The organism is Pseudomonas sp. BP6, assembly GCF_017875935.1.
Taxonomy (GTDB): Bacteria; Pseudomonadota; Gammaproteobacteria; order Pseudomonadales; family Pseudomonadaceae; genus Aquipseudomonas; species Aquipseudomonas putida_Y.
Genome location: NZ_JAGINI010000001.1, coordinates 285001 through 342671 on the forward strand (window position 1 = coordinate 285001; position 57671 = coordinate 342671).

46 protein-coding genes, 2 rRNA genes and 1 pseudogene (2 of these 49 only partly in view) are annotated in these 57671 nt (G+C 62.7%); 28 read left to right on the forward strand and 21 right to left on the reverse strand.

Annotated features, from left to right (window positions below):
* From J3A98_RS01275 to J3A98_RS01310, 8 genes are all read left to right on the forward strand, one after another.
* A 23S ribosomal RNA gene (locus tag J3A98_RS01275) occupies positions 1 to 225 on the forward strand; it begins 2668 nt to the left of the window's first position.
* A 131-nt stretch (positions 226 to 356) separates the two neighbouring features.
* A 5S ribosomal RNA gene (gene rrf, locus J3A98_RS01280) occupies positions 357 to 472 on the forward strand.
* A gap of 182 nt (positions 473 to 654) precedes the next feature.
* Complete coding sequence (gene recC / locus J3A98_RS01285) at positions 655 to 4137, forward strand: exodeoxyribonuclease V subunit gamma (RefSeq protein ID WP_209963444.1); 3483 nt, start codon at positions 655 to 657, stop codon at positions 4135 to 4137.
* Positions 4134 to 7808 (forward strand): exodeoxyribonuclease V subunit beta, encoded by a 3675-nt coding sequence (gene recB / locus J3A98_RS01290; protein WP_209963449.1) that lies wholly within the window; start codon positions 4134 to 4136, stop codon positions 7806 to 7808. Before recC ends, recB begins: the two co-directional genes overlap by 4 nt.
* A complete protein-coding gene (recD, locus tag J3A98_RS01295) occupies positions 7805 to 9880 on the forward strand; it encodes an exodeoxyribonuclease V subunit alpha (RefSeq protein ID WP_209963455.1) in 2076 nt (691 codons plus the stop codon). Before recB ends, recD begins: the two co-directional genes overlap by 4 nt.
* A 100-nt stretch (positions 9881 to 9980) precedes the next feature.
* A complete protein-coding gene (locus J3A98_RS01300; protein WP_209963460.1) occupies positions 9981 to 10547 on the forward strand; it encodes a YfiR family protein in 567 nt (188 codons plus the stop codon).
* Entirely contained in the window at positions 10544 to 11815 is a 1272-nt protein-coding gene (locus J3A98_RS01305; protein WP_209963463.1) for a diguanylate cyclase, read from the forward strand. Before J3A98_RS01300 ends, J3A98_RS01305 begins: the two co-directional genes overlap by 4 nt.
* Before the next feature lie 4 nt (positions 11816 to 11819).
* Positions 11820 to 12311 carry an OmpA family protein gene (locus J3A98_RS01310; RefSeq protein ID WP_129932575.1) on the forward strand — a complete coding sequence of 164 codons (492 nt, stop codon included), beginning with the start codon at positions 11820 to 11822 and terminating at the stop codon, positions 12309 to 12311.
* 1914 nt (positions 12312 to 14225) lie between these two features.
* Here the strand turns inward: J3A98_RS01310 and J3A98_RS01315 are convergent.
* Positions 14226 to 15176 (reverse strand): LysR family transcriptional regulator, encoded by a 951-nt coding sequence (locus J3A98_RS01315; protein WP_209963467.1) that lies wholly within the window; start codon positions 15174 to 15176, stop codon positions 14226 to 14228.
* 132 nt (positions 15177 to 15308) lie between these two features.
* Between J3A98_RS01315 and J3A98_RS01320 the strand changes: the two genes are divergently transcribed.
* Both J3A98_RS01320 and mmsB read left to right on the forward strand, forming a co-directional pair.
* Positions 15309 to 16835: a CoA-acylating methylmalonate-semialdehyde dehydrogenase gene (locus tag J3A98_RS01320; RefSeq protein ID WP_010955322.1), complete on the forward strand. Its 1527-nt coding sequence runs from the start codon at positions 15309 to 15311 to the stop codon at positions 16833 to 16835.
* Between the two features lie 10 nt (positions 16836 to 16845).
* A complete protein-coding gene (gene mmsB, locus J3A98_RS01325; protein ID WP_176682502.1) occupies positions 16846 to 17733 on the forward strand; it encodes a 3-hydroxyisobutyrate dehydrogenase in 888 nt (295 codons plus the stop codon).
* 192 nt (positions 17734 to 17925) lie between these two features.
* Here mmsB and J3A98_RS01330 read toward each other — a convergent pair whose 3' ends face one another.
* Both J3A98_RS01330 and J3A98_RS01335 read right to left on the reverse strand, forming a co-directional pair.
* Positions 17926 to 18270, reverse strand: coding sequence for a cupin domain-containing protein (locus J3A98_RS01330; RefSeq protein WP_003251579.1), 345 nt, complete (start codon positions 18268 to 18270; stop codon positions 17926 to 17928).
* A 141-nt stretch (positions 18271 to 18411) separates the two neighbouring features.
* Positions 18412 to 19293, reverse strand: a complete 882-nt coding sequence (locus J3A98_RS01335) for a LysR substrate-binding domain-containing protein (RefSeq protein WP_209963471.1) — start codon at positions 19291 to 19293, stop codon at positions 18412 to 18414.
* Between the two features lie 78 nt (positions 19294 to 19371).
* Here J3A98_RS01335 and J3A98_RS01340 point away from each other — a divergent pair, with 78 nt between their 5' ends.
* Positions 19372 to 20136: a sulfite exporter TauE/SafE family protein gene (locus tag J3A98_RS01340; RefSeq protein ID WP_209963472.1), complete on the forward strand. Its 765-nt coding sequence runs from the start codon at positions 19372 to 19374 to the stop codon at positions 20134 to 20136.
* Here J3A98_RS01340 and J3A98_RS01345 read toward each other — a convergent pair.
* Positions 20126 to 20440, reverse strand: a complete 315-nt coding sequence (locus J3A98_RS01345) for a putative quinol monooxygenase (protein WP_176682505.1) — start codon at positions 20438 to 20440, stop codon at positions 20126 to 20128. The two genes, J3A98_RS01340 and J3A98_RS01345, sit on opposite strands and share 11 nt — an antisense overlap.
* Before the next feature lie 163 nt (positions 20441 to 20603).
* Between J3A98_RS01345 and J3A98_RS01350 the strand changes: the two genes are divergently transcribed.
* The 3 genes from J3A98_RS01350 (at position 20604) to ggt (ending at position 24059) form a co-directional block, all read left to right on the forward strand.
* Positions 20604 to 21194 carry an NAD(P)H-dependent oxidoreductase gene (locus tag J3A98_RS01350; protein ID WP_176682506.1) on the forward strand — a complete coding sequence of 197 codons (591 nt, stop codon included), beginning with the start codon at positions 20604 to 20606 and terminating at the stop codon, positions 21192 to 21194.
* A 183-nt stretch (positions 21195 to 21377) separates the two neighbouring features.
* Positions 21378 to 22274: a LysR family transcriptional regulator gene (locus J3A98_RS01355; RefSeq protein WP_014592364.1), complete on the forward strand. Its 897-nt coding sequence runs from the start codon at positions 21378 to 21380 to the stop codon at positions 22272 to 22274.
* Positions 22275 to 22391: 117 nt separating this feature from the next.
* Positions 22392 to 24059, forward strand: a complete 1668-nt coding sequence (ggt, locus tag J3A98_RS01360) for a gamma-glutamyltransferase (protein WP_176682507.1) — start codon at positions 22392 to 22394, stop codon at positions 24057 to 24059.
* A 140-nt stretch (positions 24060 to 24199) separates the two neighbouring features.
* Here ggt and J3A98_RS01365 read toward each other — a convergent pair whose 3' ends face one another.
* Entirely contained in the window at positions 24200 to 26119 is a 1920-nt protein-coding gene (locus J3A98_RS01365) for a methyl-accepting chemotaxis protein (protein WP_209963476.1), read from the reverse strand.
* Between the two features lie 267 nt (positions 26120 to 26386).
* Positions 26387 to 27268, reverse strand: coding sequence for a neutral zinc metallopeptidase (locus J3A98_RS01370; protein WP_209963479.1), 882 nt, complete (start codon positions 27266 to 27268; stop codon positions 26387 to 26389).
* A 200-nt stretch (positions 27269 to 27468) separates the two neighbouring features.
* Here J3A98_RS01370 and pcaH point away from each other — a divergent pair, with 200 nt between their 5' ends.
* Together pcaH and pcaG are read left to right on the forward strand one after the other, a co-directional pair.
* Complete coding sequence (gene pcaH, locus J3A98_RS01375) at positions 27469 to 28188, forward strand: protocatechuate 3,4-dioxygenase subunit beta (protein WP_009682255.1); 720 nt, start codon at positions 27469 to 27471, stop codon at positions 28186 to 28188.
* Between the two features lie 10 nt (positions 28189 to 28198).
* Entirely contained in the window at positions 28199 to 28804 is a 606-nt protein-coding gene (gene pcaG, locus J3A98_RS01380) for a protocatechuate 3,4-dioxygenase subunit alpha (protein WP_010955312.1), read from the forward strand.
* A gap of 137 nt (positions 28805 to 28941) precedes the next feature.
* On the opposite strand, the gene trmA is transcribed toward pcaG, so the two are convergent.
* The 3 genes from trmA to J3A98_RS01395 all read right to left on the reverse strand — a co-directional run bounded on the left by trmA (position 28942) and on the right by J3A98_RS01395 (position 32769).
* Positions 28942 to 30027 (reverse strand): tRNA (uridine(54)-C5)-methyltransferase TrmA, encoded by a 1086-nt coding sequence (gene trmA, locus J3A98_RS01385; protein ID WP_209963482.1) that lies wholly within the window; start codon positions 30025 to 30027, stop codon positions 28942 to 28944.
* Positions 30024 to 31319, reverse strand: coding sequence for an NCS2 family permease (locus J3A98_RS01390; protein WP_209963485.1), 1296 nt, complete (start codon positions 31317 to 31319; stop codon positions 30024 to 30026). Before J3A98_RS01390 ends, trmA begins: the two co-directional genes overlap by 4 nt.
* A gap of 229 nt (positions 31320 to 31548) precedes the next feature.
* Positions 31549 to 32769, reverse strand: coding sequence for an MFS transporter (locus J3A98_RS01395; RefSeq protein WP_010955310.1), 1221 nt, complete (start codon positions 32767 to 32769; stop codon positions 31549 to 31551).
* A gap of 343 nt (positions 32770 to 33112) precedes the next feature.
* On the opposite strand from J3A98_RS01395, the gene J3A98_RS01400 reads away from it, so the two are divergent.
* From J3A98_RS01400 to J3A98_RS01410, 3 genes are read left to right on the forward strand one after another with little or no spacing between them, the layout of a single operon-like run.
* A complete protein-coding gene (locus tag J3A98_RS01400; RefSeq protein WP_019438403.1) occupies positions 33113 to 34549 on the forward strand; it encodes a cytochrome ubiquinol oxidase subunit I in 1437 nt (478 codons plus the stop codon).
* Between the two features lie 3 nt (positions 34550 to 34552).
* Positions 34553 to 35560, forward strand: coding sequence for a cytochrome d ubiquinol oxidase subunit II (cydB, locus tag J3A98_RS01405; RefSeq protein WP_003251612.1), 1008 nt, complete (start codon positions 34553 to 34555; stop codon positions 35558 to 35560).
* Positions 35561 to 35569: 9 nt separating this feature from the next.
* Positions 35570 to 35725, forward strand: a complete 156-nt coding sequence (locus J3A98_RS01410; protein WP_012274180.1) for a DUF2474 domain-containing protein — start codon at positions 35570 to 35572, stop codon at positions 35723 to 35725.
* A gap of 105 nt (positions 35726 to 35830) precedes the next feature.
* Here J3A98_RS01410 and J3A98_RS01415 read toward each other — a convergent pair whose 3' ends face one another.
* On the reverse strand, positions 35831 to 36955 hold the full coding sequence (locus tag J3A98_RS01415) for a methyltransferase (protein WP_176682513.1): 1125 nt from the start codon (positions 36953 to 36955) through the stop codon (positions 35831 to 35833).
* Between the two features lie 96 nt (positions 36956 to 37051).
* A complete protein-coding gene (locus J3A98_RS01420) occupies positions 37052 to 37759 on the reverse strand; it encodes an autoinducer binding domain-containing protein (RefSeq protein ID WP_176682514.1) in 708 nt (235 codons plus the stop codon).
* A gap of 216 nt (positions 37760 to 37975) precedes the next feature.
* On the opposite strand from J3A98_RS01420, the gene J3A98_RS01425 reads away from it, so the two are divergent.
* Positions 37976 to 38752 (forward strand): ferredoxin--NADP reductase, encoded by a 777-nt coding sequence (locus J3A98_RS01425; RefSeq protein WP_176682515.1) that lies wholly within the window; start codon positions 37976 to 37978, stop codon positions 38750 to 38752.
* An 877-nt stretch (positions 38753 to 39629) separates the two neighbouring features.
* Here the strand turns inward: J3A98_RS01425 and mscL are convergent.
* Positions 39630 to 40049 (reverse strand): large-conductance mechanosensitive channel protein MscL, encoded by a 420-nt coding sequence (mscL, locus tag J3A98_RS01430; protein ID WP_176682516.1) that lies wholly within the window; start codon positions 40047 to 40049, stop codon positions 39630 to 39632.
* Between the two features lie 176 nt (positions 40050 to 40225).
* On the opposite strand from mscL, the gene radA reads away from it, so the two are divergent.
* Positions 40226 to 41596 (forward strand): DNA repair protein RadA, encoded by a 1371-nt coding sequence (gene radA, locus J3A98_RS01435; protein ID WP_003251626.1) that lies wholly within the window; start codon positions 40226 to 40228, stop codon positions 41594 to 41596.
* 35 nt (positions 41597 to 41631) lie between these two features.
* Here radA and J3A98_RS01440 read toward each other — a convergent pair whose 3' ends face one another.
* Both J3A98_RS01440 and J3A98_RS01445 read right to left on the reverse strand, forming a co-directional pair.
* Entirely contained in the window at positions 41632 to 43149 is a 1518-nt protein-coding gene (locus J3A98_RS01440; RefSeq protein ID WP_176682517.1) for a nucleobase:cation symporter-2 family protein, read from the reverse strand.
* Between the two features lie 263 nt (positions 43150 to 43412).
* Positions 43413 to 43775 carry a PilZ domain-containing protein gene (locus tag J3A98_RS01445; RefSeq protein ID WP_176682518.1) on the reverse strand — a complete coding sequence of 121 codons (363 nt, stop codon included), beginning with the start codon at positions 43773 to 43775 and terminating at the stop codon, positions 43413 to 43415.
* A 176-nt stretch (positions 43776 to 43951) separates the two neighbouring features.
* Here J3A98_RS01445 and J3A98_RS01450 point away from each other — a divergent pair, with 176 nt between their 5' ends.
* The 3 genes from J3A98_RS01450 to yjiA all read left to right on the forward strand — a co-directional run bounded on the left by J3A98_RS01450 (position 43952) and on the right by yjiA (position 47288).
* Positions 43952 to 46018, forward strand: coding sequence for a carbon starvation CstA family protein (locus J3A98_RS01450; protein ID WP_176682519.1), 2067 nt, complete (start codon positions 43952 to 43954; stop codon positions 46016 to 46018).
* 17 nt (positions 46019 to 46035) lie between these two features.
* The gene (locus J3A98_RS01455) at positions 46036 to 46233 is read left to right on the forward strand and encodes a YbdD/YjiX family protein (RefSeq protein WP_003251633.1); all 198 of its coding nucleotides are present in this window, start codon (positions 46036 to 46038) and stop codon (positions 46231 to 46233) included.
* 77 nt (positions 46234 to 46310) lie between these two features.
* Entirely contained in the window at positions 46311 to 47288 is a 978-nt protein-coding gene (yjiA, locus tag J3A98_RS01460) for a GTPase (protein ID WP_209963488.1), read from the forward strand.
* Here yjiA and J3A98_RS01465 read toward each other — a convergent pair.
* Positions 47248 to 48735: a methylenetetrahydrofolate reductase C-terminal domain-containing protein gene (locus tag J3A98_RS01465; RefSeq protein ID WP_209963491.1), complete on the reverse strand. Its 1488-nt coding sequence runs from the start codon at positions 48733 to 48735 to the stop codon at positions 47248 to 47250. The two genes, yjiA and J3A98_RS01465, sit on opposite strands and share 41 nt — an antisense overlap.
* 231 nt (positions 48736 to 48966) lie before the next feature.
* Here J3A98_RS01465 and J3A98_RS01470 point away from each other — a divergent pair.
* A pseudogene (locus J3A98_RS01470) lies at positions 48967 to 49770 on the forward strand (5-methyltetrahydropteroyltriglutamate--homocysteine methyltransferase); the annotation flags it as partial.
* 726 nt (positions 49771 to 50496) lie between these two features.
* Here the strand turns inward: J3A98_RS01470 and J3A98_RS01475 are convergent.
* The gene (locus J3A98_RS01475; RefSeq protein WP_176682523.1) at positions 50497 to 51675 is read right to left on the reverse strand and encodes an acetyl-CoA C-acetyltransferase; all 1179 of its coding nucleotides are present in this window, start codon (positions 51673 to 51675) and stop codon (positions 50497 to 50499) included.
* 301 nt (positions 51676 to 51976) lie between these two features.
* Here J3A98_RS01475 and fabV point away from each other — a divergent pair, with 301 nt between their 5' ends.
* Together fabV and J3A98_RS01485 are read left to right on the forward strand one after the other, a co-directional pair.
* Positions 51977 to 53188 carry an enoyl-ACP reductase FabV gene (gene fabV / locus J3A98_RS01480; protein WP_176682524.1) on the forward strand — a complete coding sequence of 404 codons (1212 nt, stop codon included), beginning with the start codon at positions 51977 to 51979 and terminating at the stop codon, positions 53186 to 53188.
* Positions 53189 to 53331: 143 nt separating this feature from the next.
* Complete coding sequence (locus tag J3A98_RS01485) at positions 53332 to 54240, forward strand: alpha/beta fold hydrolase (RefSeq protein ID WP_209963493.1); 909 nt, start codon at positions 53332 to 53334, stop codon at positions 54238 to 54240.
* 44 nt (positions 54241 to 54284) lie between these two features.
* On the opposite strand, the gene J3A98_RS01490 is transcribed toward J3A98_RS01485, so the two are convergent.
* Genes J3A98_RS01490 through J3A98_RS01505 form a run of 4 tightly spaced genes read right to left on the reverse strand, consistent with a single transcriptional unit; the run spans position 54285 to position 56256 of the window.
* Entirely contained in the window at positions 54285 to 54626 is a 342-nt protein-coding gene (locus J3A98_RS01490; RefSeq protein WP_003251646.1) for a HopJ type III effector protein, read from the reverse strand.
* Positions 54619 to 54915: a DUF1244 domain-containing protein gene (locus J3A98_RS01495; protein ID WP_003260708.1), complete on the reverse strand. Its 297-nt coding sequence runs from the start codon at positions 54913 to 54915 to the stop codon at positions 54619 to 54621. The genes J3A98_RS01490 and J3A98_RS01495 overlap by 8 nt, the downstream gene beginning before the upstream one ends.
* 9 nt (positions 54916 to 54924) lie before the next feature.
* Positions 54925 to 55662, reverse strand: coding sequence for a dihydromonapterin reductase (gene folM, locus J3A98_RS01500; protein WP_209963498.1), 738 nt, complete (start codon positions 55660 to 55662; stop codon positions 54925 to 54927).
* Between the two features lie 33 nt (positions 55663 to 55695).
* Positions 55696 to 56256: an antibiotic biosynthesis monooxygenase gene (locus J3A98_RS01505; RefSeq protein WP_209963501.1), complete on the reverse strand. Its 561-nt coding sequence runs from the start codon at positions 56254 to 56256 to the stop codon at positions 55696 to 55698.
* A 219-nt stretch (positions 56257 to 56475) separates the two neighbouring features.
* Here J3A98_RS01505 and J3A98_RS01510 point away from each other — a divergent pair, with 219 nt between their 5' ends.
* Positions 56476 to 57411, forward strand: coding sequence for a MerR family transcriptional regulator (locus J3A98_RS01510; protein WP_209963504.1), 936 nt, complete (start codon positions 56476 to 56478; stop codon positions 57409 to 57411).
* On the opposite strand, the gene J3A98_RS01515 is transcribed toward J3A98_RS01510, so the two are convergent.
* A protein-coding gene (locus J3A98_RS01515) for a hypothetical protein (protein ID WP_209963507.1) crosses the window boundary here: on the reverse strand, positions 57396 to 57671 show its final stretch. 342 nt of this gene lie beyond the right edge of the window; the window shows 276 of its 618 coding nt (coding positions 343-618); its start codon lies beyond the right edge, outside the window; the stop codon is at positions 57396 to 57398. The genes J3A98_RS01510 and J3A98_RS01515 overlap by 16 nt on opposite strands.

Sequence of the window (57671 nt, forward strand, 5' to 3'; positions counted from 1 at the left end):
CCTCTGGTGTTCCGGTTGTCACGCCAGTGGCATTGCCGGGTAGCTATGTTCGGAAGAGATAACCGCTGAAAGCATCTAAGCGGGAAACTTGCCTCAAGATGAGATCTCACTGGGATCTTGAATCCCCTAAAGGGCCGTCGAAGACTACGACGTTGATAGGTTGGGTGTGTAAGCGCTGTGAGGCGTTGAGCTAACCAATACTAATTGCCCGTGAGGCTTGACCATATAACACCCAAGCAATTTGCTGACGCAGATTGCGGTGGTGAAGACGAAAGACCCGAAAATTCGTAAGACCACAAATATCGCATATCCGGATTCGCTGGGCTGTCCATCTGGACATTCTGGCTACAGAATTTCTTGACGACCATAGAGCATTGGAACCACCTGATCCCATCCCGAACTCAGTAGTGAAACGATGCATCGCCGATGGTAGTGTGGGGTTTCCCCATGTGAGAGTAGGTCATCGTCAAGATTCATTTCGCAAAACCCCTATCTGCACATGCAGGTAGGGGTTTTGTCTTTGTGGGCCAAAAAATCTGGCCCTGCTCGAATCCAGCGGGCACGCCCGCTTCCGCGGCCTGATGGCATTCGGCCGTTTCATGTACGCATGATATCGTTCCCCTCTCAGCCATCAGCGCCTCCAGAGACCTTTCGATGCTCAACACCGCCCATCTCCACCCTGGCTTCATGATCGTCCACGGCAACCGCCTCGACGACCTGCGTAGCCTGGTAGTGAGCTGGATGCGTCGCTACCCGCTGGCGCCTCTGGAAAACGAAATTGCCCTGGTGCAAAGCAATGGTATCGCCCAATGGCTCAAGCTGGCCCTGGCTGAAGATCCGCAGGAAGGCGACCTGGGCGGCTGCGGCATCGCCGCTGCAATCGATGTGCAACTGCCCGGTAGCTTTATGTGGCAGCTGTACCGCAGCGTGCTTGGCCGTAGCGAAATTCCCGAAGTGTCCCTGCTCGACAAGGCACCACTGACCTGGCGTCTGATGCGCCTGTTGCCAGCGCTCATCGAGCGCCCGCACTTCGAGCCACTGCGGCGCTTCCTCACCGACGACAGTGACTTGCGCAAGCGCTACCAGCTGGCCGAGCGCCTGGCCGACCTGTTCGACCAGTACCAGGTCTACCGCGCCGATTGGCTCAAGGACTGGGCCACCGGCGAGCATGTCATCAACACGGCCCGCGGCGAGCGCAAAGTCCTGCCGCCAGGCAACCGCTGGCAAGCCGAGTTGTGGCGAGCATTGCTGGAGGATGTTGGCGAGCAAGGCATGGCACAGAGCCGCGCCGGAGTACACCAACGCTTCATCGAGCGCATCAACAGCCTGGAGCAGGCGCCTGCCGGGCTGCCACCGAGGGTGATCGTGTTCGGTATCTCTTCGCTGCCGGCCCAGGCCCTGGAAGCGCTGGCAGGCCTGTCGCGTTTCAGTCAGGTCCTGTTGTGCGTACACAACCCATGCCGCCACCACTGGGCCGATATCGTCGCCGACAAGGACCTGTTGCGCCACCAGTACAAACGCCAGCAACGCAAGCAAGGCATGCCCTTGCAACTGGACGACCAGACACTTCACCAGCATGCCCATCCGTTGCTGGCAGCCTGGGGTAAACAAGGCCGCGACTACATCAACCTGCTCGACAGCTATGACGACCCGGGCAGCTACCAGGGCGTGTTCAGCGACGGCCGCATCGACCTGTTCAGCGATGGTTCACCCACCACGCTGCTCAACGAACTGCAGGACGACATTCTGGAGTTGCGCCCGCTCGCCGAGAGCCGTGAACTGTGGCCGCCAGTGGACACCACAAAAGACCGCTCGATCCGCTTCCATATCGCGCACAGCCCGCAACGTGAAGTGGAGATCCTCCACGACCAGCTGTTGGCCCGCTTCAGCGCCGACCCTACTTTGCGCCCGCGCGACGTGATCGTCATGCTGCCGGACATCGACACTTACGCGCCACATATCCGCGCCGTCTTTGGCCAGTTGCAGCGCAACGACCCGCGCTACATCCCGTTCACCCTGACAGACCAGGGCCAGCGTGGTCGCGAGCCTTTGCTGATCGCGCTTGAGCACCTGCTCAAACTGCCTGACAGCCGCTTCGCGGTCAGCGAAGTGCTCGACTTGCTGGACGTGCCGGCAGTCCGCGCCCGCTTCGGCATTCGCGAAAACGACCTGCCCACGCTGCACCGCTGGATCGAGGGCGCTGGCATCCGTTGGGGCCTTGACGCCGACCAGCGGGCGAGCCTTGGTTTGCCCGCCGGGCTTGAACAGAACAGTTGGCGTTTCGGCCTGCGCCGCATGCTGTTGGGTTATGCCGTGGGGGTAGGCGAGGCCTGTGATGGCATTGAACCCTACGATGAAATCGGTGGCCTGGACGCTGCACTGATCGGCCCGCTGGTCGCGTTGCTCGATGCGCTCGAAGTCGCCTGCCAGGCCTTGTCCGAGCCTGCTACCGTCAGCCAGTGGGGCGAGCGACTGCATGCTTTGCTGAACGTGTTCTTCCTCGCCGAGGACGAGGGTGATGAATTCCTGTTGATGCAACTGCAGGATTTGCGCGATAGCTGGCTTGAGGTATGCGAGACCGTCGGCCTGCACGACCCGCTACCGCTTACCGTGGTACGTGAAGCCTGGCTGTCGGGCCTCGATCAGGGCAAGCTGTCGCAACGTTTCCTCGCCGGCTCGGTCAACTTCTGCACACTCATGCCCATGCGCGCGATCCCTTTCAGGGTGGTCTGCCTGCTGGGCATGAACGATGGCGACTACCCGCGTGCGCAGCAACCGCTGGACTTCGACCTGATGGCCAGCGACTACCGCCCCGGTGACCGCTCACGCCGCGAAGACGACCGTTACCTGCTGCTTGAAGCGCTACTGTCTGCACGTGACCAACTGTATGTCAGCTGGGTGGGGCGCAGTATCCGCGACAACAGCGAACGCCCGGCCTCGGTGCTGATCGGCCAGTTGCGCGATCACATCGCTGCCGGCTGGCATTTGGCCGACGCGCAGCAGGGGCAGCCAGTGAAACCGGGCGAGCAACTGTTGCACGCACTGACCCAGGAACACCCGCTGCAGCCGTTCAGCCCTCGGTACTTCCAGAAGGACAGTCCTCTGTTCAGCTATGCCCATGAATGGCAGGTGCTGCACCAGCAGGGTGAGGCAGACGAGCAGAGCGAGCCGGGCCTGCCGCCTTATCAGGACGCTGAAGCCCTCAGTCTGCACCAGCTGAATGATTTCTTGCGCCACCCGGTCCGGCACTTCTTCAGCCAGCGCTTGAAGGTGTACTTTGAGGCGCTGGAAGCGCCGACCCCGGACGAAGAGCCCTTCGTCCTCGATACCCTGCAACGCTACAGCGCCAGTGAAAGCCTGCTTGGCGCCGCCTTGGCCGCACCGGACCACGCCGAACAGGCCTTGCGCGCCCAGGCCCGACGCCTGCAGGCCTGCGGTTTACTTCCGCTAGCCGGTTTCGGCGAACTGCTGCAGAACGAGTTGATCGAACCGCTGCCGGATCTGCTGCAACGTCACCAGCAATTGCTGCAACGCTGGCCACAGCTGGTCGAGGGCGCTTTGCCGGTGCATTTCGAGCACGGTCAGCATCGACTTGAGGGCTGGCTGGGCCGGGTGTTCCAGGCGGAAGATCAGAGCCTTCTCAGCATCACCACAGTACCCAACACCATCAGTGCCGGGCGCAACAACCTCAAGTGGCACCGCCTCATTGCGCCCTGGGTTACGCACCTGGCGGCCTGTGCAGCGGGCTACCCCTATAACAGTGCATTGGTAGCCAGTGACCTGACCCTGTTGCTTGCACCGCTGCCGCAAGCGCTGGCCGCGCAACTGCTGGGCGACCTGTTGGTGGCCCGTCAGGCGGCAATGAATGCGCCGTTGCCAGTCGCGGCCAAGACCGCATTCGCCTGGTTGGCCCAGGACGATGCCGATAAAGCAATGGCCGCAGCAGCTCGCGCCTACGAAGGCGACGAACGCACCAGCTTTGGCGAGCGAAGTGAAAGCATTGCCCTGGCCCGCCAGTTCCGGGACTTTGCAGCACTCACCGCTGACGAGACGTTTGAAGGCTGGTGCGAAACCTTGTACCGCCCGTTGTTCACCGCCCCTTGGCAGACCTTGGGCAACCCGGAGAAAGGCGCATGACCCAGGACCGTCCTCTGGCACTGAGTTTCCCTCTGCACGGTAGCCAGCTGATCGAGGCCAGCGCTGGCACGGGCAAGACCTTCACCATTTCGGCGCTGTACCTGCGCCTGATCCTTGGTCACGGTGGCGAGCAGGGCTTCGAGCGCGAGCTGCTGCCACCGCAGATCCTCGTGGTGACCTTCACCGACGCCGCCACCAAAGAGCTGCGCGAGCGCATCCGCGCCCGCCTGGCTGAAGCCGCACGGTTCTTCCGTGGTGAGCTGGAAGGCGCTGATCCGCTGTTGCACCAACTGCGTGACGATTATCCGCAAGAGACTTGGCCGCGCTGCGCCGGCCGGTTGGAAATCGCCGTGCAGTGGATGGACGAGGCTGCGGTATCGACCATCCATGGCTGGTGCCAGCGCATGCTGCGCGAGCATGCCTTCGACAGCGGCAGCCTGTTCACCCAGACCCTGGAAACCGACCACAGCGAGTTGTTGGGCCAGGTCATGCGCGATTACTGGCGGCGCTTCTGCTATGGGATGCAAGGTGACCCACTGGCCTGGGTGCGCAGCAACTGGGGGAGCCCCGACGCCTTGCTGCCGCGCATTCGCCCGCTGTTCGGCCGTGTGCGCGCCCAGCAGGATGGGCCAGAGCCCGCCGCATTGATCCAGGCGTCGCTGCAGCAACGTGGCGCACAGTTGGCGCGGATCAAGGCACCATGGGCGCAGTGGGCCGAGGAGCTGCGGCAAATCTGCCGCGATGCGCTGGCTGCCAAGCAGGTCGACGGCCGCAAGATGCAAGCCCGTTACTTCGAGCCCTGGTTCGACAAGCTCTGCGCTTGGGCCAGTGATGAGCAACTGGTAGAGCTCGACTTGGGCACCGGCTTTACCCGGCTGACCCCGGCGGGCATGGCCGAGGCATGGAAGGGAGAACCTCCCGAGCACCCAGCCCTCAACGCCATGCAGCACTTGCAGCAACAACTGCAGGCCCTGGACAGCCCGGATGCACCGCTGCTCGAGCACGCGGCCAGTTGGGTATCGGCGCGTTTCGAAGTGGAGAAGCGCCGGCGTGCAGAAATGGGCTTCGACGACATGCTCGTGCGCTTGCAGCAGGCGCTCGCCAGCGAGGCCGGCGAGCGCCTGGCCAGCCTGATCCGTGAGCAGTTCCCGGTAGCGCTGATCGACGAATTCCAGGACACCGACCCGGTTCAGTACGGCATTTTCGAGCGCATTTACCAGATCAGCGAAAATCGCGCAGAAACCGGCCTGTTCATGATCGGCGACCCCAAGCAGGCGATCTACGCCTTCCGGGGGGCCGACATCTACACCTATCTTGCCGCGCGACGCGCCACCAGCGGTCGCCTGCACAGCCTGGACACCAACTACCGCTCCAGCAAAGCCATGGTCTCGGCGGTCAACCAGGTGTTCCTGCAGGCTGAGGCGCGTGAAGCGGGGCGGGGTGCATTCCTGTTCCGCGAGGCCGATGACAACCCGCTGCCATTCATCGAGGTGCGCGCCAAGGGGCGGGGCGAACAGCTGCTGATTGACGGTGAAGTCAGTGCAGCCCTGCAATGTTGGCAGCTGGAAAGTGAAGAGCCAGTCTCCAGCAGCGTTTACCGCCAGCAACTGGCCGCCAGTTGCGCCAGCCATATTGTTGCCTTGCTCAATGGCGGCCAGCAGGGCACGGCGGGCTTCCAGAATGCCGAAGGCGAATTGCGCGCCTGTTTGCCCTCGGACATCGCCATTCTGGTGCGCGATGGTCATGAGGCGCAGATGGTCCGCGCCGAACTGGCCGCACGCGAGGTGCGCAGTGTGTACCTGTCCGATAAGGACTCAGTGTTTGCCGCCCAGGAAGCCCACGACCTGCTGGCCTGGCTCAAGGCCTGCGCCGAGCCTGACTCGGAGCGCCTGCTCAAGGCTGCTCTGGCCAGCCTGACACTGGGCCTGTCGCTGGCCGCGCTGGACCGGCTTAACCAGGATGAGCGGGTCTGGGAGAGCTGGGTGATGCGTTTTCGCCTTTACCGAGATACCTGGCAGCGCCAGGGTGTGTTGCCGATGTTGCGCCACCTGCTGCATGACTTCCAGCTACCGCGCACGCTGATCCGCCGCAGTGATGGCGAGCGGGTACTGACCAACCTGCTGCACCTGGCCGAGCTGCTGCAGCAGGCCGCTGGCGAGCTGGACGGCGAACAGGCGCTTATCCGCCACCTGGCCGAGCACCTGGCCAGTTCCGGGCAGGCCGGTGAAGAGCAGATCCTGCGCCTGGAGAGCGACGAACAGTTGGTCAAGGTGGTGACCATCCACAAGTCCAAGGGCCTGGAATATCCCTTGGTCTACCTGCCATTCATCTGCTCCAGCAAACCGGTGGATGGCAGCCGTCTGCCGCTGGCCTGGCATGACAGCGAAGGTAACGCCCACGTCACCCTTACACCTGACCAGGAGCAAATCGAGCGCGCTGACGACGAGCGCCTGGCCGAAGACCTGCGCCTGCTCTACGTGGCCCTGACTCGCGCCCAGCATGCTTGCTGGCTGGGTGTCGCCGACCTCAAGCGCGGTAATCAGAAGAGCTCGCAGCTGCACCGCTCGGCTTTTGGCTACCTGCTGGGGGGCGGCCTGGCCTTGGCTGGCTCGGCGCAGCTAGCGGACTGGTTGCAGGCTTTGGCGGCGAAGTGCCCGCACATCACTTGCCCAGGCCTGCCGCAGGCGGATGAGCAGATGTACCGCATGCCACACGCCGAGCGTGAACTGCTGCCAGCACGCAGGCCACGCCGTGCGGCTGCCGAGCACTGGTGGATCGCTTCCTATAGTGCCCTTCGTGTCGGCGATCAGACCCTCGACGCCGACAGCTCGCAGGCCCAGCAACTGCTGGATGACGAGGTGGCCGATGCCCAGGTGTTGCGCGAGGTCCCGGCCGACAGCGGCGATATCCATCGCTTCCCGCGGGGGCCTAACCCCGGCACCTTCCTCCATGGCTTGCTGGAGTGGGCAGGCCGCGAGGGCTTCAGCGAGGTCAGCGGTGACCCTCAGCTGATCGAGCGTACCGTTGGTCAGCGCTGCAACCGCCGTGACTGGACCGGCTGGATCCCCACCCTGAGCCACTGGATGCAACGTTTGCTGGGCGAGGCGTTGCCATTGCCGGGCGGCGACCAGAGCGTAACCCTGGGCCAACTGCGTCATTACCAGATCGAAATGGAGTTCTGGTTCGCCAGCCACCGGGTCGACGCAGAACAACTCGATCGCCTGGTGGCACGCCACACCCACCCCGGTCTGGCGCGCCCGGCTGCGCAGCCGACCGTGCTCAACGGCATGTTCAAAGGGTTCATCGACCTGGCGTTCGAGCTGGACGGGCGTTACTACGTGACCGACTACAAATCCAACTGGCTGGGTGCGGACATCCAGGCCTACGATGCCATGGCTATGGAAAAGGCGATTCTTGACCACCGCTATGACCTGCAGTACGTGCTGTACCTGCTGGCCCTGCATCGCCAGTTGCGTGCGCGGCTGGCGGACTACGATTATGACCGCCATATTGGCGGCGCCCTGTTCATCTTCCTGCGCGGTGCCAGCAGCAGCGGCCACGGCGTGTACCACGTCAAGCCACCGCGTGAGCTGATCGAAAGCCTCGATGCGTTGTTCCGTGGCGAGCACGCGCCGGTACAGCAGGACCTGTTTGCCGGAGTTGCGCCATGAGCCGAAGCCTTGTCGACCTGTTGCCTACCCCTCTGCACGCAGAGCACCTGCTGGCGCTGGCACCACAGGACAACAGTGGTGACCTGCTGCAGTTGCTCGACCGCTGGGTCGAGCGGGGCTGGCTACGTGCCCTGGATCGCGCATTCGTGTCGTTCCTGGACGAGCGCGCACCCGGCAGTGATCCCTTGTTATTGCTGGCGGCGGCGCTGGCCAGCCACCAGCTGGGGCACGGACATGTCTGCCTCGACCTGCAACAAACCTTGGCCGAGCCTGATTTCGCCCTGTCGTTGCCGCCGGAAGGTGACGCCCTGATCGGCCCTTTGCTACTGCCATCGCAACTGCTCGCCAACCTCGACTTGAATGCCTGGCTTCAGCGCATCAGCGCCAGCCCACTGGTGGCGGCAGGTGATGCGCCTGGCCAGCAAGCCCGGCCACTGGTACTCAGTGGCGAGCGCCTTTACCTGCGCCGTTACTGGAGTTATGAGCGGCGCATCGACCATGCCCTGCGCCAGCGCCTGAGTCAGGCCGAAGCACCGCCTGCAGACCTGCCAGAGCGCCTGGCGCAATTGTTCGAGGGCGGCGCGCCAGCTGGCCAGGTGGACTGGCAGAAGCTCGCCTGTGCCTTGGCCACCCGTGCCGGTTTCAGCATCATCACGGGCGGTCCCGGTACCGGCAAGACGACCACCGTGGTGCGCCTGTTGGCGTTGCTGCAGGCGCCGGCAGTGGAGCGGGGCAGGCCACTGCGCATTCGCCTGGCTGCACCGACCGGCAAGGCCGCTGCGCGCCTGACCGAATCCATTGGCCAGCAAGTCGAGCGCCTGCAAGTCAGCGCCGAAGTACGCGGGCAAATCCCTACTGAAGTCAGCACCGTGCATCGCCTGCTCGGCAGCCGCCCAGGCTCGCGGCACTTCCGCCATCATGCTGGCAACCCGTTGCCGTTGGATGTGCTGGTGGTCGACGAGGCGTCGATGATCGACCTGGAAATGATGGCCAACCTGCTCGATGCCTTGCCGCCGCGGGCGCGTCTGGTGCTGTTGGGCGACAAGGACCAGTTGGCCTCGGTCGAGGCCGGCGCGGTGCTGGGTGACCTGTGCCGGGATGCTGAGGAGGGTTTTTACTCGCCGACGACTGCAGCGTGGCTTGAGCAGGTCAGTGGTGAGTCGCTGGTCGGCAGTGGCCTCAAGGCCGGCGACGAGCAGCGCCACCCGCTGGCCCAGCAGGTGGTGATGCTGCGTTTTTCGCGGCGCTTCGGTGAAGGCAGCGGTATCGGCCAGTTGGCCAGGCTGGTCAATCGTCAAGACGCTCACGCGGCGCGCACCCTGCTGGCCACGGCGCCGGCCGACGTGCACAGCCTGGCGCTCAAGCACGAGCAGGATCGTGCTTTCGACCGTCTGTTACTCGACGGCCTGAACCGCGGGGCCGATGGCCCTCAAGGCTACCGCAGCTACCTGCGCACCCTTGGCCGTTACCGGCCGGCACTTGATACCGACTTTGACGACCCCGCCTGGGAGCAGTGGGCGGCCAAGGTGTTGCGCAGTTTCGAAGATTTCCAGTTGCTGTGCGCGGTGCGCCGGGGCGTCTGGGGTGTCGAAGGCCTCAACGAGCGGGTGGCGCGGGTGCTGCACAATGCCGGTCTGATCGACAGCCAGCAGCCCTGGTACGAAGGGCGCCCGGTGCTGGTGACCCGCAACGACTACGGCCTGGGCCTGATGAACGGTGACATTGGCATTGCCCTGCGGCTGCCGGATGAGCATGGCCAGCCGCTGCTGCGTGTGGCTTTCCCGCGCAACGACGGCAGTGGTGGTGTGCGGTTCGTTCTGCCGAGCCGGCTCAACGAAGTGGAAACGGTATTCGCCATGACCGTGCACAAGTCCCAGGGCTCGGAGTTCAGCCACACGGCCCTGGTGCTGCCGGATGCGCTCAACCCGGTGCTGACCAAGGAACTGGTGTACACAGGCATCACCCGGGCCAAGCACTGCTTCAGCCTGGTCGAGCCGCGCCAAGGCATTTTCGAGCAAGCGGTGGCCCGCAAAGTCCGGCGTATTTCCGGGTTGATGCTCGAGCAGGTCTAGAGCCATGAAACCCAATGCACATGGCCGCATGCACCTACAATAAAGCGGCCATGTGCTATCGTTGCGCCGATATCGGAAGGGGCTATAAGGGATTTCCCACATGAACGTGGCCGCAAGACGAGTGACAAGCTGTGTGCTTTCGCTATTGCTGGCCGTCCTGTTCCTTTCTGCAGGCGCTGCCCGGGCAGACCCCGGTACAACTGCCGCCCAGGCACAGCAACGCGCCAAGGCAGTCACCCAGGTAGTACTGGGTATCTTCAGCTACGCCCGCTGGCCCGTCGAACCTTCTCCTTTGCGCCTGTGCCTGGTCGGCCCGACCGAGTACGCCGACGATCTCATCAAGGGCCATGTCCAGGAGTCTGGCCGGCCGCTGCAGGTGCGGCGCCTGCTGGCAGAAGACACCCAGGTCGCCCAGGCCTGCGATGCCATCTACATCGGCAAGCTTGACCAGGGCCAGCGGGATCGACTGTTCCAGCGTATCGGCGGCCGCCCGGTGCTGAGCATCAGCGAGGCGGATGACCCATGCACGGTCGGCAGCCTGTTCTGCCTGCGGGTCAGCGACCAGCAGGTGGCCTTTGAGGTCAATCTCGACTCGGTGGCACGCTCTGGCGTGCGCATTCACCCTAGCGTGCTGCAATTGTCGCGGCGCCGGGCGGGGCAGCCATGAAGCAGCCCCGCAAGCGTACCGTGCGCCCGACCCTGCGCTCGGTGCTGGGCCGTGGCCACCTTAGCGTCGCCTTGCTTGCCGTTGGCCTGGCGGGTATTTCCCTCACGCTGCTGGGCGTGCTCGCCCTGCGTGTCTATGCCAACCATAACCTGCAGTTGATCGCCCGCTCGATCAACTACACCGTAGAGGCGGCGGTGGTGTTCGATGACAGCGCCGCCGCCAATGAATCGCTGGCGTTGATTGCCAGTACCGAAGAAGTGGCCGAGGCCAAGGTCTTCAACAACGAGGGCGAGCAACTGGCGCACTGGCAACGCGACAATACCGGCATGCTCGCGCAGCTGGAGGTGCAGGTTGCCACTGCCTTGCTGGAAGAGCCGGTCATTCTGCCTATCGTGCACCAGAACCAGCAGGTGGGGCACATCGAGCTGGCAGGCCAGGGCAGGAGCCTGTTGCTGTTCCTGCTCAGCGGCTTGGCCGGGATCCTGTTCTGCACGGTCCTCAGCGCTTTGGCTGCCCAGTATCTGTCGCGGCGCCTGCTCAGCGATATCACCCGCCCGCTGCGGGGCCTGGCCAGTGTCGCTCATGCCGCCCGCCGTGAGCGCAGCTTCGACCGGCGCGTGCCAGAAGCGCCGATTGCCGAGCTCAACGAGCTGGGTAACGACTTCAATGCGCTGCTGGATGAACTGGAGGTGTGGCATAGCCACCTGCAGAGCGAAAACCAGACCCTGGCCCACCAGGCCAGCCATGACAGCCTGACTGGCTTGCCCAACCGCGTCTTCTTTGAAGGGCGCCTGAGCCGCAGCGTGCGAAATGCGGCGCGCCAGCAGGACCACCTGGCAGTGCTGTTCCTCGACAGCGACCACTTCAAGCAGATCAACGACACCCTCGGCCACGCCGTGGGTGACGAGGTGCTGATCAGCGTGGCCGAACGTGTGCGCGCCCAGCTGCGCGAGCAAGACCTGGTGGCGCGCCTGGGTGGCGACGAGTTTGCCGTGCTGTTGACGCCTTTGCATTCGCGCAAGGACGCCGAACACATTGCCGAGAAGATCGTTGCCAGCATGAAGTTGCCGGTGCAACTGGACAGTGGCCGCAGTATCTCCACCTCGCTGAGTGTCGGTATTGCCTATTACCCGGATGACGGCGCTGACCCCGCCAGTCTTCTCAATGCCGCCGATGCGGCAATGTACCAGGCCAAGCGCAAACGCCGTGGCCATTGGCAAGTGGCGCAGACGGAACGGTCCGCCAACGAAATCAGCAACAGGAGTTGAACCCGTGATGCAAGCTTTACGATTCCCGCTTTGGGCCTTGTTGCTCGCCCTGCTGGCGCTGACCGGTTGTCAGAGCGCACCCCCCAAGGGCCTTACCCCAGAACAGATTGCTGTGCTCAAGCGCGAAGGTTTCACCCCGACCGATGAAGGTTGGGCCTACGACTTGTCTGGCAAAGTGCTGTTTGGCAGCGATCTGGACAGCCTCAACGGCCAGAGCCAGGCGATTGTCGAGCGCATCGGCAAGGCGCTGCTCGGCGTTGGTATCCAGGGCGTGCGGGTGGACGGGCATGCCGACTCGTCGGGCAAGGCGGCATACAACCAGCAGCTTTCCGAGCGCCGCGCGCAAAGCGTGACCAAGGCACTGGTGGGGATTGGCATGCAGGCGCAGAACATTCAGAGCCGTGGCCTGGGCAGCAGCCAGCCGGTGGCGGACAACCGCACCAGCGCCGGGCGTACCGAGAACCGTCGGGTGTCCATCGTGGTAGCGTCCTACTGATCGTCGCCGTACGGGCAGTCACAATCTCCAGTGAGAGCGGGCGTGCCCGCGAAGCAGGCAACGCGGTGTCTGGCACCGGCTTCGCCGGTGTTCGCGGGCAAGCCCGCTCCCACAGTATCTGTGCTTGTCTTTGGAAATGCGCAGGCCCATCAGTCACATATCCCCAGTGGGAGCGGGCGTGCCCGCGAAGCAGGCAACGCGGTGTCTGGCACCGGCTTCGCCGGTGTTCGCGGGCAAGCCCGCTCCCACAGGATCTGTGCTTGTCCTTGGAAATGCGCAGGCCCATCAGTCACATATCCCCAGTGGGAGCGGGCGTGCCCGCGAAGCAGGCAACGCGGTTTCTGGCACCGGCTTCGCCGGTGTTCGCGGGCAAGCCCGCTCCCACAGTATCTGTGCTTGTCTTTGGAAATGCGCAGGCCCATCAGTCACATATCCCCAGTGGGAGCGGGCGTGCCCGCGAAGCAGGCAACGCGGTGTCTGGCACCGGCTTCGCCGGTGTTCGCGGGCAAGCCCGCTCCTACAGGATCTGTGCTTGTCTTTGGAAATGCGCAGGCCCATCAGTCACATATCCCCAGTGGGAGCGGGCGTGCCCGCGAAGCAGGCAACGCGGTGTTTGGCACCGGCTTCGCCGGTGTTCGCGGGCAAGCCCGCTCCTACAGGGGCTGTGTTGCCTTCGGAAATGCGCAGGCCCATCAGTCACATATCCTCAGTGGGAGCGGGCGTGCCCGCGAAGCAGGCAACGCGGTGTTTGGCACCGGCTTCGCCGGTGTTCGCGGGCAAGCCCGCTCCTACAGGATCTGTGCTTGTCCTTGGAAATGCGCAGGCCCATCAGTCACATATCCCCAGTGGGAGCGGGCGTGCCCGCGAAGCAGGCAACGCGGTGTCTGGCACCGGCTTCGCCGGTGTTCGCGGGCAAGCCCGCTCCTACAGGATCTGTGCTTGTCTTTGGAAATGCGCAGGCCCATCAGTCACATATCCCCAGTGGGAGCGGGCGTGCCCGCGAAGCAGGCAACGCGGTGCCTGGCACCGGCTTCGCCGGTGTTCGCGGGCAAGCCCGCTCCCACAGTATCTGTGCTTGTCTTTGGAAATGCGCAGGCCCATCAGTCACATATCCTCAGTGGGAGCGGGCGTGCCCGCGAAGCAGGCAACGCGGTGTTTGGCACCGGCTTCGCCGGTGTTCGCGGGCAAGCCCGCTCCTACAGGATCTGTGCTTGTCTTTGGAAATGCGCAGGCCCATCAGTCACATATCCCCAGTGGGAGCGGGCGTGCCCGCGAAGCAGGCAACGCGGTGTTTGGCACCGGCTTCGCCGGTGTTCGCGGGCAAGCCCGCTCCTACAGGGGCTGTGTTGCCTTCGGAAATGCGCAGGCCCATCAGTCACATATCCTCAGTGGGAGCGGGCGTGCCCGCGAAGCAGGCAACGCGGTGTTTGGCACCGGCTTCGCCGGTGTTCGCGGGCAAGCCCGCTCCCACAGTATCTGTGCTTGTCTTTGGAAATGCGCAGGCCCATCAGTCACATATCCCCAGTGGGAGCGGGCGTGCCCGCGAAGCAGGCAACGCGGTGTTTGGCACCGGCTTCGCCGGTGTTCGCGGGCAAGCCCGCTCCTACAGGATCTGTGCTTGTCTTTGGAAATGCGCAGGCCCATCAGTCACATATCCTCAGTGGGAGCGGGCGTGCCCGCGAAGCAGGCAACGCGGTGTTTGGCACCGGCTTCGCCGGTGTTCGCGGGCAAGCCCGCTCCTACAGGATCTGTGCTTGTCTTTGGAAATGCGCAGGCCCATCAGTCACATATCCCCAGTGGGAGCGGGCGTGCCCGCGAAGCAGGCAACGCGGTTTCTGGCACCGGCTTCGCCGGTGTTCGCGGGCAAGCCCGCTCCTACAGGGGCTGTGTTGCCTTCGGAAATGCGCAGGCCCATCAGTCCTGGGCAAAGCGTATCTTGCGGGTTTGCCCCATCAACAATGGCGCATTCGCCTCGGTCACCGACCGGATGTAATCCCACAGCAAGGTAATCCGCTTCAACTTGCGCAAATCCTCCCGGCAGTACATCCAGAATTGCCGCGTCACCTCGATCTCCTCCGGCAACACCGTGACCAATCGCGGGTCCTGCGCAGCGAGGAAGCACGGCAATATCGCCAGCCCACGCCCCTGCAGCGCTGCCGTGTACTGCGCGATCACGCTGGTACTGCGCAAATGCGCGCTGGCGTTGGGGATCAGGTTGGCCAGGTACAGCAGCTCGGAGCTGAACGCCAGGTCATCCACGTAACTGATGAACGGGTGTTTGGCCAGATCCGTCACCTGGCGGATCGGCGCGTGGCTGTCCAGGTAGTCCTGGGTGGCATACAACCGCAAGCGGTAGTCGCACAGCTTGCAGCACACATAAGGCCCATGCTCGGGCCGCTCCAGCGCGATGACGATGTCCGCCTCACGTTTGGACAGGCTGATGAAGTGCGGCAGCGGCAGGATGTCCACCGAAATCGCCGGGTAGGCGTCGACGAAGTGGCTTAGCTGCGGCGTGATGAAGAAGCTGCCAAAGCCCTCGGTGCAGCCCATGCGCACATGGCCCGACAATGCCACCCCCGACCCGGACACCTGTTCGCAAGCCATGTGCAGCGTGCTCTCGATCGACTCGGCATAGCCCAGCAGGCGCTGGCCCTCGGCGGTCAGCACAAAGCCGTTGGTCCGCGACTTTTCGAACAGCAAGGTGCCCAGCGCGCCCTCCAGCGAGCTGATGCGTCGCGACACGGTGGTGTAATCCACGCTCAGCCGTTTGGCAGCACTGCTGGCCTTGCGGGTGCGAGCCACTTCGAGGAAGAACTTCAAATCGTCCCAGTTGAGCGCGCTCAGGGATGTGAGGTCTTTTTGCATGATGATCCGGTTTTTTTGTGCGTTCTTGTTGGATGTTTGCACATCTATACTCGAAACAAGCCTCAGGACGCCACCTCGCGTTTGCCCGGCGCTGGCGATCTCGTCCCGACAACAATTCCAAGGAGAACGCAGATGAACGCACCGCAATCCCCTAACAGCACCAAGGTTGAGCAGGTCAAGCTGCTGATCGACGGCCAGTGGGTCGAGTCCAAAACCACCGAATGGCGTGACATCGTCAACCCGGCCACCCAAGAGGTGCTGGCGCGCGTACCGTTCGCCACCGTCGAGGAAGTCGACGCAGCCGTGGCCGCCGCGCAACGCGCATTCCAGACCTGGCGTAACACCCCGATCGGCGCCCGCATGCGCATCATGCTCAAACTGCAGGCGCTGATCCGCGAACACACCAAACGCATTGCCCAGGTGCTCAGCGCCGAGCAGGGCAAGACCCTGGCCGACGCCGAAGGCGATATATTCCGCGGCCTGGAAGTGGTCGAGCACGCTGCGTCCATTGGCACCCTGCAGATGGGCGAATTCGCCGAGAACGTCGCCGGCGGTGTCGATACCTACACCTTGCGCCAGCCGATCGGCGTATGCGCTGGCATCACCCCGTTCAACTTCCCGGCGATGATCCCGCTGTGGATGTTCCCCATGGCCATCGTCTGCGGCAACACCTTTGTGCTCAAACCGTCCGAGCAGGACCCGCTGTCGACCATGCTTCTGGTCGAGCTGGCGCTGGAAGCCGGCGTACCGGCCGGCGTGCTGAACGTGGTGCACGGCGGTAAGCAGGTGGTGGATGCCATTTGCACCCACCAGGACATCAAGGCGATTTCCTTCGTGGGCTCTACTGAAGTCGGCACGCACGTTTACAACCTCGGCAGCCAGCATGGCAAGCGTGTGCAGTCAATGATGGGCGCCAAGAACCACGCGGTGGTGTTGCCTGATGCCAACCGCACGCAAACCATCAATGCGCTGGTCGGTGCTGCATTCGGCGCGGCGGGCCAGCGCTGCATGGCCACCTCGGTGGCGGTGTTGGTGGGCAAGGCCCGCGAATGGTTGCCGGATATCAAGGAGGCTGCCAGCAAGCTCAAGGTCAATGCTGGCTGCGAGCCGGGCACCGACGTTGGCCCGGTGGTTTCCAAGCGTGCCAAGGAGCGTGTGCTGGGCCTGATCGAAAGCGGTATCAAGGAAGGCGCCAAGCTGGAACTCGACGGCCGTGACGTCAAGGTACCGGGTTACGAACAAGGCAACTTTGTCGGCCCGACCCTGTTCTCGGGCGTGAAGACCGACATGCAGGTGTATACCCAGGAAATCTTCGGCCCGGTGCTGGTGACCCTGGAAGTCGACACGCTCGACGAGGCCATCGCCCTGGTCAACGCTAACCCGTTCGGCAACGGCACCGGCCTGTTCACCCAGAGCGGCGCGGCAGCACGCAAGTTCCAGAGCGAAATCGATATCGGCCAGGTCGGCATCAACATCCCGATCCCGGTACCCGTACCGTTCTTCAGCTTCACCGGCTCGCGTGGTTCCAAGCTCGGTGATCTCGGGCCGTACGGCAAGCAAGTGGTGCAGTTCTACACTCAGACCAAGACTGTCACTGCTCGCTGGTTCGATGACGACAGCGTCAACGACGGTGTGAACACCACCATTAGCCTGCGCTAAGGAGTACGTCATGCGTATCGCATTCATCGGCCTGGGCAACATGGGCGCGCCCATGGCCCGCAACCTGATCAAGGCCGGGCATCAGCTGAACCTGTTCGACCTGAACAAGGCCGTGCTGGCCGAGCTGGCAGAACTGGGCGGGCAGATCAGCCCCTCGCCCAAGGACGCGGCGGCCAACAGCGAGCTGGTGATCACCATGCTGCCGGCCGCAGCCCATGTGCGTAGCGTGTACTTGAACGAGGACGGCGTATTGGCCGGCATTCGTCCTGGCACGCCGACCGTTGACTGCAGCACCATCGACCCGCAGACCGCACGTGATGTGTCCAGGGCTGCAGCGGCCAAGGGCGTGGACATGGGTGATGCACCGGTTTCCGGTGGCACTGGCGGCGCCGCGGCCGGCACCCTGACGTTCATGGTTGGCGCCAGTACCGAGTTGTTCGCCAGCCTCAAGCCGGTACTGGAGCAGATGGGTCGCAACATCGTGCACTGCGGGGAAGTCGGTACCGGCCAGATCGCCAAGATCTGCAACAACCTGCTGTTAGGCATTTCGATGATCGGCGTGTCCGAGGCCATGGCCCTGGGTAACGCGCTGGGTATCGATACCAAGGTGCTGGCCGGCATCATCAACAGTTCGACCGGACGTTGCTGGAGCTCGGACACCTATAACCCGTGGCCGGGCATCATCGAAACCGCACCGGCATCGCGTGGCTACACCGGTGGCTTTGGCGCGGAGCTCATGCTCAAGGACCTGGGGCTGGCTACCGAAGCGGCACGCCAGGCACACCAACCGGTGATTCTCGGTGCCGTGGCCCAGCAGTTGTACCAGGCCATGAGCCTGCGAGGCGAAGGTGGCAAGGACTTCTCGGCCATCGTCGAGGGTTATCGCAAGAAGGAGTGATGCAAGAGGTGGATTTCATCGCGGGCCAGGCGGCCTTCCCTCTGTAACTGCGCACCAGAGGGAAGGGCGTCTGCTCCGCGATTTTTTTCGTCCACGCTTACAGGTATTGCGCGGCCGTGGTAGGAGCGGGTTCACCCGCGAATGCTACAGAAGCCTCACCGCCTCATTCGCAGGTAAACCCGCGCCTACAAGTCAGGCGAAGACGAAATACTTGCGTACAGTCTCGACCACTTCCCAGGTACCTTTCATGCCTGGCTCGATCACGAACACATCACCCGCTTTCAGGTGTTTCGGCTCTTCGCCTTCCGGGGTGATGATGCAGTAGCCATCGAGGAAGTGGCAGAACTCCCATTTATCGTAGTTGACCTCGAACTTGCCCGGGGTGCAGATCCAGGTGCCCATGATCTTGCTGCCGTCGGCCGACAGGTAGGCATTGAGGTTGACGGTATGCGGATCGCCGCCGATGCGCTTCCACTTGGTGGCGTCCACGACCGGCGTCGGGCAGGTTTCGCGCAGGACGGTGATGAAATCGGACATGGCACAACTCCTGGTGACTGGCTGAATGACTGGTCACCATAGGCCCAACGGCCGAGCCGCAGTTGCCTGGGCTCGACGTCCAGGTGTCTGGTCGCGCTATGGCAGGCGGTTTGCCTCGACAGTGGGGTGCGCCCCTGCGCGTCAGCCAGTAAAGGTGGCTACCAGTTCTGCGGCATAGCCTGGTAATGCCGCAAAATCCCGCGCGCACACCAGCAACCGGCGGTTGGCCCATGGCTCCTGCAGCGCCACCCAGTGCAACGGCAGCATGCCTTGCCAGCGCTGCACCGCTGCCAGCGGCACCACCCCGATTCCGGCCCCGCCCGCGACCATGCGGATCACCCCATCAAACCCCTCCGCACGCACCCGGACCTGCATGCGCTGCCCCTCGTGCAGCGCTTGCTCTTCCAGGTACAACCCCAGTGCACTGCCGGCCCCCAGGCCGACATAGCCATGGGCCAGGCTATCGATGAAGCTTGGCGCCAGCGCACTGGCCAGAGGGTGGCCCAGCGGAGTCACTAGCACCAGCGGGTCGTCTCGAAACGGCCGGGTTTGCAGGTGCTCGCTGGGGGCGGCTGTGGACACGATGCCCAGGTCGGCCATGCCTTGGGTAATTGCCTGCACGATGCGCAAACTCGGCAACTCTTGCACGTCCACGCTGACGCCCGGGTTTTCAGCCAGATAGCTGGCCAGCAGTTCGGGCAAGTATTCGGTCAGCGCAGCGGTGTTGCACAGCAGGCGCACCTGGCCTTGCTGCCCTTGCGCGTATTGGCCCAGGTCGAACTGCAGGCGTTCGACCTGCTGCGTTATCAGTCGTGCATGCTGCAACAGTGCCTGGCCAGCCGGCGTTGGTTGTACGCCACGGCGGTTACGTTCCAGCAAGGGAATGCCCAGCGATGCTTCCATGGCGCGGATGCGCGCACTGGCTGCCGGCAGCGACAGATGGCTGCGGCTGGCGCCGGCGGTGATGTTGCCGCACTCCAGGGTGTGCTGGAACAGCTTGAGGTCGGTCAGGTCGAAATGCATGTGGCTCTGTCCTGGCAAGAGGCTGGCTGAGTATATGGCAGATTCTCACGTTGCCCGGGGTGCGCCATCATCGGCCCCATGACTACCTTGCTCGCTTTCTACCAGAACATTGGCCCGGCACTGTCGTTGCTGGTTGTACTGACCTTCCTGCTGGCTGGCGCAGTGAAGGGGGTCATCGGTCTGGGCCTGCCGACCATTGCCATGGGCCTGTTGGGCCTGGCTATGTCGCCGGCGCAGGCTGCCGCATTGCTGATCGTGCCCTCGACGCTCACCAACCTGTGGCAGTTGGCCTGCGGCGGGCACCTGCGAGGGTTGTTGATCCGTCTGGGGCCGATGCTGGTACTGATCTTTGTCGGCACCTTGCTGGGCAGCGTGTGGCTGGGAATCAACAGTGGCCCCTGGGCTGCGCACGCGTTGGGGGGCGCCTTGCTGGTCTATGCGTTGTATGGGTTGGTCGGCCCGGGCTTGCAGGTGACCCCGGGACACGAGCGCTGGCTGGGACCGCTGTGCGGGCTGGTCACGGGTGTGGTCACGGCGTCGACCGGGGTGTTCGTGATGCCAGCGGTGCCTTACTTGCAGAGCCTGGGTTTGAACCGCGAGCAGATGATCCAGGCCCTGGGCTTGTCGTTTACGGTGTCGACCCTGGCCTTGGCCCTAGGCCTGGCCGGGCAGGATGCCTTGGGTGGCCAGGCGCTAGGAGCGTCGCTGCTGATGCTGGCGCCGGCCTTGCTCGGCATGCTGGCGGGGCAGTGGCTGCGTCAGCGGATCAGCGCGCTGCTGTTCAAGCGTTGTTTTTTCATCGGCCTGGCCGCACTCGGCGGCCACCTGCTGATCAACGGTTAGCGGACGAAGCACTGAGCATGTCGACCCTCTGGATATCGAAATCGCGCTCCAGGTAATCCATGCGCTTTTCGAAGAAGGCGGCCATGTGCGGGAGGGCCGAGTGCACGTCCAGCGCGGCCTTGTCGGCCCACACTTCGAAGAACACAAACAGGCTCGGGTCCTGCTGGTCGCGCAGCATGTGGTACTCGATGCAGCCGGGTTCCTGGCGGCTTGGCTCGACGTAGGGACGGAACAGCTTTTCGAACGCATCAGCCATTTCCGGGCGGGTCTTGGCTTTGAGGATAAAGGCGAACGGCTCACTCATGGGGCGCTACTCGGTGATGGGTGGTGAGTCGATTCTACGGCAATAATGCATTACTCATTCGTGACTTCTGGTCAATTGTATTTTGCCTCGTCACCGCTGTATCCCGCCCCCGCGAGCCTCTAACCTGCCGGCATCAATTTTTGATTCGGCCGTGGAGGCCAGCATGAAAAAGATCCTTCTGCTCAACGGTGGTAAACAGTTCGCTCACTCCGAAGGCCGCCTCAACGCGACCTTGCACGACGCGGCCATCGCTCACCTGGACCGCGCCGGTTTCGATGTGCGCCAGACGTTCATCGATGGCGGTTACGATGCCCAGGAAGAGGTGGAGAAATTCCTCTGGGCCGATGTGGTGATCTATCAGATGCCCGGCTGGTGGATGGGGGCGCCGTGGACCGTGAAAAAGTACATCGACGAGGTGTTCACTGCCGGCCACGGCAGCCTGTATGCCAATGACGGTCGTACCCGATCGGACCACTCGCAGAAATACGGCAGCGGTGGTCTGGTGCACGGCAAGCAATACATGTTGTCGCTGACCTGGAACGCGCCGCAGCAGGCGTTCGATGACCCGAGCGATTTCTTTGAAGGCAAAGGGGTGGATGCCGTGTACTTCCCGTTCCACAAGGCCAACCAGTTCCTCGGCATGACCGGCCTGCCGACCTTCCTGGCTGTGGATGTGATGAAGCGCCCGGATGTGCCGGCGGCGTTGGCAGCTTATGAGGCCCATCTGGACAAGGTGTTTGGCAAGGCACAGTAATTTTATGCCTGTACGGGCCTATTCGCGGGCTTGCCCGCTCCCACAGGTATTACGCAGGTTTCAAGGACTTTGCAGTACTTGTGGGAGCGGGCAAGCCCGCGAATAGGCCCGTACAGGCGCCGCTGGACTTGGTCTCGACAAGCGGTTATCTAATCCTTGCACAGACCAACCACAGGCCCAGATGTGAAAACCCGATCCGAAGAACTCCAGGTATTCGTCGCCGTCATCGACTGCGGCTCGATTTCCGCTGCTGCCGAGCAGATGGGCCAGACCCCGTCTGCCGTCAGCCGCACCCTGTCGCGTCTGGAGGGCAAGCTGGGCACCACGCTGGTCAACCGCACCACCCGGCGCATGGACCTTACCGAAGAGGGGCGCTACTTTCTTGAGCGCTCGCGGCTGATCCTGCAGCAGATGGACGAGATGGAAGAGCGTCTGTCGATGAACCGCCAGACCCCGACCGGGCGATTGCGCATCAATGCTGCGGCGCCGTTCATGCTGCATGCCATCCTGCCGTGGATCGGCGAGTTCCGCCGCCAGTACCCGGGCATCGAACTGGAGCTCAACACTGACGACCTGATCATCGACCTGCTGGAGCAGAGCACCGATGTGGCGATCCGCATCGGTGAACTGGCCGACTCCAGCCTGCATGCGCGCAGCCTGGGTTGCAGCCCGGTGCAGGTGCTGGCCAGTCCGGCCTACCTGGAGCAGCACGGCACGCCACGGCAGGTCGAGGAGCTGGCCGACCACTGTCTGCTCGGCTTCAGCCAACCTGAGTCGCTCAATCACTGGCCGCTACGCCACGCTCAGGGCGATCGCTGGAGCATCCGCCCGGCGCTGGTCGCTTCCAGCGGCGAAACCCTGCGCCAGTTGGCGCTGGCCGGGGAGGGCATCGTCAGCCTGTCGCACTTCATGACCCACGAAGATATCCGCACAGGGCGCCTGCAGGTGCTGCTGAGCGAGGCCAACAATGGCTACCGTCAGCCGATCCATGCGGTGTATTACCGCAATACCCAGTTGGCGCTGCGCATCCAGTGCTTCCTGGATTTCATCCAGCGCAAGCTGGCGATGTACGCCTGCTGAGTTGCCTGAACGCGACAAATCCTGTCCACAGGCGGCGAAACTTCCGACGGTTGATTGCACAGTCGAAGCGCTTCGGCCTTACTGACTGCTCGACAAAAACAACACCAAGGAAGTGTCATGCGTATTGTCCCTTTCCAGTATCTGGCTCTCGCAGCCGCGATCCTGAGCTGTTCCTCGGTTTACGCCGCCACGCTGGAGGGCGGCGCGGTGGCCGCCCCCGATCAATATGGTGCACAGGTGGCCGCCGATATTCTGAAAAAGGGCGGCAACGCGGTAGACGCGGCAGTGGCGACCGCCTTCACCCTGGCGGTGACTTACCCGGAGGCCGGTAACATCGGCGGTGGCGGCTTCATGACCCTGTTCGTCGATGGCAAGCCTTACTTCCTCGACTACCGCGAAGTCGCGCCCAAGGCCGCCACACGCAACATGTACCTGGACGACAAGGGCGAGGTCATCGAGAACCTCAGCCTGGTCGGGGCACGTGCCGCAGGTGTACCTGGTACGGTAATGGGCCTGTGGGAGGCGCACCAGAAGTTCGGCAAGCTGCCCTGGAGCGAGTTGCTGACCCCGGCCATCGGCTATGCGAAAAACGGCTTCAAGGTGGCGGAAAAGCAGTACCAGTACCGCAACGATGCCCAGGGCATGTTCAAGACGGCGACCAACTTCAACGATTACTTCGGCAACATGAAGGTCGGCGAGCTGTTCAAGCAGCCGGAAATGGCCCAGACCCTGGAGCGTATAGCCGACAAGGGCGTGAGCGAGTTCTATCAAGGCAAGACCGCCGATTTGCTGGTGGCGCAGATGCAGGCTGACAAAGGCCTGATTACCAAAGACGACCTGAAGGATTACAAGGCGGTATGGCGTGAACCGATGGCCGTGAGCTGGCGTGGCAATGTGGTGTATACCGCGCCACCGCCGAGCTCAGGCGGTGTGGCGCTTGCCCAGTTGCTGGGCATCAAGGAAGACCGCGCGGCCGACTTCAAAGGGGTGGCGCATAACTCGGCGCAGTATATCCACCTGTTGGCCGAGATCGAGAAGCGGGTGTTCGCCGACCGCGCCGACTACCTGGGCGACCCGGCCTTCACCAAGGTGCCGGTGGACCAGTTGGTGGCCAAGGATTACCTGGCCAAGCGCGCAGCCCAGGTCAACCCGAAGGCCATTTCCGAAACCGACAACGTCAAACCGGGCCTTGAACCGCACCAGACCACGCATTTCTCGATCGTCGACAAGCAGGGCAACGCGGTCAGCAATACCTACACCCTCAACCTCGACTACGGCAGTGGCGTGGTGGTGAAGGGCGCCGGTTTCCTGCTCAACGACGAGATGGATGATTTCAGCGCCAAACCGGGGGCGGCGAACGCCTTTGGCGTGGTTGGCGGTGATGCCAACGCGATCGAACCGGGCAAGCGCATGCTGTCGTCGATGAGCCCCAGCCTGATGACCCGCGATGGCAAGGTCGAGTTGGTAATCGGTACCCCGGGTGGTTCACGGATCTTTACCTCGATCTTCCAGGTGATGAACAACCTGTACGACTACGGCATGCCGCTGGACAAGGCGGTGGCGGCGCAGCGCGTGCACCATCAGTTGCTGCCCAAGGACACCATCTACTTCGACAGCTATGCGCCACTGACCGGGCCGGTAGCTGATGAGCTGAAGAAGATGGGCTATGTGCTGGAGGACCAGGGCTGGGAGATGGGCGACATCCAGGCGATTCGAGTCGATGGAGCGAAGCTTGAGACCGCTTCCGACCCACGTGGGCGTGGGGTGGGGATGATCGTCAAGTAGTACCTGTGAGCACGCCGGGAGGGCTTTGCCCTCCTATCGCGACACAAGGCCGCTCCCACGAGGACCTGCGTACGTCGATCAATGTGGGGGTGCGGCCTTGAATCGCGAAAGGGCCGCAAAGCGGCCCCAGGTTCCAACGGTCAGACGCGGAACTGGCTGACCAGTGTCTGCAACTGCCCACCCAACCGCGCCAGTTCCACACTCGACGCTGCCGTCTCGTCACTGGCTGCTGCGGTTTGCTCTGACACATCACGTACATTCAGGATGCTTCGGCTGATCTCTTCAGCCACCGCACTCTGCTGCTCTGCCGCCGCAGCAATCTGCTGGTTCATCGACTGGATGCTCGATACCGTACTGGTAATGCTCTCCAGCGATGACCCGGCCTTTCGCGCCAGTTCGACGCTGCTGTCGGTCAGGGTACGGCTGCCCTGCATGGCACTCGCCACTTGCTGGGTGCCGTGCTGCAGGCTGGCAATCAGCTCTTCGATCTCTTCGGTAGACTTCTGTGTGCGCTGGGCCAGGCCGCGCACTTCGTCGGCAACCACAGCAAAGCCACGGCCCGCCTCGCCGGCGCGTGCCGCCTCGATCGCTGCGTTGAGCGCCAGCAGGTTGGTCTGTTCGGCCACCGACTTGATCACGTCCATCACGCTTCCAATCTTCTGGCTTTCCTGCTGCAGCAGGTTCATGGCCTCGGTAGAGCGGTGCATGTCTTCGGCCAAGCGTTCGATCTGGCCAATCGCTTCGCCCACCACGCGGTCGCCGGCCCGGGCTTCGTCATCGGCACCGGTGGCTGCATGTGAGGCCTGCTCGGCATTGCGCGCCACTTCCTGAACGGTAGCGGCCATTTCGTGCATGGCGGTGGCCACCTGGTCGGTCTCGACTTTCTGGCTGTTGGCGCCGGCGCTGGTCTGTTCGGTGACTGCCGACAGCTCTTCGGCGGCGCTGGCGATCTGGGTGACGCCATCGCGGATGCCGCTGATCAGCTCGCGCAGGGTGGTGCCCATGCGTGCGATGCCTTGCTGCAGTACGCCCAGTTCGTCGCGGCGGGTGACGCGCATATGCTGGGTAAGGTCGCCGCTGGCGATCTTTTCCACGGCCATCAGGGTGTCTTGCAAGGGGCGAGTGATCTGGCGGGTGATCAGCACCGCCGCCAGCACGCCGACCAGCAGCGCCAGCAGTGTAGCGATGGCCTGCAGGCTGCGGGCCTGGGTGCTCTCGATGTCACGGCGCTCTAACTGGATCTGGTACAGCGCGTCGCTGCGCTTGACGATGTCGGCGCCTTGCACGGTCATTTCGGCGCGCGAGGTGGTGATGTTGGCAACCGCGTCGCGGAACTGGCGCACGGCCTCACGATAGGCCAGTACCGCGTTTTCGAACTGTTGCAGGCGCGTGTCTTCGCTGGGCAGCTGGCGCTTGAGGTTGTCGGTATCGGCCAGTGCTGCATCCAGCTGGCGCAGGGCAGCCTGCTCGTTGGCGCTGCTGTTGTCGGCGATGTAGCCACGCACATCGATGCGTACCTGCAGCAATTGCTGGCGGGCCTTGCTGATCAGCTGGTACTGGGCCAGGCGCACGCTGTCAGCCTCGGGGCGAGCCATCACCTCCCGGCTGAGCGCATCCATGGCCTGGTCGGCGCGGATGGCCGAGCTGTCCATGGAAACGCGCGCCGCGCGGGTGGCGTCATAGCCCTGGCGCATCTTGTTCAGCGACACCTTGTAGGCGCTGATGGTTTCGCCCAGTTCACCCAACAGCTTGATGTTCTCCGGGCTTTTGAAGGTGGTGGCCAGGTAGGCCTGCTGCTTGCTGAATGCATCCAGCTTGGCCAGGGTGTTGGCGGCGGCGGTATCGTCGCCGTTGGCGATCATGTACTGCAGGCGCGCAATGCGCAGGTTGGTGAGGTCCTTGTTCAACTGGCCGATATCGCCCATCCAGTTGCTGCGGTCGATCAGGCTGCCCAGGCTGGTCCAGCCGGTGAGGGCCAGCAGGCCGGTGAGGACCAGCACCAGGCCGAAGCCCAGGCCGAGTTTGAGGTTGACGCTGATGTTGGCGAACCAGCTGTTCATGCACGCTCTCCAGAAGTTGATTTCGCTCTCTTGATCTTCGATCGCCAGGCGTTGTTGTTCTGGATGCCCGCTGATTCGTGCAGGGGTTATCGGCAATGGATAGGGAAGCTGAAACGCTTTTTCAGCAAAATATCAGCAAGCGGTCTCGCTCGGTCCCTGTGGGAGAGGGTTCACCCGCGAAGCAGGCGACGCCGTGAATGGCACCGGCTTTGCCGGTGTTCGCGGCTAACGCCCTACAAGGACCGCGTCTGCCTGTTGGACCGAGTATCAGAGGTTGCGCGCACTGAAGGTATCGCAGCGGTTCACTTCACCTTCGGCAAACCCGATCTTGAACCAACGCACCCGCTGCGCGGAAGTGCCATGGGTGAACGAGTCCGGCACCACGCGCCCGCGGCCTTGCTGCTGCAGGCGGTCGTCGCCAATGGCATTGGCTGCATTCAGCGCTTCCTCGACATCGCCTGGCTCCAGCCAGTTCAGGCGTTTCTGCGCCTGGTAGGCCCATACCCCGGCCAGGCAGTCGGCCTGCAACTCCTGGCGCACCAACAGGCCGTTGTCGCCCTCCATACGCTGGCCGCTGCGTCGTGCGGCATCGACCTTGGCCGAAACCCCCAGCAGTGTCTGCACATGGTGACCGATTTCGTGGGCGATCACGTAGGCCTGGGCGAAGTCGCCAGCTGCAGCGAAGCGGGTTTCCATTTCGCGGAAGAACGACATGTCCAGATACACCCGCTGGTCCGCCGGGCAATAGAACGGCCCGACCGCTGCCGAGGCAAAACCACAGGCCGAGTTGACCTGGCCACTGAACAGGACCAGCTTGGGGTCACGGTATTGTTTGCCGGCCTGGGCGAACAGGGCTTTCCAGGTGTCCTCGGTGTCGCCCAGAATCGAGGCGACGAACTCGGCCTGCTGGTCGTTGGCCGGAGGGGCCTTGCCGCTTGTGCCACTGGGTGCTGTCTGCTGTTGCTCCATCTGGCCGGCAAGCTGGCCAAGAATCTGCAACGGGTCCTGCCCGGTGAGCCAGCCGATGCCGACGATCAGCAGAATCGCCCCGAGGCCCAGCCCTTTGCCGCCGCCGAAACGCATGCCGCCGCCACCGCCACCTCTGGCATCGACCACGTTGTCGCTGCGTCGGCCTTTTCGCCATTCCATGAGTGCTCTCCCGAGCGTGAAACAAGAAGACAAAGATTAGTTCACGAAGGCGGTACGTGTCAGGCTGAGGTGTTGATACATAACCATTTGGTTATGTATAAAGTGGTCGATTTCAATATTCATCGCGTACCGCCTGCCGGAAACTGCAAGTCCGCCTGCCACGCCCAGGCGTTCTCACAATTCCAAGAGAGGAAACCGGCATGCCCGCCCAGGACAACAGCCGCTTCGTGATCCGTGATCGCAACTGGCACCCCAAAGCCCTTACGCCTGACTACAAGACCTCCGTTGCCCGCTCGCCGCGCCAGGCCCTGGTCAGCATTCCGCAGTCGATCAGCGAAACCACTGGTCCGGACTTTTCCCACCTGGGCTTCGGCGCCCACGACCATGATCTGCTGCTGAATTTCAATAACGGTGGCCTGCCAATCGGCGAGCGCATCATCGTCGCCGGTCGTGTCGTCGACCAGTACGGCAAGCCTGTGCCGAACACCTTGGTGGAGATGTGGCAGGCCAACGCCGGCGGCCGCTATCGCCACAAGAACGACCGCTATCTGGCGCCACTGGACCCGAACTTCGGCGGTGTTGGCCGGTGCCTGACCGACCGCGACGGCTACTACAGCTTCCGCACCATCAAGCCGGGCCCGTACCCATGGCGCAACGGCCCGAACGATTGGCGCCCGGCGCATATCCACTTCGCCATCAGCGGCCCGTCGATCGCCACCAAGCTGATCACCCAGTTGTATTTCGAAGGTGACCCGCTGATCCCGATGTGCCCGATCGTCAAGTCGATCGCCAACCCGCAAGCCGTGCAGCAGTTGATCGCCAAGCTCGACATGAGCAACGCCAACCCGATGGACTGCCTGGCCTACCGCTTCGACATCGTGCTGCGCGGCCAGCGCAAGACCCACTTCGAAAACTGCTGAGGACCCCGCCATGCCAATCGAACTGCTGCCGGAAACCCCTTCGCAGACTGCCGGCCCCTACGTGCACATCGGCCTGGCCCTGGAAGCCGCCGGCAACCCGACCCGCGACCAGGAAATCTGGAACTGCCTGGCCAAGCCAGACGCCCCGGGCGAGCACATTCTGCTGATCGGCCATGTATACGACGGGAACGGCCACCTGGTGCGCGATTCGTTCCTGGAAGTGTGGCAGGCCGACGCCAACGGTGAGTACCAGGATGCCTACAACCTGGAAAACGCCTTCAACAGCTTTGGCCGCACGGCTACCACCTTCGATGCCGGTGAGTGGACGCTGCAAACGGTCAAGCCGGGTGTGGTGAACAACGCTGCTGGCGTGCCGATGGCACCGCACATCAACATCAGCCTGTTTGCTCGTGGGATCAATATCCACCTGCACACGCGCCTGTATTTCGATGATGAAGCCCAGGCCAATGCCAAGTGCCCGGTGCTCAACCTGATCGAGCAGCCGCAGCGGCGTGAAACCTTGATTGCCAAGCGTTGTGAAGTGGACGGGAAGACGGCATATCGCTTCGATATCCGTATTCAGGGGGAAGGGGAGACCGTCTTCTTCGACTTCTGAGGTGAAGCTTGGGGCCGCTTTGCGGCCCATTCGCGGGCAAGCCCGCTCCTACAACGATCTGCGTACACCGACGCCGATCAATGTGGGAGCGGGCTTGCCCGCGAATGGGCTGCAAAGCAGCCCCGGCAATACAACGATCAGCGCCGAACCAGCAGAACCCCACTTTCCATATGGTGGGTATACGGGAACTGGTCAAACAATGCACAGCGCTCGATGCGGTGGGTATCCTGCAACTGGGCAATGTTCGCTGCCAGTGTTTCCGGGTTGCACGAGATGTACAGGATGCGTTCGAAACGACGGGTCAGCTCGCAGGTATCCGGGTCCATCCCCGCACGCGGTGGGTCGACGAACACGGTACCGAACTGATAACTCTTCAGGTCGATGCCTTCCAGGCGACGGAACGGCCGCACCTCATTGAGTGCCTGGGTCAGTTCCTCTGCCGACAAACGTACCAGCCGCACGTTATCCACAGCGTTCTCGTCGAGGTTGCTCAGTGCAGCATTGACCGACGTCTTGCTGATTTCGGTGGCCAGCACCTGGCGTACACGCGTGGCCAGCGGCAGGGTGAAGTTGCCGTTGCCGCAATACAGCTCCAGCAGGTCATCCTCACGCTCGCCAATGGCCTCGAAGGCCCAGCTGAGCATCTTCTGGTTCACTGCGCCGTTGGGCTGGGTGAACGCCCCCTCAGGCTGGCGATAGCTGAACACGCGGCCAGCCACGTCGAGCTTTTCCACCGCGTAGTCGCGTCCGATAACCAGGCGCTTGCCCTTGGAACGGCCAATGACGCTCACGCCCAGCGCTTCCGCCAGTTGCCGTGCCTCCACTTCCCAGGCCTCGTCCAGCGGGCGGTGATAACACATCGTGATCATTGCATCGCCAGCCAGGGTGGTGAGGAACTCCACCTGGAACAGGCGGTTGCTCAGTTCTTCGCTGGCTTGCCAGGCCGCCTTCAGGCGCGGCATCAGTGCGTTGATGCGCTGGCTGGCAATGGGGAAATCGTCGATCAGGATTGCCTTGTGCTTCTCGCCCGGGGCGAACATGGCGTAGTGGCGCTGGCCATCCTCGCGCCACAGGCGGAACTCGGCGCGCAGGCGGTAATGCTCGCGCGGTGAGTCGAAAACAGTCGGCTCCGGCGCGCCGAACGGCGCCAGCAGCTCGCGCAGCCGGGCCACTTTGGCATCCAGCTGGGGGGCGTAGGAGGAGGGGTCGAAAGCAGCACTCATGCGTTGAACCAGCCTAGCTTGATGACGAACAGGATGGAAAGGATCACCAGCGCCGGGTTCAGGTCGCGGTGGCGGCCCGAAATCAGCTTGACGGCGGTCCAGGCGATGAAGCCGAAGGCGATGCCGTTGGCGATCGAGTAGGTCAGCGGCATGGCCAGGGCGGTCACTACAACCGGCGCGGCTTCGGTCACGTCGTCCCAGTTTATTTCTGCCAGGCCCGAGGCCATCAGCACGGCGACGAACAGCAGCGCCGGGGCGGTGGCGAAGGCCGGTACGCTACCGGCCAGCGGGGCGAAGAACAGCGCCAGCAGGAACAGCACGGCAACCACGATGGCAGTCAGGCCGGTACGGCCACCGGCGCTCACACCCGCAGCCGATTCGATGTAGCTGGTGGTGGTCGATGTGCCCAGCAGGGAGCCGGCCATGGCGGCGGTGCTGTCGGCGATCAGGGCCCGGCCCATCTTCGGCATGTGGCCGTCCTTGCCCATCAGGCCGGCGCGCTTGGCCACGGCGATCAGGGTGCCGGAGTTGTCGAACAGGTCGACGAACAGGAACGCGAAGATCACGCTGATCAGGCCCACATCGAGGGCACCGGCGATGTCCAGTTGCAGGAAGGTGGGTGCCAGCGAAGGTGGCATCGACACGATCCCGCCGAACGGCGTGACGCCCATGGCGATCGACGCGACGGTGACGGCCAGGATGCCGATCAATACCGCGCCGCGCACCTTCAGCGACTCAAGGCCGACGATCAGGAAGAAGCCCAGCGTGGCGAGAATCACCGAGGGCTGCTTGAGGTCGCCCATGCCCACCAAAGTGGCTGGGTTATCGACGACGATGCCAGCGTTATGCAGGGCGATCAATGCCAGGAACAGGCCGATACCGGCGGCAATCGCCGAACGCAGCGGCAGCGGAATGCTGTTCACGATCCACTCGCGGATGCGGAAGATCGACAGCAGGAAGAACATCACCGCCGACAGGAACACGGCACCCAGCGCCACCTGCCAGGTGTGGCCCATGTGCAGCACCACGGTGTAGGTGAAGAACGCGTTCAGGCCCATGCCCGGTGCCAGGGCGATCGGGTAGTTGGCAATCAGGCCCATGGTGGCGGAGCCGATGGCCGCTGCCAGGCAGGTGGCGACGAAGATCGCGCCCTTGTCCATGCCGGTCTCACCGAGGATGCTCGGGTTGACGAACAGGATGTAGGCCATGGCCAGGAAGGTGGTGACGCCCGCGAGAATCTCGGTGCGCACGTTGGTGTTGTGTGCTCTTAGTTGAAACAGCCTTTCCAGCATGCCCGCTCCCCAAGGCGCCCCCGGCGCCATGAATGTATCGACCCCATCAGCAAAGCACAGACCGTACCGGATGCCGTGGTTTTGTGTGGGGAGGAAAAAAGCCGCGCATCATACCAGCATGCATGGCGGGGGCCTATGGCCGTTGGGGAATGGGTTTTTCTGGCTCTTCGCGGGTAAGGTCCCCTGTAGGCGCGGGCTTGCCCGCGAAGAGTCCGGCACAGGTAACCCATCACCCGTTATGCAACCGATCCCGCTTGGCCAGGGTAGGGAACAGTTTTATCCACACCCCGGTCACCACCAAGGTGCCCACCCCACCCAGCACCACCGCCGGCACTGTACCAAACCAGTGCGCGGTCACCCCCGATTCGAACTCACCGAGCTGGTTCGAGGCACCGATGAACAAGCCGTTCACTGCGCTCACCCGCCCACGCATTTCATCCGGTGTCTCCAGCTGCACGAACGAACTGCGAATGACCATGCTGATCATGTCTGCCGCACCCAGTACCACCAGTACCGCCAGCGAGAACCAGAACGAGGTCGACAGGCCGAAGGCGATGGTCGCCACGCCGAACACGCCGACCGCAGTGAACATCGTCCGCCCGACGTTGCGCTGGAACGGGAAGCGCGCCAGCCAGAGCGACATCAGCAACGCCCCCACCGCTGGCGCCGAGCGCAACAGGCCAAGTCCCATCGGGCCGGTCAGCAGGATGTCCTTGGCAAATACCGGCAGCAACGCGGTGGCCCCGCCCAGCAATACTGCGAACAGGTCCAGCGAGATGGCGCCGAGGATGTCGGGCCGGCTGCGAATGAAGCGGATGCCAGCCAGCAGCGATTCGATGCTGGCGCGCCCGCGCTGGGCGACCTGGCCACGCGCCTGCAGGCTCAGGGTCAGCACGCAGGCAATGGCGTACAGGGCCACCGTCGGGCCATACACCCACATGCTGCCAAAGGCATACAGGAAACCGCCCACCGCCGGCGCCACGATGGTCGCCGACTGGGTGGCCGAGGCCGACGCCGCCACTGCCCGCGGGAACAGCCCGGCCGGTACCACATTGGGCAACAGCGCCTGGGTTGCCGGCATTTCGAATGAGCGGCTGGCGCCGAGCAGGAAGGCCAGGGCAAAGATCAGTTCGCGGGTGACGTTGTCGGTAGCGCTGCCCACCGCCAGTGCCAGGGCAATCAGCCCCTGAAGGCTCTGGCACAGGGCGGCGACCTTGCGCCTGTCATAGCGGTCGGCGACATGGCCGGTGTGCAGCATGAACAGCACCCGTGGGGCGAACTCGACCAGGCCGACCAGGCCCAGGTCCAGTACGTTGCCGGTCAATTGGTAGAGGTGCCAGCCGATGGCCACGGTGAGCATCTGGAAGCCGCTGGCGGTGAACACACGGGCCAGCCAGAAGGCCAGAAAAGGACGATGGTGACGCAACAACTGCGGTGCGGAATCGGACATCGGAAATCAGTGGCCTCGGCGCAGTAGAGGGGCGCGCAGCGTATCACCTGTTTGTAACAAGCAGTTACTGTTTGCTCAGGTCGGCACTTTTCTACTGTTTATTAAAGAGGGTGAGGCAACAGGTCACGCGGCAATCCACCACACGCCCCATCGGGCCATTCGGGACTATGCTTCCAAGCATTCATTGATCTGGGTCAATCGTTCCAGATCAATGAATTGGCCGTCTGGCCGGAATCCCTGCGATCGAACAGAACAATTCCAACACGCCGTACTCGACCCAGTGGGGGCAGTGGGCGACTGGGGCCACAAGCCCGGACGCCGGATTATCTGAAGAGGAAGCACCATGTTCGGAATAGAGGCCTTAGAGCTCGCCCGAATGCAGTTTGCCTTTACCGTGTCATTCCACATCCTGTTCCCGGCCATCACCATTGGCCTGGCGAGCTACCTGGCAGTCCTTGAAGGCCTCTGGCTGCGGACCCACAACCAGGTTTACCGTGACCTCTATCACTTCTGGTCGAAGATCTTCGCCGTCAACTTCGGCATGGGCGTGGTCTCCGGCCTGGTCATGGCCTACCAGTTCGGCACCAACTGGAGCCGCTTCTCCGACTTTGCCGGCGCCGTCACCGGCCCGCTGCTCACCTACGAAGTACTGACTGCGTTCTTCCTCGAGGCCGGCTTCCTGGGCGTCATGCTGTTTGGCTGGAATCGCGTCGGCCGTGGTCTGCACTTCTTCTCCACGGTGATGGTAGCGCTCGGTACGCTGGTTTCGACCTTCTGGATTCTCGCCTCGAACAGCTGGATGCAAACCCCGCAAGGTCACGAGATCATCGATGGTCGGGTGGTGCCGGTGGACTGGTTTGCGGTGGTGTTCAACCCCTCGTTCCCCTACCGCCTGATGCACATGGCCACTGCCGCGTTCGTTTCCACCGCGTTCTTCGTCGGTGCCTCGGCGGCCTGGCACCTGCTGCGCGGGCGTGACAACCCGGCCGTACGCAAGATGCTGTCGATGGCCATGTGGATGGCACTGATCGTCGCCCCGATTCAGGCAGTGATCGGTGATTTCCACGGCCTCAATACCCTCAAGCACCAGCCGGTGAAAATTGCCGCGATCGAAGGCCACTGGGAGAACGTGCCCGGTGAGCCGACTCCGCTGATCCTGTTTGGCATTCCCGACATGGAGGCCGAGACTACCCGGTTCAAGATCGAGATCCCGGCGCTCGGCAGCCTGATCCTGACCCATAGCCTGGACAAGCAGGTGCCGGCGATGAAGGAGTTCCCGCCCGAGGACCGGCCTAACTCCACCATCGTATTCTGGTCGTTCCGGATCATGGTCGGGCTTGGTTTCCTGATGATCTTCGTCGGCCTGTGGAGCCTGTGGTTGCGAAAACGCGGCACACTGTACAGTTCGCGCCCGTTCCTGCATGTGGCCCTGTGGATGGGGCCATCCGGGCTGATCGCGGTGCTGGCCGGCTGGTTCACTACCGAAATTGGCCGCCAGCCCTGGGTGGTGTACGGCCTGATGCGCACGGCGGACGGTGTTTCCAACCACAGCTACGCGCAGCTCGGCTTCACCCTTGTGGCCTTCGTGGTGGTGTACTTCGCCCTGTTTGGCACCGGCCTTGGCTACATGATGCGCCTGGTGCGCAAAGGGCCGCAGACCGGCGAGGGTGATGAGCACACACCGGGAGGCCCAGGCCAGAAACGCACGCCGGCACGGCCTTTGTCCGCCGCCGATGATGGCCGCGAGGCCACCTCTGCCAGCTTGAACAAGGGGAACTGAACCATGGGTATCGACCTTCCACTGATCTGGGCCGTGATCATCATCTTCGGCGTCATGATGTACGTGGTGATGGACGGATTCGACCTGGGGATCGGCATGCTCTTCCCCTTCGTCAAGGGCGAGCAGGACCGTGATGTAATGATGAACACTGTCGCGCCGGTATGGGACGGCAACGAAACCTGGTTGATCCTGGGCGGTGCCGGACTGTTCGGGGCCTTCCCGATGGCCTATGCCGTGGTCCTCGAGGCCCTGTACCTGCCCCTGATCCTGATGCTGATCGGCCTGATCTTCCGGGGCGTGGCCTTCGAGTTCCGCTTCAAGGCCAAGGCTGACAAGCGGCATATCTGGGACAAGGCTTTCATCTGGGGTTCGCTGATTGCCACCTTCTTCCAGGGCGTGGCGTTGGGTGCGTTCCTGGAAGGCTTCAAGGTGGTCGACCGGCATTTCGCCGGTGGCACCCTGGACTGGCTGACCCCGTTCAGCCTGTTCTGCGGGCTGGGGTTGATCGTGGCCTACACCCTGCTGGGTTGTACCTGGCTGATCATGAAGACTGAAGGGCCGCTGCAACAGAAGATGCACGACATGGCCCGGCCGCTGGCGCTGGTGCTGCTGGTGGTGATCGGTATCGTCAGCCTGTGGACCCCAATCGCCTACCCGCAGATTGCCGACCGCTGGTTCAGCATGCCCAACCTGATCTGGTTCATGCCGGTACCGCTGCTGGTGCTGGTGACGTTCTACGGGTTGCTCAAAGCGGTGGCGCGCAACGCGCACTACACGCCGTTCCTGCTCACGCTGGTATTGATCTTCCTTGGCTACAGCGGCTTGGGAATCAGCCTGTGGCCTAACATCATCCCGCCGTCGATCTCGATCTGGGATGCCGCAGCGCCACCGCAAAGCCAGGGCTTCATGCTGGTGGGTACCCTGTTCATCCTGCCGTTTATCCTCATGTATACCTTCTGGAGCTACTACGTGTTCCGCGGCAAGGTGACCCACGAAGACGGCTATCACTAGGAGGGCCGCATGATGACTGGCAAGCATGGCTTGGAAGACAAGAAACCGCTGTGGCAGCGACTGGGTTGGCTGTTGCTGATCTGGGCGATGAGCGTCGCGGCGCTGGGTGTGGCGGCCTGGGTGATGCGGCTGTTCATGGGGGCGGCGGGCCTGACCACACATTGATAAAGAGCGGCAGCGGGCTTGCCCGCGAAGCAGGCAACGCGCTAGATGGCACCGGCGTTGCCGGTGTTCGCGGGCAAGCCCGCTCCTACGGGGGCGGTGGCGCGCTTACTTGCGGGCTTTCAGAATGACGAACTTGGGCGTAGCCGCCACCTGCTCAACGCCGCGGAACAACCGCGCCAGCTTGCTGTGATAGCCCAGGTGCCGGTTACCCACGATGTACAGCGCCCCACCTACCACCAGCGCTTCACGCGCCTGCTGGAACATGCGCCAGGCCAGGAAATCACCTACTACCTGCTGTTGGTGGAACGGCGGGTTGCACAGCACCACGTCCAGCGACTGCTTCTCCAGCCCGGCCAGGCCATCGGCCGCGACGAAGGTCGCCGGGCGCTCGCCCAACGCTGCCTGCCAGTTCTCCTGCGCCGATTGCACCGCCATGTACGACTCGTCGACCAGGGTGTACTCGGCCTCCGGGTTGGCCAGGGCGCTGGCAATCGCGAGTACGCCGTTACCGCAGCCCAGGTCTGCCACCCGCGCACGGCCGAGGTCGCGTGGCAGATGCGGGAGGAACGCCCGGGTACCGATATCCAGGCCTTCACGGCAGAACACGTTGGCGTGGTTGATCAATTCCAGTGCCGGCACGTCGAGGCGGTAGCCGCTAGGGTAGGGGGACTTGGCGAGCGGCCGCTCGGCAACCGTTGCAGTCAGCAAGCGGGCTTTTTTCTGTGCCAGCGAAGCCTGTACGGGGCCGATGTACTTCTCCATCAGGTCGCCGGCCGCCCGTGGCAGGTGCTTGATCATCGCCCCGGCAATCACCTGCGCACCGGGGGCCAGCTGGCCTTGCAGGCGGATCAGTTGTTCTTCGAGCAGGGCCAGGGTCTTGGGTACACGCACCAGCACCCGATCAAACGGGCCTTGCCAGTGCTCGCTGGCCGGTACGAACGGCACACTGTCGAATGGCAGGCCATTGCGCGCCAGGTTCTTTTCCAGGGCCAGATGCCCCAGGTGCGAGTCACCGCTGCTGACCACCTGCAGCTGGCCCGCCAGGCTGGCGGCCAGGGCACCGAAGCTGTCATTGAGCACCAGTACCCGGCAATTGGCGTCAGGTGCCTGATCGTGTAGCTGCGCAAGCAGGTACTCGTCGGCGGCATCGAAAGCCTGCAGCGGGTCGTTGGCCTGCTCCGGCTGGCGGATCAGGTCGAGTTCGGCGTAGGGGGTGGTCAACAGGGGCATGGCGTCTGGCTCGGGTACGAAACTGCCCGTTGCGGTTCGCCCCGGGCTTTGCCGGGCGATTCTACAGGGCTTTGCCCAAGGCCGCAGGCTTGGAGGTCAGATCCAGCCACGCAAGGCGGCAATGGCGATGGCTCCGGCCTTGTTGGCTGCATTGGTCTTGGTGATCACGCTGCGGATATGGAAGTTGACCGTGCTTTGCGACAGGGAGAGGATGCAGGCTACATCGGCAGCGGTCTTGCCGGCGGCAGACCATTTCAGCACTTCCAGTTCACGCTCGCTCATTTTCGGTTGGGGTGGGCACAGTGCGTTCAGGTGATGCTCGCCCAGTACCGCGTGAAGGGTGTGGCACAGCCACTGCACACTACCGGCTTTGTCGTACAGCTCGAACACATCGATGTGGCCGTTTGGTCGAGCGACACTGATCTGGCTTTCGTTGTGCTGCAGATCGTGAAGCGACTGTGTCCAGCCGTGGCGCAAGCCATGCTGGCAGGCCATTTCGCGAAATTGCGGGGCTTCCTTGTACAGTTCATCGGTCCACAGCACCGGCGTCGTCGAGCTGTGGCTCAGGTTCGCCGCCGGGTCCTGCTTGTAGAAGTCGTCGCGCTGGTAGCGCTCGATCCACTCACTTGGGTAGTTGCTGTAGAGGTACAGCCTTGGCGTTTGCGTAGCGATCTGAATACGGATGTTCAGCCCAAGGTAATCCATGCCCAGGCCCTGAGCCAGGTGGACTGCGATGTCGAACAGCTTCTGCGGGCTCCGTTCGCTGACGAAGGCATGAAGATGTTCAGGTTTCCATTGATACATCTGAGGCACTCCTTGGAGGCGCGCAGAATCCAATCCGTTTGAGTACCCGGAAGATTGTAGGAAAAGACCTACCATCCTGTTGGGAATTTTTTGTTATAGCGATCAGGATTTTCTGCGACTTCGGCCCGGTTGCACTCTATGAGGCCCTACAAAGCGGTGGTTTTTATCCTGGCCACTTTAGGCGACACTGTGCACACGCCAACCCTGGAGCCCGATATGACCGCTAGCGCCGACAAGTTCACCCGCCAGACACTGCTCGATGTTCAGCCACTGACGCCGAACCTCTTCAGCCTGCGGGTTACGCGCGACGCGGGGTTCCGCTTCCGTTCCGGCCAATTTGCCCGGCTAGGTGTGACCAAGGCCGATGGTAGCGTGGTGTGGCGCGCCTATTCCATGGTCAGCGCGCCCCATGATGAGTATCTGGACTTCTTTTCCATCGTGGTGCCAGGTGGTGAGTTCACCAGTGAGCTGAGCCGTTTGGGGGCAGGCGATACGTTGCTGATCGACCGCCAGGCGTTCGGCTTCCTCACCCTCGACCGCTTCGTCGGTGGTCGTGATCTATGGCTGCTGGCCACCGGTACCGGCATTGCGCCCTTTATGTCGATCCTGCAGGACTTCGAGGCCTGGGAGCGTTTCGACAGCATCAAGCTGGTGTATTCGGTACGCGAAGCCAAGGAGCTGGCCTATGTGGATGAGATTGCCGGGCTGGAACAGCGCGATTATCTGGCTGAGTACGCGGGCAAGTTGCAGTTCATTCCCGTGGTGACCCGTGAACAGCACCCGGGGGCGCTGAACCAGCGGATTACGACGTTGATCGAGAATGGCGAACTGGAGAGGGCGGCAGGGCTTGAACTGTCACCGGAGCATTCGCGGGTGATGCTGTGCGGTAACCCGGAAATGATCGACGAAACCCGCAAGGTCCTCAAGGCGCGAGACCTGCAACTGAGCCTGAGCAAGCGGCCCGGGCAGGTGGCTGTCGAGAACTACTGGTAAGACCATTGCGGCCGTTGTGGGGCCTGTAGGAGCGGGTTTACCCGCGAAAGGGCTGGGCCTGCTGGCCAATCTTCACCCGCCGTTCACCTTTGCCGTCGCCACCGTATTCGCGGGTGAACCCGCTCCTACACAGATGGGGGTGGACACACATCGGAGGTTGGACACAGGCCGCCGTAGGAGCGGGTTCACCCGCGAAGAGGCCGGGCCTGCTGGCCAATCTCCACCCGCCGTTCACCGTTGCTGTCGCCATCGTATTCGCGGGTAAACCCGCTCCTACACAGATGGGGGGTGGACACACATCGGAGGTTGGACACAGCCCGCCGTGTAGGAGCGGGTTCACCCGCGAAAGGGCCGGCCCTGCTGGCCAATCTCCACCCGCCGTTCACCTTTGCTGTCGCCACCGTATTCGCGGGTAAACCCGCTCCTACACACAAATCGTTGGTGGACACACATCGGTGGTTGGACACAGCCCGCCGTGTAGGAGCGGGTTCACCCGCGAAAGGGCCGGGCCTGCTGGCCAATCTCCACCCGCCGTTCACCGTTGCTGCCGCTACCGTATTCGCGGGTAAACCCGCTCCTACACAGATTGGTGGTGGGCACACATCGGAGGTTGGACACAGCCCGCCGTGTAGGAGCGGGTTCACCCGCGAAGAGGCCGGGCCTGCTGGCCAATCTCCACCCGCCGTTCACCGTTGCTGTCGCCACCGTATTCGCGGGTAACCCCTTCCTACACAGATGGGGGGTGGACACACATCGGAGGTTGGACACAGGCCGCCGTAGGAGCGGGTTCACCCGCGAACACCGGCGGAGCCGGTGCCATCCATCGCATTGCTTTCTTCGCGAGCATGCCCGCTCCCCACAGCGCCTCCGGCAATTTTCAAGGCAAGCGGTTCTGGTTCTGCGTCTTGAGCAAATCGCGGATCTCGGTCAGCAGTGTCTCTTCAGCCGAAGGCACAGGCGGCGTAGTCGGTGCCACGGCTTCTTCACGCTTGAGCTTGTTGATTGCTTTCACGCCCATGAAGATGGCAAAGGCCACGATCACGAAGTCGATCACGGTCTGGATGAACTTGCCATACGCCAGCATCACCGCTGGCAAGTCACCTTCGGCAGCCTTCAGGGTAATGGCCAGGTCGCTGAAGTCCACGCCACCGATCAACAGGCCCAGTGGCGGCATGATCACGTCGCCGACGAAGGACGAGACGATCTTGCCGAAGGCCGCGCCGATGATGATACCGACCGCCATGTCGACGACATTGCCTTTGACTGCGAAAGCCTTGAACTCGTTGAGCATGCCCATGTTTGGTTCCTTGTAACAAAAGGTAAGGTTAAGGCAGTGTAAGCCACTAAAACGCTTCATGCGTTGTGTTCAGGGCTACTGACTGCAGTTAGAACGAATAGTTTTGTCGCATCTCGAGGCGTTCGAGACACGTCCTGCTCGGCTATCATGGCGAATTTTTCCAGGAGACCCCACCCATGGCCAAGGCCAAGCGCTTGTATGGCTGCACCGAATGCGGCGCGACTTTCCCCAAATGGGCCGGCCAGTGCGGCGAATGCGGGGCCTGGAATACCCTGGTCGAAACCATGATCGAAAGCGGCGGCGCTGCTGCACCCAGTAGCGGCCGCGCTGGCTGGACAGGACAGCAGGCGCAGATCAAGACCCTGGCCGAAGTCAGTGTCGAGGAAATCCCGCGTTTCACGACCAGCAGCACCGAACTGGACCGTGTGCTGGGTGGCGGCCTGGTGGATGGCTCGGTGGTGCTGATCGGCGGTGACCCCGGCATCGGCAAATCGACCATTTTGCTACAGACCTTGTGCAACATCGCCGTGGGCATGCCGGCACTGTATGTCACAGGGGAGGAGTCGCAGCAGCAGGTGGCCATGCGCTCCCGGCGGCTGGGCCTGCCCCAGGACCAGCTCAAGGTGATGACCGAAACCTGCATCGAGACGATCATTGCCACGGCGCGGGTCGAGAAGCCGAGGGTAATGGTGATCGACTCGATCCAGACCATTTTCACCGAGCAGTTGCAATCGGCCCCGGGCGGCGTGGCCCAGGTGCGCGAAAGCACAGCGTTGCTGGTGCGCTACGCCAAGCAAAGCGGTACGGCAATCTTCCTGGTCGGCCACGTGACCAAGGAAGGCTCGCTGGCTGGCCCAAGGGTGCTGGAGCACATGGTCGACACTGTGCTGTATTTCGAAGGTGAGTCCGATGGCCGCCTGCGCTTGCTGCGGGCGGTCAAGAACCGCTTTGGCGCGGTCAACGAACTGGGCGTGTTCGGCATGACCGATCGTGGCCTCAAGGAGGTCTCGAACCCGTCGGCGATCTTCCTCAACCGTACCCAGGAAGAGGTGCCGGGGAGCGTGGTGATGGCAACCTGGGAGGGGACCCGGCCGATGCTGGTCGAGGTGCAGGCGCTGGTCGACGATAGCCATCTGGCCAACCCGCGGCGGGTGACCTTGGGCCTGGACCAGAACCGCCTGGCCATGTTGTTGGCGGTACTCCACCGTCATGGCGGTATCCCGACCCATGACCAGGACGTGTTTCTCAACGTGGTCGGCGGGGTGAAGGTGCTGGAAACGGCTTCGGACCTGGCGCTGCTGGCGGCGGTGATGTCCAGCTTGCGTAACCGGCCACTGGCCCATGGTTTGCTGGTGTTTGGCGAGATTGGCTTGTCGGGCGAGGTACGGCCGGTGCCCAGTGGCCAGGAGCGCTTGAAGGAAGCGGCCAAGCACGGCTTCAAGCGTGCCATCGTACCCAAGGGCAATGCGCCGAAAGAAGCGCCGGCGGGTTTGCAGGTGATTGCCGTTACCCGCCTGGAACAGGCGCTGGATGCGTTGTTCGAATAATGTGCAGGAGCGAGCAAGCTCGCTCCTGCACACAGTCAATGCTCGGCAACTGGCGTGCGCTTGACCGTTTCATTGCCATGCTCGTCCAGTTCCAGCATTGGCACTTCGTTACCCTCGGCATCGAACAGCTTGCCATCCTTGAAGTAGTCCCCATCACGCAGCGCGGAAATGTCCGAATACTGGATGGTCCGCTCGTAGGCTGCAGCGAACACTGACTGGTTTTCCGAGTTGCCGGTGGTGAAGTGGTTGAAGATCAGGTTCAGCAGGATGGCCATGATCGCCGCCGAGCTGATGCCGGAGTGGAAGATGGTCTCGAACCAGTTCGGGAAGTGGTGGTAGAAGGTCGGCGCGGCAATCGGGATCATGCCGAAGCCCAGCGAGGCGGCAACGATGATCAGGTTGACGTTGTTCTTGTAGCTGACCTTGGACAGGGTGCGGATACCGCTGGCCGCCACGGTGCCGAACAGCACGATACCGGCGCCGCCCAGTACCGGGGTAGGCACGGCGGCAATCACCCGTCCCATGACCGGCAGCAGGCCGAGTACCACCAGAATCACGCCGCCGGTAGCCACCACGTAGCGGCTCTTGACCCCGGTCACCGCCACAAGGCCAACGTTCTGGGCGAACGCGCTCTGGGTGAACGAACCGAAAATCGGCGCCAGGATGCTCGATGCCATGTCGGCGCGCAGGCCGTTGCCCAGGCGCTTTGAGTCCACCTTGGTGTCGATGATCTCACCGACGGCGAGGATATCGGCCGACGTTTCCACCAGGGTCACCATGATCACGATGCACATCGACAGGATCGCGGCGATGTGGAACTCCGGCATGCCAAAGTGGAACGGCGAGGGGAAGGCGAACATCGGGCCTTCGCTGACCTTGCTGAAATCGGTCATGCCCAATGCCCAGGCGATCAACGTGCCGACCACCATGGCCAGCAGGATCGACAGGCGTGAGATGGTTGCGTTGCCAAGCTTGCTCAGCAGCAGCACGATGGCGAAGGTCAGCCCGGCCAGGCCGATGTTGGCCATGCTGCCGAACTCCGGCGAGGCGCTGTTGCCACCCATCACCCAGCGTGCGGCAACCGGCATCAGGGTCAGGCCGATGGTGGTGATGACGATACCGGTCACCAGCGGCGGGAAGAACTTGGTGATGCGCGAGAACACCGGCGTGATCAGAAAGCCGATCAGCGACGCTGCCATGACCGCGCCGAGTACGCCTGGCAGGCCACCGCCCCCCTCGCTGCTCAGAATCGCCCCCATGGTCGCCACACCGGCGAACGACACGCCTTGTACCAGCGGCAACTGGCAACCAAAGAACGGCAGACCAAGGGTCTGCAGAAGGGTGGCCAGGCCACCGGCAAACAGCGAGGCGGCGATCAGCATGCCGATTTCGGCACCATTCAGGCCCGCGGCCTGCCCCAGGATCAGGGGTACTGCGACGATCCCACCATACATGGTCAGCACATGCTGCAGACCATAGGCCAGGTTGGCACCAAGGCCGAGGTTTTCATCCTCGGGTCGCTTGGCGGGAGACGTGCTAGGGGACGTAGTCATGGAGCAGGCTCTCTGTTTATTGTTGTGCCGCTACTGTAGACACTTCACTCAATTGATTGCTACAAAAATTGTATACAATATTTTGATCGGAGCGCGAACAGATCCGGCCGCAGGGCGTGCTAAAACCCAATGCAGAAGGCGTACCAACTTGGCAGAAGTTGTATTAGAAGGGTGTGTACAAAGCAACGCTACCCAGGCTTAAAGCTGTCTGGGTAGACAAGAAACACTCTGTGGGGAGGCTATTAGCTAGCTAAGAGATTTCATTATTCGATGAGTTCGCGCAGCTCACGCATCATTTCGGTGCTGTCAGCCACGTTCAGTTCCACAAGACGGTGCAAGTGGCTCAGCGAGTCGAGGTCGATGTAGAGGCAGATGAAGCCCAGGCGGTCCGCTTCCTCGTGGCGCAGTTCGACCTGCATCTGCACGCGGGCATCTTCGCCCAGGTGGATGATGGCGTCGAAGTCCTGCGTCAGGTCGGCATCCCAATCTGCCGGGCGTTCTATCAGCAAGCCTTTGAGTGAAAGGTCCAGCAGTTTTGCAGGCCAGCGTTTCAGTCCCTGGTGTAGCTCGGCGGGCGCATCGAAGTCGATGCGTTGAAAGCGGCGGCGTTCGTCGTGATCGCTCATGGCATGGATCCTCAATAGGTCGTCAGGTGTCATCCTGACTATATTTAGAACTGCATGTGCATCAGGTACTGCAATCTGGCCGCAGAGGCTCTAGAACAAAGCAAGTGTGGCAATGCCGCTTGACTCGCCCTAGACTCGGTGGGCGGTCTTTCCAATCCACCAGCTGGAAGCTAACCATGAACAACAATAATAGCCTGCTACGCCATATTCCGTGGCTGGCGCTGGCAGTCATAGGCGCCTGCGCACTGGGTGTGGTTGCCCTGCGTCGCGGCGAGGCGATCAACGCCTTGTGGATCGTGGTCGCGGCGGTGGCCATCTACCTGGTCGCCTATCGTTACTACAGCCTGTTCATCGCCACCAAGGTGATGCAACTCGACCCGCGCCGTGCCACCCCGGCGGTGCTCAACAACGATGGCCTGGACTACGTTCCGACCAACAAACACATTCTTTTCGGCCACCACTTCGCCGCCATCGCCGGCGCAGGCCCCTTGGTCGGGCCGGTACTCGCCGCGCAAATGGGCTACCTGCCCGGCACGCTTTGGCTGATCGCCGGCGTGGTGCTGGCCGGTGCGGTGCAGGACTTCATGGTTCTGTTCATGTCTACCCGCCGCAATGGCCGCTCGCTGGGCGACATGGTGCGCGAGGAGATGGGCAAAATCCCGGGCACCATCGCCCTGTTCGGCTGCTTCCTGATCATGATCATCATCCTTGCGGTGCTGGCGCTGATCGTGGTCAAGGCCCTGGCCGAAAGCCCGTGGGGCATGTTCACGGTGATGGCGACCATCCCGATCGCGATGTTCATGGGCATTTATATGCGCTACATCCGTCCGGGCCGTATTGGCGAAATCTCGGTGGTTGGCGTGGTACTGCTGCTGGCTTCCATCTGGCTGGGGGGCGTGATCGCTGCGGATCCGGTGTGGGGCCCGGCGTTCACGTTCACCGGCGTACAGATCACCTGGATGCTGGTGGGCTACGGGTTTGTCGCCGCCGTGCTGCCGGTATGGCTGGTACTGGCGCCGCGTGACTACCTGTCGACCTTCCTCAAGATCGGTACGATCCTTGGCCTGGCCATCGGTATCCTGATCATCGCACCCGAGCTGAAAATGCCGGCGCTGACCCAGTTCACCGACGGCACCGGCCCGGTGTGGAAGGGTACCCTGTTCCCGTTTCTGTTCATCACCATTGCCTGTGGTGCGGTGTCTGGCTTCCACGCGCTGATTTCCTCGGGGACCACCCCGAAGCTGCTGGATAACGAAACCAACGCCCGCTATATCGGCTATGGCGGCATGCTGATGGAATCGTTCGTCGCCATCATGGCCATGGTTGCGGCCTCGGTGATCGAGCCGGGCGTGTACTTCGCCATGAACAGCCCGGCTGCCGTGGTCGGTTCCGATGTTGTGTCGGTAGCGCAGACGGTCAGCAGTTGGGGCTTCCTGATTACACCTGAGCAGCTCGAAGCGGTCGCCCGTGACATCGGCGAGCACACCGTCCTGGCCCGTGCTGGCGGTGCGCCAACCCTGGCGGTCGGTATCGCGCAGATCCTGCACCAGGTGTTGCCAGGTGAAAACACCATGGCCTTCTGGTACCACTTCGCGATCTTGTTCGAGGCGCTGTTCATCCTCACTGCGGTGGATGCCGGTACCCGTGCCGGGCGCTTCATGTTGCAAGACCTGCTGGGCAGCTTCGTGCCGGCGCTCAAGCGCACCGACTCGTGGGGGGCCAACCTGCTCGCCACCGCTGGCTGCGTGGCACTCTGGGGCTATCTGCTGTACCAGGGCGTAATCGACCCGCTGGGCGGCATCAACACCCTGTGGCCGCTGTTTGGTATCTCCAACCAGATGCTGGCCGGTATCGCCTTGATGCTCGGTACTGTGGTGCTGATCAAGATGAAGCGTCAGCGCTACATCTGGGTCACCCTGCTGCCGGCCGTGTGGCTGTTGATCTGCACCACTGCAGCAGGCCTGATCAAGCTGTTCGACCCGAACCCGGCTGTCGGCTTCCTGGCCCTGGCCAAGAAGTACAGCACTGCGCTGGACGCCGGCCAGGTACTGGCCCCGGCCAAAGACATCGGGCAGATGCAGCACGTGATCTTCAACGCCTACACCAACGCGGGCCTGACGGTCTTGTTCCTGCTGGTGGTCTTCAGCATCCTGTTCTTCGCCATCAAGGTCGGCTACGTCGCCCTGGGCCGCAAGGAGCGCAGCGACAAGGAAACCCCGTTCCAGGCGCTGCCTGACGCGTAATAGAGAGGACTGCAATCATGTTCAACGACCTGGGTCGACTGGGAAAATACCTGGGGCAGGCAGCCCGCCTGATGGTCGGCATGCCCGACTACGACAACTATGTCGAACACATGCAGAAAACGCATCCGGACAAGCCGGTGATGAGCTACGAGGCGTTCTTCCGCGAACGCCAGGAAGCACGTTACGGTGGCAAATCCGGCCCCAAGTGCTGTTGAGCCTGCGGTACGTGTGAACCTGTGGGAGCCTGGGTAACCGGCTCCCACAGTCATTTTCAGATTCAGGAGTATTTTGCGTGCAGACGCCCATTCCCGTAACCGTCCTCACTGGCTTCCTCGGTGCCGGCAAGACTACCTTGCTCAGGCACATGCTCAAGGCCGAGCATGGCCTGAAGCTCGCCGTGATCGAAAACGAATTCAGCGAGGCCGGCATCGACAGCCAACTGCTGGGTGATCAGCCGGTGCAGGTAATGACCTTGGCCAACGGCTGTGTATGCTGCAGCATCCATGGCGACTTGACCCGCGCCCTGTACCTGCTGCTTGAACGTCTGGATGCCGGCGAGATTGCCTTCGACCGCCTGGTGATCGAGTGCACCGGCCTGGCCGACCCGGCGCCGGTAGCGCAAACGTTCTTCATCGACGAGGAGCTGCGTGAGCGCTACATCCTCGACGGCATCATCACCCTCGTCGATGCCGCGCATGCCGAACTGCACCTGACCCAGACCATCGCTCAGGCCCAGGTCGGCTTTGCCGACCGTCTGCTGCTGAGCAAGACCGACCTGGTCGAGCCAGCTGCGGTTGAAGCCCTGCGCGAACGCCTGGGCCGCATCAATAGCAGGGCTGCGATCCGTGTGGTCGAACACGGCTGCATCGACCTGGCTGAACTACTGGATGTGCGCGGTTTCAACCTCAACCCTGACCTTGGGGTAAACCTGAAACCGATGTTGCGACCCGTGCTCAAGCCTGCCACCCCGGACCGCATCTCCACGATGGTGCTGCGCACTGAAGCGCCGCTGGATATCGACCGCCTCAGCAGCTTCATGAACGCGCTGCTGGAAACCCACGGCAAACAGCTGCTGCGCTACAAGGGCGTGCTGAACATTGCCGGCGAGGAACGCAAGCTGGTGTTCCAGGGCGTGCTCAAGCTTTATGGCTTCGACTGGGACGCCGAGTGGGCCGTAGGCGAAGCGCGCGAGAGCGTGATGGTGTTCATTGCCGATGAACTGCCCGAGGCTACGATTCGGGCTGGCTTCGAGGCAATGGCTGCGGGCTGATCCGCTGCGGCGCCTGCCCTGCGAACCACTGCGGCCATGAGCTGCGGTGGCGGGTCTCGACCTCGATGCACGGGATCAGGCGTTCGGTCAGCACAGCGGTTTGCCGCACTGCTTTGGCGGTGCGGTATTTGACGCTGTGGATGCACTCGCGGTCGCCGAACTCGCAGCGGTTCAGGGCGGTTCCGCCGCAGGGGCCATTGGCCAGGCCTTTAGGGCAGGTTTCCGGGCAGGTGTACAAGGTGTCTTCCAGGCGGCAACGGCCGCAGGTGTCGCAACCCACCAGCGGGCGCTTCACACTGCGCTCGAGCGTGTGCAGCACTTGTGCGCCAACGCGTGTTGCCCATAGAGGCTGGCGCACTGCCCAACCGAAGGCCTTGCTCAGGCCGTTGCGCCGGCTGAACAGCAGTGAATGCATGCCATGCATCAGGTGATAGCGGGCTTTTTCCTTGAATGAGGCATCGACCCGTGACTCGCCCAGGCGCCAGCCCGCCTGTGGCGGATGGAAGGTTACCGCTGGCAGGCCGGGCATCTGCCAGCTGGCGTGCCAGGCCGGTGTCCATTGCTCCAGAGAGTGAACCTGGGATTGCCAGTGCTCGATACGGGCCTCCAGGGCCAGCAACTGTTCGAGTGTGTGAACCCCTGACAGGTGCACACCGGCGTAACCCATCAGCTTTGTACCGATAATCTGCAGGGCCAGCCGGTCAACACTGCGCGCCTGGGCAAAGGCCTTGGACTGCGCCGTTTCCGCTTCGAGCATGTCGCGCATGGAGAGCGTGACAGTGACGCCGGCCACGTGGTCGAGCATCGCTGCGCGCCCGTGGGTGAGGCTCATGAGGCAGGCCAGCATGGGCTTGGGTGACGCCTGGCGGCGCATCCAGTGTATGGCTTCCTGGTGCTTGGCGGCATCGAAGCCCAGCTGCAAGGTGAAGAAGTCAGCCCCCGCTGCCAGCTTTTTCTCGGCCTTGAAATACTGGGCGCCGCCTTCTTCCTCGTGGTACTTGAACGGGTTCAGCGCCGCGCCCAGCAGCCAGTGCGGGCAAGCCTGGCGGGCAATCTGCAGGGCAGCGACCGATTCCAGATAGCGCACCGGGCGCTGGCCAGGTTCATGGCCGGGCAGGCGGTCGCCAGTCAGCAGTAACAGCTGGTCGAGGCCGGCGGCGTCCATGCGCTGCAGTTGGGCGAGCAGGTGGTGGCGCTCGCGATCCTTGCCCGAAAAATGCGGCAGGGCAGGCACCGGGTTGCTGAACGAGGCGAGGGCGTCCAGCGGTGACATGTCCAGCGGGCTGCCGACACGATCACCGATGGCCACGGTCATAGGCCAGCCGCACAGGTGCGCACGGGCCATGATCGCTTCCATGGCGGCAAAGCGTTCTGCGGAAGGTTTGGGGACGAACTCCATGACGCAGACGAAGTTCTTTTCGCGCAGGGCGGTTTTCAGCAGGCTCATGTTGGCCGGGCACCTGGTGTGGTCAGGGTGGCATTGTGCGGCAGAAGGCGAGCCGGGTCATGTCCGGATGCGCAAGGTGGTGATCTGAATGAGACATGGGGGGCGCGAAGATCATGGCAGCATGATCATGAAGATTTCTTGGGTTCATCTCAAATTTAATGAGTTTGTCTCAATACCCCCACCAGCTGGAGAATCCCCCTCATTCATTAAAGCATGCTGAAGGGACAAGACATGGCACTGGCACATAACCTGGGCTTTCCACACATCGGCCGTGACCGCGAGCTGCGTGCCCGCCACTGGCAGGTGCAGAAAGACGCTGGCATCGAGCTGCTGCCGGTCGGCGACTTCGCCTGGGACAGCCACGTGCTTAGCGCAGGCGATCAGCCGTTCGTTCTGAACTGGGAACCACTGTTCGAAGAAGTGGAGCACGCCAAGGCTCTGGGCCATGCAGTCAAGCCGGTAGTGATCGGCCCCTTGACCTACCTGTGGCAGGGCCAGACCCTGGGCGGTGACTTCGACAAGCTGGAGCTGCTTGACCGCCTGCTGCCCGTGTATGACCAGCTCCTCAACCGCCTGGCCGCCCTGGGCGTTGAATGGGTGCAGATCGATGAACCCATCCTCGCCCAGGCGCTGCCCCAGGACTGGAAAAATGCCTATGAACGCGTCTACAACATCCTTCAACGCGCACCGTTGAAGAAGCTGATCGCCACGTACTTCGGTGGCCTTGACGGCAACCTCGGCCTGGCCGCCAACCTGCCAGTGGATGGCTTGCACGTCGATCTGGTTCAAGCCCCTGAGCAATACCAGAGCATTCTCGACCGCCTGCCGGCTTACAAGATACTGTCGCTGGGCCTGGTCGACGGTCGCAACGACTTGCCTTGCGATCTGGGCAAGACCCTGGGGCTGCTGCACGAGGCCCATGAACGCCTGGGTGAGCGGCTGTGGTTGGCGCCGGCCTGTTCGCTGCTGGAGAGCCCAGTGGATCTGGCCGTGCAGAAGTGCCAGGAAGTGGCGGTGCTGGCTGCTTCGCTGGAGCAGGACCGAGCCGCGGCTTGAACGGTTGCTGCCTGTGCCGGCCTCTTCGCGGGTGAACCCGCTCATACAACGGCCTGCGCCCAATCACCGATGTGTGTCCACCACCGATCGGTGTAGGAGCGGGTTTACCCGCGAATACGGTGGCGAATGCAACGGTGAATGGCTGGTGGAGATTGGCCAGCAGGTCCGGCCCTTTCGCGGGTGAACCCGCTCCTACAACGGCCTGCGCCCAATCACCGATGTGTGCCCACCACCGATCAGTGTAGGAGCGGGTTTACCCGCGAATACGGTGGCGAATGCAACGGTGAATGGCTGGTGGAGATTGGCCAGCAGGTCCGGCCCTTTCGCGGGTGAACCCGCTCCTACAATGGCCTGCGCCCAATCACCGATGTGTGCCCACCACCGATCAGTGTAGGAGCGGGTTTACCCGCGAATACGGTGGCGAATGCAACGGTGAATGGCTGGTGGAGATTGGCCAGCAGGTCCGGCCCTTTCGCGGGTGAACCCGCTCCTACAATGGCCTGCGCCCAATCACCGATGTGTGTCCACCACCGATCAGTGTAGGAGCGGGTTTACCCGCGAATACGGTGGCGAATGCAACGGTGAATGGCTGGTGGAGATTGGCCAGCAGGCCCGGCCCTTTCGCGGGTAAACCCGCTCCTACGAGGATTTACTTACCTGTAGGCTGGGGTTTATCCGCGAAGAGGCCGGGCCTGCTTGAATCAATCAGCGCTCGATGGCCAGCGCCACCCCTTGCCCGCCACCAATGCACAAGGTGGCCAGGCCTTTCTGGGCATCCCGTTTGATCATCTCGTGCAGCAGGGTCACCAGCACCCTGCACCCGGAAGCACCAATCGGGTGGCCCAGGGCAATCGCCCCTCCATTGACGTTAACCCGCGCGGCATCCCATGCCAGCGCATTGCCCACGGCCAGCGCCTGGGCGGCAAAGGCTTCGTTGGCTTCGATCAGGTCCAGTTCGGCCAGTTGCCAACCGGCCTTGTCCAGGCAACGCTGGGTCGCCGAAACCGGACCGATACCCATGATCGCGGGGTCTACCCCGGCACTGGCATAGGCGGCGATCTTCGCCAGCACCGGCAGGCCCAAAGCCTCGGCCTTCGCTGCGCTCATCAGAAGCACGGCGGCGGCGCCGTCGTTCAGGCTGGAAGCATTGCCTGCGGTAACGCTGCCGTCCTTCTTGAAGGCCGGGCGCAGTTTGCCCAGGGACTCGGCGGTGGTGTCCGGGCGTGGTTGCTCGTCACGGGCAAAAACCTTGGGCTCTCCCTTTCTCTGCGGCAGCACGATGGGGGTGATTTCAGCGTCGAAACGGCCGGCCTCGATCGCCGCCACTGCCTTGCGCTGCGATTCGGCAGCGAAGGCATCTTGCTGTTCACGGGTTAGACCGTACTTGTCCACCAGGTTTTCGGCAGTGATGCCCATGTGGTAATCATTGAAGGCATCCCACAAGCCGTCCGTGATCATGCTGTCGATCAGTTGGCCATGGCCCATGCGCTGCCCGGTACGGGCCGAGGGCATCACGTAGGGGGCAAGGCTCATGTTTTCCTGGCCACCTGCAATCACCACCTCGGCATCGCCGCAGCGGATCGCCTGGGCGGCCAGGTGCAGGGCCTTGAGGCCCGAGCCGCAGACCTTGTTCAGGGTCAGGGCCGGTACGCTGAAGGGCAGGCCAGCCTTGATCGCCGCCTGGCGGGCAGGGTTCTGACCGGCACCGGCCGTAAGCACTTGGCCGAGGATGACTTCGTCGACCTGGGCCGGGTCCAGCCCGGTTTGTTTCAGCAGTTGCTTGATCACGGCGGCGCCGAGGTCGACTGCAGGCACACTGGCCAAGGCGCCCTGGAAGCTGCCGATGGCGGTACGGGTTGCGGCGACGATCACCACGTCGTTCATGTTGTTGTTCTCCGTGCAATGGGCGTAGTGCCGCCAGCATCGGCGGGTTTGGCTTATTTGTTAAGTTTGTTTTTCTTTCGGATTGATGTGAAAAACAAATCAATGGGTGGCGAAGGTTCTAACCAGCCAATCTGGATTTCGTGGAGCTGTGAGCCTCCTGCACATAAGAACTCTGGTTTTGCATCCCTCTGATCACCCCGTAATATGTGTCGGATAACCTGCGGGGGTAGTCTCACCCTCTGATCAATCGGAATCGCCCCAAGCGGCGCTTCCCCGGCATAAACCTGACGAGGTACAGACATTGGCCATCATTCATCCTAAGGTTCGCGGTTTCATCTGCACCACGACTCACCCGAAGGGCTGCGAGCTCAACGTCCGTGACCAGATCGAAGCCACCCGCAAGCTGGGCGTACGCGAGGATGGCCCGAAGAAGGTCCTGGTCATCGGTGCTTCCAGCGGCTACGGCCTGGCAGCCCGCATCACCGCGGCGTTCGGCTTCAAGGCCGACACCCTGGGCGTGTTCTTCGAAAAACCAGGCACCGAGACCAAGGCCGGCACTGCTGGCTGGTACAACGCTGCTGCCTTCGACAAGTTCGCCAAGGCCGAGGGCCTGTACAGCAAGTCGATCAACGGTGACGCCTTCTCCGACGAAGCCCGCGCCAAGGTCATCGAGCTGATCAAGAACGAAATGGGTGGCAAGGTCGACCTGGTCATCTATTCGCTGGCTTCGCCCGTGCGCAAGCTGCCGCAGACCGGTGAAGTCATCCGCTCGGCACTCAAGCCGATCGGCCAGCCATACAAGTCGACCGCCATCGACACCAACAAGGACACCATCATCGAGGCCAGCATCGAGCCGGCCACCGAGCAGGAAATTGCCGACACCGTCACCGTCATGGGTGGCCAGGACTGGCAACTGTGGATCGATGCGCTGGCTGGCGCCAATGTACTTGCCGAAGGCGCTCGCACCGTGGCCTTCAGCTATATCGGCAGCGATATCACCTGGCCGATCTACTGGCACGGTGCACTGGGCCAGGCCAAGCAGGACCTGGATGAAACCGCCCTGCGTCTGAACCAGAAGCTGGCCGGTGAAGTGAAAGGCGGCGCCAATGTGGCGGTGCTCAAGTCGGTGGTTACCCAAGCCAGCTCGGCCATCCCGGTGATGCCACTGTACCTGTCGATGGTCTTCAAGATCATGCAGGAGAAAGGTGTTCACGAAGGCACTCAGGACCAGCTTGACCGCATGTACCGCGACCGTATGTACCGTACCGACGGTGCGCCGGCAGAAGTCGACGAGAAGGGTCGCCTGCGCCTGGACGACTGGGAGCTGCGTGACGACGTGCAGAACGCTTGCAAGGCCCTGTGGCCCAAGGTGACCACCGAGAACCTGTTCGAGCTGACCGACTACGCCGGTTACAAGAAGCAGTTCCTCAACCTGTTCGGCTTCGAGCGCGCTGACGTCAACTACGACGAAGACGTAGCCACCGATGTGAAGTTCGACTGCGTCGAGCTGTAATCGGGTAAGCCTGTACCGGCCTCTTCGCGGGCAAGCCCGCTCCCACAGGTTCTCCCCCTGTAGGAGCGGGCTTGCCCGCGAAGAGGCCGGTACAGGCTACAAAATCTTTGCTAGTTTTGGCGCACAACGACAGGGAATGCGCCATGAGTAGCCTCACCCAACCCGCTACCCCATTTCACCACCCCGCGGCCGACGGCTACCGCCTCGGCGGCTTCTGCTGGCGCCACGCCCAACCTGACCCCCAGCGCCCGCTGGTGATCATCAACGCTGCCACTTCGGTACGCTGCCGCTATTACGCCCGCTTTGCCGACTACCTGTTCGCCCACGGCTGCGATGTGCTGACCTATGACTACCGTGGTATCGGCGAATCCCGGCCTGCGTCGCTGCGTGGTTTCCAGGCCTCCTGGAGCGACTGGGGCCGGCTGGATTTCGAAGCCATGCTGGCGCATGCGGCAGCGCATTTCCCAGGTCAGCCGGTGGACGTGGTGGGGCACAGTTTCGGCGGTTGTGCAGTAGGCCTGGCACCGTCGGCTGGCCAGATCCGACGGGTCGTGATGGTTGGCGCGCAGTTCGCCTACTGGCGCGACTACGCGGCCAGCCAGCGCTGGCAACTGTTCGGCAAGTGGCATGTGGTCATGCCGCTGCTGACCCGGGTATTCGGCTACTTTCCCGGCAAGCGCCTGGGTTGGCTGGAAGACACGCCAGCCGGTGTGGTGCATGACTGGACCACACGCACCCCACGTTATGAGCACCGCCCCAGCGGGCGGGCGTTGGCGGCGCTACCGTTCGCCCAGGTGCGTGCGACGACGCTGGCCATCAGTCTGACTGACGACCCTTTTGGGACCGTGGCGGCGACCGAGCGTTTATTGGGTTATCTACAGGGGGGCGAGCGCCAGCACCTGCGCATTGCACCTGTGGATATCTCGGCCGAGGAAATTGGCCATTTCGCGTTCTTCCATGACCGGTTTCGCGAAAACCTGTGGCCGGTGGCCTTGCAGTGGTTGCGGCAGGGGAGGCTGGAAGGTGGGGGGCCTGGCACCATCATGGATTGATGGTGGGCGCAGGACAGTGGGGCCGCAAAGCGGCCCCGGCTATCTCAAGCCTTGCGCGCAAGCGGCTGCGCAGCAAACTTCACACCCGCCAGACCGTGTTTGATCAGCGCACGGATGTTGCCATGGTCGCTACCCTCAGGCGTGGCCACCACATCACGGTAGTGCTCGCCGAAGGCCAGCAGCGCTTCCTGGTCGCTCAGCCCTTCAAGCAAGGCCAGGCCCAGGGTTTTGCACGAACCTTCGTTCTGCCCTGCCGCATTCTCCACGCCGCCGTTGTTGAAGGCCTGCGGCTGGTAGCTGTAATTGTCGGCAATGAACGCCAAGGTATCGGCAAAAACATGTTGGCCGCTGGCCAGGCTTGCGCGCAGGGTATTCAGATCAGTCACGAGGTTTTCCTTTTTCGAACGCCGCTTGTTGATCGGCGCTGGCTTCTTTCTGGTATTGGGCTTTCCACTCGGCGTAGGGCATGCCGTACACCGCTTCGCGGGCATCATCCAGGCTCAGGTCCAGCTGACGCTCGTCAGCGGCGGCCTTGTACCACTTGGACAGGCAGTTGCGGCAGAAACCGGACAGGTTCATCAGGTCGATGTTCTGTACATCGGTGCGCTTTTGCAGGTGTTCAACCAGGCGCCGGAATGCGGCCGCCTCGAGCTCAAGCTGTTGTTGTGGGGTCATGGTCTTCTCTCAAGTCATGCGGTTCTTCAGGTGGCGGCCACCGTTGATGACCACCTGGCTGCCGGTGCTGTACTGGCTGGCGAGCAGGTACTTGACGGTCTCGATCAGCGGGCCGGCGCCGGGTTCGAATTCCAGCAGGGCCTTTTTCAGGGTTTGCTGGCGGTAGGCTTCGTCCCCCCCTTCCTTGAGGATCAGCAGCCCAGGCAGGATACCGTTCACATGCACCCTGGGCGCATATTTTTCGGCGAATGACAGCACCATGTTCTGCAGCGCGGCCTTGGTGGCGGCATAGCCGATGTGGCTTTTACTGCCGCGCGAAGAGGTTTCGTCGCAGATGTGGATGATGTCGGCCTTTTCCACCTTGGCCAGCAGGTCGCCCAGGGCCAGGTTGAGGTGGTAGGGCGCTTCGACGTGCAGGCGGAACATGGTCTCGAGGTTGTCGAGGCTATCGTCGAGCCATAGTGAGGCGTTGTGGATGATGGCGCGCAGTCCGTCGTAACGATCGTGCAGGTGATCGATCAGCGCCTGGCGGTCGCCCGCGTGGCACAGGTCGGCCTGAAACTGCACGATGTTGGGGTGGGCTGCCTGCGGCTGGATGCTGCGGCTGGCACTGACCACCGTATGGCCGGCCTGTGCCAGTTCGAGGGCCAGGGCCAGCCCGACGCGCTGGCTGGCTCCGGTAACGAGAATGGGGCTGTTCATGTTCGGGGTGGTCAACTTGTCTGTCCTTTGGTTGCCACCCAGCATACCCGAACTGTTTCCCTGTTGTATGGCCTGGCCTCAGCGGCTGCGCAAGGCGCCGGCAGTGGCCGGGGAGGCCTGCAGCCAACTGGATAGCAGGCGGGTGGACAGCGGTATGAACAGGTACACCATCACCGGCGTCAGGGCCAGGGTGCTGAGCAGTACCCGGGGAACGAGGTCGAGTGCCGCCAACCAATGGCCGAACAACAGGTTGAAGGCCAGCGAGACTGGGAAAAACGCCAGCCAGATGGCCACGGCCTGCTTCCAGCGTGGCGGTTTTTGCACCCTGTTGGTGCCAAACCAGTCGTCGATACCGCTGACGCGCGCCTCTTTGGGGCGCTCGAACAGGCCGTTGCCGCGTTGTAACCATGCGCGGCGAGAGGCGGAGTGCTCCCAGGCATGCAGGGTCGGCTCGTCGCTGAAGCGGAAGATGATCTGAAATTCGTCGCTATCCTGAGGCGGGGCAAGGATGCCCGAGCCGAGGTAGCCAGGGAAGTCGGTGGCCAGCTGTTCGCCTTCGTGCAGCCAGGCCAGCAGGTCCTGGTAGCGGCCATGGGCGGCGCGGCGCGACACCATGAGGGTAACGGGTGGGGTAGACATCGTGTATCTCCTGGCAACGGGGCTGGCGGGTAGCTGGCCCCTTTGGCTGTGTGGCCCGGGGTGATGGGCGACGCAGTCGTGCATGCAAGAATCGGGCGCGCATTATCGCGCAGTTGCGATCTTCGGCAAATATCGGCAGTTAAACGGTGGCACCAACAGACCGACACAGTCGTAGTAAGCTATGTGCCCAGTTTTTCGCACTCAGGGTACTTCGTGCAGATGAACGAACAGGGACGTAAACCGTTGATCGATGCGAGCTTCGAGCAGCAGGAGCTGTTTCCGATTCGTGAAGTGTCACGCTTGACCGGTGTCAACGCCGTCACCCTTCGTGCCTGGGAGCGCCGTTATGGACTGATCCAGCCCATCCGTACCGACAGTGGTCACCGCTTGTATTCCCAGGCTGATATCGATGAAATCCGCCGTATCCTCGGGTGGCTGGAGCGCGGCGTGGCGATCAGCAAGGTGGGCAGTATTCTGGCCCGCGGCCATGCCCTCTCCGGGCAGGCTGGCGGCGCGGTGGACACTAGCCTGCGCTGGCAAAACCAGATTCGCCTGGCGGTACAGCACTTCGATGTGGCGGGCCTGAATCGCCTTTATGACGAGGTGTTCGCAGCCAGCACCCTGGATCAGGTTTTCGCGGATGTACTCATGCCGGTGTGGCATGACATGGTAGTCCGGCAAGGCGGCTATGGGCAGGCCAGCGAATGGCTGTTCTATGACCAGTTCCTGCGCGGTCGGGTTTTCGCCCGCTTGCAGCTGGCCCGTGTGCCGTGTAGCCGCACCGTGCTATTGGCGCCATTGCCGGGGCAGTGCCATGAGCTTGAGTTGCTGGTAACCAGCCTGATCCTGGATAGCGACGAAGTTCGCGTGATCCCGTTGGCGAACGGGCAGCCGCTGCAAGAGCTTGCGCTGGTCTGCGAACGGCTGAAGCCGGACGCCCTGGTGCTGTTTTCCCATCAGTCGCCCACAGCAGAACTCACGCGGCACTTCAAGCGCCTGGCGTCGATGCTGGAGTGTCCGTTGTTACTGGCCGGCGAAGCGGCGGAAGCGGTACAGGACAGCCTGGCTGGCAGCCCTGTAGCCTGCCTGGGCGCGCAGGGCAGTGTGATGCGCCAGCGCTTGCGGCAGTTTCTGGCCCGTCAGCTCGATACCTGAGTGTGCAACTCGGGGTGGGCCTGACGGTGGGCCTGGAGGATGTAGTCGCGCAGGCGTTCGATTTCTTCGGCTGGGCTTTGGCTGAGGTCGTAGGCAGCCAGGTCCGAGCCGATGCGCCGGCCCAACACACCATGCAGTTCGATCGGGTTGATGCCGCCCGGGGCGAAGCGCAGCGCGAAGCGGGCGGGTGCTGTTGGCAAATCACGGACTTCCAGCAGCACACCCTTGAAGGAAATCTCGCGTACCCACAGGCCGCTTGT

Excerpts from the sequence above, each read along its gene's own strand:
- recC (WP_209963444.1), top strand. The coding sequence starts at position 655 with ATGCTCAACACCGCCCATCTCCACCCTGGCTTCATGATCGTCCACGGC.
- recB (WP_209963449.1), top strand. The coding sequence starts at position 4,134 with ATGACCCAGGACCGTCCTCTGGCACTGAGTTTCCCTCTGCACGGTAGC.
- recD (WP_209963455.1), top strand. The coding sequence starts at position 7,805 with ATGAGCCGAAGCCTTGTCGACCTGTTGCCTACCCCTCTGCACGCAGAG.
- J3A98_RS01300 (WP_209963460.1), top strand. The coding sequence starts at position 9,981 with ATGAACGTGGCCGCAAGACGAGTGACAAGCTGTGTGCTTTCGCTATTG.
- J3A98_RS01305 (WP_209963463.1), top strand. The coding sequence starts at position 10,544 with ATGAAGCAGCCCCGCAAGCGTACCGTGCGCCCGACCCTGCGCTCGGTG.
- J3A98_RS01315 (WP_209963467.1), bottom strand. The coding sequence starts at position 15,176 with ATGCAAAAAGACCTCACATCCCTGAGCGCGCTCAACTGGGACGATTTG.
- J3A98_RS01320 (WP_010955322.1), top strand. The coding sequence starts at position 15,309 with ATGAACGCACCGCAATCCCCTAACAGCACCAAGGTTGAGCAGGTCAAG.
- mmsB (WP_176682502.1), top strand. The coding sequence starts at position 16,846 with ATGCGTATCGCATTCATCGGCCTGGGCAACATGGGCGCGCCCATGGCC.
- J3A98_RS01330 (WP_003251579.1), bottom strand. The coding sequence starts at position 18,270 with ATGTCCGATTTCATCACCGTCCTGCGCGAAACCTGCCCGACGCCGGTC.
- J3A98_RS01335 (WP_209963471.1), bottom strand. The coding sequence starts at position 19,293 with ATGCATTTCGACCTGACCGACCTCAAGCTGTTCCAGCACACCCTGGAG.
- J3A98_RS01340 (WP_209963472.1), top strand. The coding sequence starts at position 19,372 with ATGACTACCTTGCTCGCTTTCTACCAGAACATTGGCCCGGCACTGTCG.
- J3A98_RS01345 (WP_176682505.1), bottom strand. The coding sequence starts at position 20,440 with ATGAGTGAGCCGTTCGCCTTTATCCTCAAAGCCAAGACCCGCCCGGAA.
- J3A98_RS01350 (WP_176682506.1), top strand. The coding sequence starts at position 20,604 with ATGAAAAAGATCCTTCTGCTCAACGGTGGTAAACAGTTCGCTCACTCC.
- ggt (WP_176682507.1), top strand. The coding sequence starts at position 22,392 with ATGCGTATTGTCCCTTTCCAGTATCTGGCTCTCGCAGCCGCGATCCTG.
- J3A98_RS01365 (WP_209963476.1), bottom strand. The coding sequence starts at position 26,119 with ATGAACAGCTGGTTCGCCAACATCAGCGTCAACCTCAAACTCGGCCTG.
- J3A98_RS01370 (WP_209963479.1), bottom strand. The coding sequence starts at position 27,268 with ATGGAATGGCGAAAAGGCCGACGCAGCGACAACGTGGTCGATGCCAGA.
- pcaH (WP_009682255.1), top strand. The coding sequence starts at position 27,469 with ATGCCCGCCCAGGACAACAGCCGCTTCGTGATCCGTGATCGCAACTGG.
- pcaG (WP_010955312.1), top strand. The coding sequence starts at position 28,199 with ATGCCAATCGAACTGCTGCCGGAAACCCCTTCGCAGACTGCCGGCCCC.
- trmA (WP_209963482.1), bottom strand. The coding sequence starts at position 30,027 with ATGAGTGCTGCTTTCGACCCCTCCTCCTACGCCCCCCAGCTGGATGCC.
- J3A98_RS01390 (WP_209963485.1), bottom strand. The coding sequence starts at position 31,319 with ATGCTGGAAAGGCTGTTTCAACTAAGAGCACACAACACCAACGTGCGC.
- J3A98_RS01395 (WP_010955310.1), bottom strand. The coding sequence starts at position 32,769 with ATGTCCGATTCCGCACCGCAGTTGTTGCGTCACCATCGTCCTTTTCTG.
- J3A98_RS01400 (WP_019438403.1), top strand. The coding sequence starts at position 33,113 with ATGTTCGGAATAGAGGCCTTAGAGCTCGCCCGAATGCAGTTTGCCTTT.
- cydB (WP_003251612.1), top strand. The coding sequence starts at position 34,553 with ATGGGTATCGACCTTCCACTGATCTGGGCCGTGATCATCATCTTCGGC.
- J3A98_RS01410 (WP_012274180.1), top strand. The coding sequence starts at position 35,570 with ATGATGACTGGCAAGCATGGCTTGGAAGACAAGAAACCGCTGTGGCAG.
- J3A98_RS01415 (WP_176682513.1), bottom strand. The coding sequence starts at position 36,955 with ATGCCCCTGTTGACCACCCCCTACGCCGAACTCGACCTGATCCGCCAG.
- J3A98_RS01420 (WP_176682514.1), bottom strand. The coding sequence starts at position 37,759 with ATGTATCAATGGAAACCTGAACATCTTCATGCCTTCGTCAGCGAACGG.
- J3A98_RS01425 (WP_176682515.1), top strand. The coding sequence starts at position 37,976 with ATGACCGCTAGCGCCGACAAGTTCACCCGCCAGACACTGCTCGATGTT.
- mscL (WP_176682516.1), bottom strand. The coding sequence starts at position 40,049 with ATGGGCATGCTCAACGAGTTCAAGGCTTTCGCAGTCAAAGGCAATGTC.
- radA (WP_003251626.1), top strand. The coding sequence starts at position 40,226 with ATGGCCAAGGCCAAGCGCTTGTATGGCTGCACCGAATGCGGCGCGACT.
- J3A98_RS01440 (WP_176682517.1), bottom strand. The coding sequence starts at position 43,149 with ATGACTACGTCCCCTAGCACGTCTCCCGCCAAGCGACCCGAGGATGAA.
- J3A98_RS01445 (WP_176682518.1), bottom strand. The coding sequence starts at position 43,775 with ATGAGCGATCACGACGAACGCCGCCGCTTTCAACGCATCGACTTCGAT.
- J3A98_RS01450 (WP_176682519.1), top strand. The coding sequence starts at position 43,952 with ATGAACAACAATAATAGCCTGCTACGCCATATTCCGTGGCTGGCGCTG.
- J3A98_RS01455 (WP_003251633.1), top strand. The coding sequence starts at position 46,036 with ATGTTCAACGACCTGGGTCGACTGGGAAAATACCTGGGGCAGGCAGCC.
- J3A98_RS01465 (WP_209963491.1), bottom strand. The coding sequence starts at position 48,735 with ATGAGCCTGCTGAAAACCGCCCTGCGCGAAAAGAACTTCGTCTGCGTC.
- J3A98_RS01475 (WP_176682523.1), bottom strand. The coding sequence starts at position 51,675 with ATGAACGACGTGGTGATCGTCGCCGCAACCCGTACCGCCATCGGCAGC.
- J3A98_RS01485 (WP_209963493.1), top strand. The coding sequence starts at position 53,332 with ATGAGTAGCCTCACCCAACCCGCTACCCCATTTCACCACCCCGCGGCC.
- J3A98_RS01495 (WP_003260708.1), bottom strand. The coding sequence starts at position 54,915 with ATGACCCCACAACAACAGCTTGAGCTCGAGGCGGCCGCATTCCGGCGC.
- folM (WP_209963498.1), bottom strand. The coding sequence starts at position 55,662 with ATGCTGGGTGGCAACCAAAGGACAGACAAGTTGACCACCCCGAACATG.
- J3A98_RS01505 (WP_209963501.1), bottom strand. The coding sequence starts at position 56,256 with ATGTCTACCCCACCCGTTACCCTCATGGTGTCGCGCCGCGCCGCCCAT.
- J3A98_RS01510 (WP_209963504.1), top strand. The coding sequence starts at position 56,476 with ATGAACGAACAGGGACGTAAACCGTTGATCGATGCGAGCTTCGAGCAG.